Source organism: Companilactobacillus kimchii DSM 13961 = JCM 10707 (assembly GCF_001435445.1).
GTDB lineage: Bacteria > Bacillota > Bacilli > Lactobacillales > Lactobacillaceae > Companilactobacillus > Companilactobacillus kimchii.
This window is the reverse complement of sequence record NZ_AZDH01000014.1, coordinates 115,343-171,158: the sequence shown is the minus strand read 5'-3', so window position 1 is coordinate 171,158 and position 55,816 is coordinate 115,343. Positions and strand designations below refer to the sequence as shown.

Below are 55,816 nucleotides of genomic sequence, written 5' to 3'. Positions count from 1 at the left end.
TGATTAATATCAGACCAGTTGTTGCTTCAATTAAGGAATTCTTTGGTTCATCACAATTGTCACAATTCATGGATCAAACTAATCCACTTGGAGAACTAGAACATAAGCGTCGTCTATCAGCCCTTGGACCTGGTGGTTTGACTCGTGATCGTGCTGGATATGAAGTTCGTGATGTTCACTATACTCATTATGGTCGTATGTGTCCTATTGAAACACCAGAAGGTCCTAATATTGGACTTATTAATAACTTGGCTTCATACGCCATTATTAATAAATATGGTTTCATTGAAACACCATATCGTCGTGTTTCATGGGATACTCACAAAGTAACTGATAAGATCGATTACTTAACTGCTGACGAAGAAGATAACTATGTTGTCGCTCAAGCTAATACACCATTGGAAGATGATGGTTCATTTGCTGACAACACAATCTTGGCTCGTCACAAAGATGACAACATTGAAACTACTCCAGAAAAAGTCGATTACATGGACGTTTCTCCTAAGCAAGTAGTTTCTGTAGCTACTGCATGTATTCCTTTCTTGGAAAATGATGACTCGAACCGTGCCTTGATGGGTGCTAATATGCAACGTCAAGCTGTTCCTTTGATCAATCCACATGCACCACTTGTTGGTACTGGTATGGAATATATTGCTGCTCATGATTCCGGTGCTGCTCTATTAGCTGATCATGATGGTGTTGTTGAATATGTTGATGCTAAGAAAGTTACTATCAAACGTGACGAAGATGGCACAACAGATACTTATAAGGTAACTAAATTCCGTCGTTCAAATAATGGTAAGAGTTACAACCAAAGACCTATTGTCCGCAAGGATGAGAAGATCAAGAAGGGTGATATCATTGCTGATGGTCCTGCCATGGAAAATGGTGAATTAGCCCTTGGTCAAAACCCACTTATTGCCTTTATGACATGGAATATGTATAACTACGAAGATGCTATCGTACTTTCAGAAAAACTAGTACGTGAAGATGCATATACTTCAATTCATATTGAAGAGTATGAATCAGAAGCACGTGATACAAAACTTGGACCTGAAGAAATCACACGTGAAATTCCTAACGTTGGTGAAGATTCACTTAAGGATCTTGACGAATTCGGTATTATCCGTGTTGGTGCTGAAGTTCGTGATGGCGATATCTTAGTTGGTAAAGTTACACCTAAGGGTGTTACAGAACTATCAGCTGAAGAGAGATTGCTACATGCTATCTTTGGTGAAAAGGCTCGTGAAGTTCGTGATACTTCACTTCGTGTACCACATGGTGGTGGCGGAATTATCCAAGATGTCAAAGTCTTCACTCGTGAAGCCGGAGATGAACTTGATCCTGGTGTTAACATGTTAGTTCGTGTTTACATTGCTCAAAAGCGTAAGATTCAAGTTGGTGATAAGATGTCTGGTCGTCATGGTAACAAGGGTACTGTTTCAATCGTTGTACCAGAAGAAGACATGCCTTACATGCCAGATGGTACTCCAGTAGATATCCTATTGAACCCAATGGGTGTTCCATCACGTATGAATATTGGACAAGTTCTTGATCTTCATTTAGGTATGGCTGCTAGAAAACTTGGCATTCATGTTTCAACCCCTGTTTTCGACGGTGTAAGTAACGATGAACTTTGGGATATTGTTAAAGAAGCCGATATGGATACAGATGGTAAATCAATTCTTTATGATGGACGTACTGGTGAACCATTCAAGAACCGTGTATCAGTTGGTGTCATGTACTACTTGAAACTAGCTCACATGGTTGATGATAAACTTCATGCTCGTTCAATCGGACCATACTCACTAGTTACTCAACAACCACTTGGTGGTAAAGCACAATTTGGTGGTCAGAGATTTGGTGAAATGGAAGTTTGGGCCCTTGAAGCTTACGGTGCCGCATATACACTTCAAGAAATCTTGACATACAAGTCAGATGATATTGTTGGTCGTGTAAAGACTTATGAAGCTATCGTTAAGGGTGAAAGTATTCCTAAACCTGGTGTTCCTGAATCATTCCGTGTTCTTGTCAAAGAACTACAAGCTCTTGGATTGGACATGAAAGTTCTAGATGCACATAAGAAAGAAATTGAACTTAGAGATATGGATGATGACGAAGACACAGTTAGTGTTGATGCCTTATCTAAATTCGCTAAACAACAAGAACAAAAACGTGCTGAAGAAGAAGCTAAGAAGCTTGAAGCATCAAAGGATTCAACTGAAACTAGTACAAAGTCAGAAAACTAGTTAAAACTGTAGGGAGGTTACCTTTTGATAGACGTTAATAAATTCGATAGTATGCAAATTGGTTTAGCATCTCCTGATAAGATTCGTAGTTGGTCTTATGGAGAAGTTAAGAAACCAGAAACTATTAACTACCGTACTTTAAAACCAGAAAAAGATGGTCTATTCGATGAAAGAATCTTTGGACCAACTAAAGACTGGGAATGTGCCTGTGGTAAGTACAAACGTATCCGTTATAAGGGTATTGTTTGTGACCGCTGTGGTGTTGAAGTTACTCGTTCAAAAGTTCGTCGTGAACGTATGGCTCATATTGAACTAGCAGCTCCTGTATCACATATCTGGTACTTTAAGGGTATCCCATCACGTATGGGACTCGTATTGGACATGAGTCCAAGAAACTTGGAAGAAGTAATCTACTTTGCATCATACGTAGTTATTGATCCCGGTGAAACAGATCTAGAAAAGAAACAATTATTGACTGAAACAGAATATCGTAAGAAGCGTGAAGAATTTGGTAACAAGTTCGTCGCTGAAATGGGTGCCGAAGGTATCCGTGATCTTCTAAGACAAGTTGATATGGATTCTGAAGTTAAAGAGTTACGTGAAACATTGAAGACTGCTCAAGGTCAAAAGCGTACACGTGCTATCAGACGTTTGGATATTTTAAGTGCCTTCCAAAAATCAGGTAACAAACCTGAATGGATGGTAATGGAAGCAATTCCTGTTATCCCACCTGATCTTCGTCCTATGGTTCAACTAGAAGGTGGCCGTTTCGCTACTTCTGACTTGAACGATTTGTACCGTCGTGTTATCAACCGTAACAATCGTTTGAAGAGATTGTTGGATCTACATGCTCCTAATATCATCGTTCAAAATGAAAAACGTATGTTGCAAGAAGCTGTTGATGCCTTGATCGATAATGGTCGTCGTGGCCGTCCTGTTACAGGACCTGGTAACCGTCCATTGAAGTCGCTATCACATATGCTTAAAGGTAAGCAAGGACGTTTCCGTCAAAACTTACTTGGTAAACGTGTTGACTACTCAGGACGTTCAGTTATCGATGTTGGACCTACATTGAAGTTCTATCAATGTGGATTGCCTCGTGAAATGGCTTTGGAATTGTTCAAACCATTCGTTATGCATGAACTTGTTAAGCGTGAAATTGCTTCTAACGTCAAGAATGCTAGAAGAAAGATTGATCGCCAAGATGATGACATTTGGGATGTACTAGAAGACGTTATTAAAGAACGTCCAGTATTACTTAACCGTGCCCCTACACTTCATAGACTTGGTATTCAAGCCTTTGAACCTGTATTGGTTGATGGTAAGTCAATTCGTTTGCATCCACTTGCTTGTGAAGCTTACAATGCCGATTTTGATGGTGATCAGATGGCTATCCATGTGCCACTATCAGACGAAGCTCAAGCTGAAGCACGTATGTTGATGCTTGCTGCTCACCATATTCTTGCTCCTAAGGATGGTAAGCCTATCGTTACACCTTCACAGGATGTTGTTTTAGGTAACTACTATCTAACAATTGAAACAAGACATATGACTGGTGAAGGTAAGATCTTCAAAGATTCTAACGAAGTTCAAACAGCTTTGCTAAATGGTGATGTTCATTACCATACAAGAATTGGTATTGCTGTTGATTCAATGCCTAACAAGCCATTCAAGGATGACCAAAGAGATAAAGTTATGATTACTAGTGTTGGTAAAGTAATCTTTAACGAAATTCTTCCAGAAGATTTCCCATACTTGAATGAACCAACTGATGACAATTTGAAGAACGGCGTTCCTGACAAGTACTTCCTAGGTAAAGGTGAAGATATTCATCAACGTCTTGATGAAATGGATCTAGTAGACCCACTTAAGAGTGGTTATCTATCAGATATCATTGCCCAAATCTTTAAAGTATATCGTGTTCAAAGAACATCATCACTTCTTGATGATATGAAAGAATTAGGTTACACAATTTGTACATTATCTGGTCTAACAGTTGGTGTTACAGATGTTCCTAACCTAACTCAAAAACCTGAAATCGTTGAAAAAGCCCATAAACAAGTTGCTTCAATTTCTAAGCAATTCCGTCGTGGTCTTATCACTGACAACGAACGACATGATCGTGTTATTAGTGTTTGGAATGATACAAAGGATGAAATTCAACAATTGTTGATCGATTCATTTGATCCTACAAACCCTATCTCAATGATGTCTGATTCCGGTGCCCGTGGTAACATTTCAAACTTTACACAGCTAGCTGGTATGCGTGGACTTATGGCCGCCCCTAATGGTGGTATGATGGAAATCCCTGTTATTTCTAACTTCCGTGAAGGACTATCTGTCATGGAAATGTTCATGTCAACCCATGGTGCCCGTAAAGGTATGACCGATACAGCCTTGAAGACTGCTAACTCAGGTTACTTAACACGTCGTTTGGTTGATGTTGCTCAAGATGTTATTGTTCGTGAAGAAGATTGTGGTACTGACCGTGGACTTGTTGTAAGTTCAATTATGGAAGGTACAGATATGATCGAACCATTGTATGACAGACTTGTTGGTCGTTATACACAAAAAACAGTTAAAGATCCTAAGACAGGCGAAGTTATCGTACCTCGTGGTGTCATGATGGATGAAACAATGGCTCAAAAGGTCGTTGATGCTGGTGTTACACACGTTACAATTCGTTCAGCATTCACATGTGATACAAAGCATGGTGTATGTAAGAAATGTTATGGTCGTAACCTTGCTACTGGTGAAGAAGTTGAAATTGGTGAGGCAGTTGGTACTGTTGCTGCTCAATCAATCGGTGAACCAGGTACACAATTAACTATGCGTAACTTCCATACCGGTGGTGTTGCTGGTGGTGACGATATTACTCAAGGACTTCCTCGTGTTCAAGAAATTGTTGAAGCTAGAAATCCTAAAGGTCTTGCCGTTATTTCAGAAGTTGATGGTACAATTACAGCCATTGATGAAAACCCAGCAGAACACACCAAGGAAATTACTGTTCAAGGTGATATTGATACTAGAACATATAGTGTTCCTTATACATCAAGTGTTGCGGTTGCCGAAGGTGATCACGTTAAACGTGGTGGTAAGTTAACACAAGGTTCAATTGATCCTAAGGAATTGATCAAAGTTACAAACGTTCTACATACAGAAAACTACTTACTTGCTGAAGTTCAAAAAGTTTACCGTATGCAAGGTGTTGATATCTCTGATAAGCACTTTGAGGTTATGGTTAGACAAATGCTTAGAAAGATTCGTATTCTTGATCCTGGTGATACAGATGTATTGCCTGGTCAATTGATGGATATTTCTCAATTTACTGACCATAACCGTGAAACATTGTTCAATGGTGGTATTCCAGCTACTGGACGTCCAGTACTTCTTGGTATTACTAAGGCTTCTCTTGAAACAAACAGTTTCTTGTCAGCCGCTTCCTTCCAGGAAACAACAAGAGTTCTTACTGATGCTTCAATTCGTGGTAAGAATGATCCACTTCTTGGACTTAAGGAAAATGTTATTATTGGTAAACTTATTCCTGCCGGTACTGGTATGGCTAAGTATAACCATATGGAACCAAAGAAGACTGGCCCTATGGCAGATAACTCTTTGAATGGTGCCTACACAATTTCTGACATCGAAGCTCAAATGAAAGCTGAAGATGCAGCTAAAACAGAAAAATAGTAATAAATGAAAAAGACGGCCGATGAGGTCGTCTTTTTTTGTATAATGATGTTATTGATAGAAATTTTGGGAGGGTATGTATTTTGCAAAAACAAGAATTATCTTATGAAGATAGCAAGTTTACTTTAGATACCTATTGGTTAGACCCTATTTCCGATTTTGACGAACCGGTTGATCAACCATTGGCAATTATTTGTCCGGGTGGTGCATTTAAGTTTCATTCAGACCGTGAAGCACAACCAATTGCTATGAAATTCAATGCAGCAGGAATGCACGCTTTAGTTCTACATTATCAATTGATTGAAGATGGTAAAGCTGTTTATCCTTTAGCATTACAAGAGATGGCAACGACTTTAAATTGGTTGAAGACACAAAGTGAGAGTCACCATATTGATTTGAGTAAGGTTCTATTAGTTGGCTTTTCTGCTGGTGGACATGTAGTAGCCGACTTTAATTCAATTATGTTAAATCCAGATGAACGTAAAAAAATCTTTACAGACGACCTAGAAGTAGAACCAGCCGCTAATATTTTAGGATACTCAGTTATTGATATGACTCTTGGGTGGCCTAAAGATGAAGAGTGGTCAATGAAGATTAGTCCAGATATCTATTATTGGCAAGCACAAGAACATCTAACTAAGCATGGTAAACCAACATTCATTTGGCAAACGGTGACTGATGATACAGTTCCGGTCATGAATTCGATTATTTATGCTCAGAAGATGGATCTTCTAGGAATTCCTTATGAAATGCACCTCTTTGGTTCGGGTGGTCATGGATTATCACTTTCAACATATGTAACAAAACATCCAAATGGTGGAGACTATAATGTTTATGATGCTAAATGGTGGGAATTATGTGTGAACTGGATGAAGCTTCAAGAAATTTTGCCTAAGTTCTAATTACAAAGATCAGATAGATGATGCCTGTTGAAACAGTGAGATAGGGAATAAATCTATATGATCTTTTTTTATTGAAAAGAAATTGGATGATACACAAGAAACAAGCAAGAATAGTTATTCTCAATACGTCATTTAAATCAAAAATAAGTGCTAATAATGCCATAATTTCAATATCGCCTAAACCAATCAAAGAGTGATTGTTTAAAAGTAGTAATGTTAGATAGATAATGACTGCCGCTAGAAGATGAACTGTGGAAAAGTGCCAAATAACGGTTGGCAAAGCCAGTAAGTAAAAGATGGGGTAGATATAGCCATAAAAAGCGTCACTAAAGCCTAAAATAATTAGCATTAGGAATAACGGCAAGTAATTTAGCGTGCCAAACTGTACATTTAATAGAAGAAAGGTTCCTCCGGCAAACTCTTGGAGTGGATTATAAAAATCAATTTGATTTTTACAGCCGGAGCATTTACCATGAACTATGAAATAGCCTATTATAGGAATGATTTCATACCATTGTAGAATTCTGTGACAGTAATCACATCTCGAACGTCTGGTGTAGTTGATATTTGGATAATCTTGTGCGATTACTTTTAGAAAGGAGATAATGCAAGCTCCTAGAATAAAGACGGTTACTTGTAAAAAAAGTTCCATTTTTAATCACCTCGTTTTAAATTACGGGAAAATTGTGGATAACTTTTGCGGGATTACGTTGACATGGCTTTTTATAGATGGTATTCTAATAGACGTGCTTTTATTGGCAGCAATAATAGTTTGTTTATTTAAATATAAGCTCATAACGTACGCCACTAACGTGGTTTATTATTTTACAAAATTATGAACCACCTGGATGTGTGTACTTAAATTTTTAGGAGGAACTTTGAATGCCTACAATTAATCAATTAGTTCGCAAAGGCCGTAAGTCAACAGTATCTAAATCAGATGCTCCTGCATTGAACTTTGGCTACAATAGTATGAAGAAAGTTGCTACAAAGAACCCAGCTCCACAAAAACGTGGTGTTGCAACTCGTGTCGGAACAATGACACCTAAGAAACCTAACTCAGCTTTACGTAAGTATGCCCGTGTTAGATTATCAAACCTTATTGAAGTAACAGCATATATCCCTGGTATTGGCCACAACCTACAAGAGCATAGTGTTGTCCTTGTCCGTGGTGGACGTGTAAAGGATCTACCTGGTGTTCGTTATCACGTTGTTCGTGGTGCCTTAGATACAGCCGGTGTTGATGGACGTATGCAAAGTCGTTCAAAATATGGTGCTAAGAAGCCTAAGAAATAACAATAAATAATCATTCTTAATGAAATAATGTAATAACGGAGGAATTTTTTATGCGTAAAGGTAGAGCTCCAAAACGTGATGTTTTGCCAGATCCAATGTACAACTCAAAGCTAGTAACTCGTTTGATTAACCACTTGATGTATGATGGTAAAAGAGGTACTGCTTCAACAATTTTATATCGTGCATTCGATATTATTAAAGATAAGACAGGTAACGAACCATTGGACGTGTTTGAAGAAGCAATGAACAATGTTATGCCTGTACTTGAAGTTAAGGCTCGCCGTATCGGTGGTTCTAACTATCAAATTCCTATCGAAGTTCGTCCAGATCGTCGTACAACTCTTGGACTTCGTTGGATCACAAGCTATGCACGTCTACGTGGTGAACACACAATGGACGAACGTCTAGCTAATGAAATTATGGATGCAGCAAACAATACTGGTGCAGCTGTTAAGAAACGTGAAGATACACATAAGATGGCCGATGCTAACCGTGCATTCGCTCACTATCGCTGGTAGGATCTAGTTACATAAACTAGTTAATTTGAGAGGAGAAACAATTATTCATGGCTAATAAACGTGAATTTCCACTAGAAGATACCCGTAACATTGGTATCATGGCCCACATCGATGCCGGTAAAACTACAACTACTGAACGTATCTTGTACTATACTGGTAAGATCCATAAAATTGGTGAAACACATGATGGTGCTTCACAAATGGACTGGATGGCTCAAGAACAAGAACGTGGTATTACTATCACATCAGCTGCTACAACTGCTGAATGGAAGAACAACCGTATCAATATTATTGATACTCCAGGACACGTTGACTTCACAATCGAAGTTGAACGTTCACTCCGTGTTCTAGATGGTGCTATTACAGTTCTTGATGCTCAATCAGGTGTTGAACCACAAACAGAAAATGTTTGGCGTCAAGCCTCAACATACGGTGTTCCAAGAATTGTCTTTGTTAACAAGATGGATAAAATCGGTGCTAACTTTGACTACTCTGTAGAAACATTGCATGAAAGACTAGATGCTAACGCACATGCTATTCAAATGCCTATTGGTGCCGAAGACAAATTCGAAGGTGTTATCGACTTGATCGAAATGAAAGCCGACCTTTATGACGAAGATGAATTAGGTACAAAATGGGATACAGTTGATGTTCCTGAAGAATATCGTGCTGAAGCTGAAAAGAGACGTGCTGAATTAGTTGAATCAGTTGCTGATGTTGATGATGACATTATGGAGAAGTATCTTGAAGGTGAAGAAATCAGTAATGATGAACTTCGCTCAGCTATCCGTAAAGCAACAATCAACTTGAAGTACTTCCCAGTTCTTGCAGGTTCTGCCTTCAAGAATAAGGGTGTTCAAATGTTGATGGATGCCGTTGTTGACTATCTACCATCACCACTTGATGTACGTCCTTACAAGGCTACAAATCCTAAGGATGAATCAGAAGTTGAACTTATGGCTGATGACAGCAAACCATTTGCTGGTTTAGCATTTAAGATTGCTACTGACCCATTCGTTGGTCGTTTGACATACATTCGTGTATATAGAGGTTCTCTAGAATCTGGTTCTTATGTCTTGAACTCAACAAAAGACAAACGTGAACGTGTTGGTCGTTTGCTACAAATGCATTCTAACCACCGTAAGGAAATCCCAGAAGTATTCTCAGGTGATATCGCTGCTGTTATCGGTTTGAAGAATACTACAACTGGTGATTCTCTAACTGATCCTTCAGATCCATTGATCCTTGAATCATTGGATATTCCAGATCCAGTTATCCAAGTTTCTATCGAACCTAACTCAAAGGAAGATAGAGATAAGATGGATATTGCCATCCAAAAACTATCTGAAGAAGATCCTACATTCCAAGCTGAAACAAATCCTGAAACTGGTGAAACTCTTATCGCCGGAATGGGTGAATTGCACTTGGATATCATGGTTGACCGTATGAAACGTGAATTTAACGTTGCATGTAAGGTTGGTGAACCTCAAGTTGCTTACCGTGAAACATTTACACAACAAACAAGTGCTCAAGGTAAGTTCGTTCGTCAATCTGGTGGTAAAGGTCAATATGGTGATGTTTGGGTTGAATTCACACCTAATGAAGAAGGTAAAGGCTTCGAATTCGAAGATGCTATCGTCGGTGGTGTTGTTCCTCGTGAATACATCCCTTCAGTAGAACAAGGATTGAAAGAAGCTATGGAAAACGGTGTTCTTGCCGGTTATCCATTGATCGATGTTAAGGCTAAGTTGTATGATGGTTCATACCACGAAGTCGATTCATCTGAAGCTGCCTTCAAGATTGCCGCTTCAATGTCTCTACGTAACGCATCTAAGACTGCTGGTGCCGTAATTCTTGAACCTATTATGAAGGTTGAAATTGTTACACCAGAATCATACTTAGGTGATGTTATGGGACAAGTTACTGCTCGTCGTGGACGTGTTGAAGGAATGGAAGCACGTGGTAATGCACAACTTATCAATGCCTTTGTTCCACTTGCAGAAATGTTTGGTTACGCTACAACACTTCGTTCAGCAACACAAGGTCGTGGTACATTTACAATGACAATGGATCACTACGAAAAGGTTCCTAAGTCTATTCAAGCTGATATTATCAAGAAGAATGGCGGAAACCCTGACGCTGACTAATAATTAGTGAATAAAAATAAAAACACAATAACATTTGTTATTGTGTTTTTTTTGTGCATTCAATTAAAATCTAAAACTCTGAGTTTGACTTCGGCGATAAACTGAAATTAGTAGACATACAGCGATGAGTGCAAAAATAACTGTTTCTATAATGGTGAATAGAGCATCAACACTAGTAACTTTACCGGACATCATTTCTCCAGAGGTTGTAAAAGCAAGAGTATCTAATAATGTATGAAAGATAACTGGAAGATAGAAGAGATTAGTATATAGATAAATACCACACATTAGTAATCCCATACCAGAGGCAAAGATGACTTGATCAATTGTGTTAGCTAAACTTTGACCAGCAGAGACGTTACTTAAATGAATAATTCCAAAACAGAGACTACTTAGGATAGCTGCATAAAATATTCTAAAGCGAAAATTTTTAAAAGCAGCTAGTAATACACTTAGAAAGACATAACGGAATAACAGCTCTTCAGCAATTCCTGCTTCCATGCCACTTAAAAGATAACGAATATTGAAGTTAGTACCTTTAAAATTAAATGTATAAAGTGAACTGAGTAAACTCCGACCACCGCCGAATGCATTCCACATCGTAAACCAAGTACATAATAATAGTAGAAAGATTAACACTTTCCAATTGGCACGACGGTCCAATCGCATGTGAGGGTATGCATAGCCCCACTTTCTCATCATTATCAGAACCATTATTAGGAAAACAAGCGTTCCAAGAAATCTGGAATCAGTTACGATACTAATAAAAGGGTTGAAGCCAAGAATAGTTCCGTAAGTTACGATGCTAACGGTTCCCATGGCAATCACAGCAAACGCAAAAGTTGCCAGTAACAACTGTAATATCTTGTTTCTAAATGGGGTGAAGAAAACAACCGTATAAGGAACGTACATTGCCAGTATGGAAACTAACAGTAAACCAATCGAACTAGGTAAGTTCCAATCATAATAACGAGTGCTGAAACTTATTAAGTAGAAGTATGATTCTGCAATTATGAATGCTTGGAAAAAGAGCTGAAAGACAAAATTAAATCGTTCCGAAAAGTTGCTAGGGAGCAGTTTAACTTTTAAAGCTAAAATATTTAAGAAAATCGGAATGAACAGATAAAGATTCTGAGTCAAGGCACTGTAAGCAAATATAATAATCGTATTCAGAATAACTTGACCACGGAATAAATGTAGATAAATTTTGTCTTTATTATTTTGTTGAAACCTGTTATTATATCTAAATTCGTAATCGTCCAATATACACCTCCACTTTTATTAGAGTATAGATTAAATTGGCTTTTTTAGAAAGCTACTTTAATTTGAAAAAGTTCTTGATTTAACTTGAAAATGTGGAGTTCATCGTGTAGTATTATAAGAGTGCTTATTTCGCGGAGAAGTATGTACTTAAATAGATATTATAAATAATATCGACGGTTTAGAAGTGAGAGGTTGCGACACACCCGGCCGCTTTGCCACGGCAGGGCTGGCGGATATTTTCACGGAGCCGGTCATCTTGAAAGAGACAAAAAGGAGGTAACCCCATGGCAAGTCAAAAAATTCGCATTCGCTTAAAGGCTTACGAACATCGTATTCTAGATCAATCAGCTGACAAGATTGTGGAAACTGCAAAAAGAACTGGTGCAACAATTTCAGGACCAATTCCTTTGCCAACAGAGCGTTCACTATATACAGTGTTAGCTTCACCACATAAGCATAAGGATTCTAGAGAGCAATTCGAAATGCGTACACATAAAAGACTTATCGACGTTGTTAACCCAACAAAGAAGACGGTTGATTCACTTATGAAGTTGGATCTACCATCTGGTGTTGACATTGAAATCAAATTATAATTATTAAAAATAAATTATTGGAGGTGCAAACATGGCCAGAAAAGGAATTCTTGGTAAAAAAGTCGGAATGACTCAAATTTTTACTGACAACGGTGAATTAGTTCCCGTTACAGTTGTTGAAGCAACACCTAACGTTGTTATGCAACTTAAAACAGTTGAAAATGATGGTTATGAGGCCGTTCAACTAGGCTTGGGAGATATGCGCGAAGTACTATCAAACAAACCTGCCAAGGGTCATGCAGAAAAGGCAAATACAACTCCTAAACGTTACATTCGCGAATTCCGCGATGTTGAAATGGGAGACTACGAATTAGGTGCTGAAGTTACAGTAGACGCATTTAATTCTGGTGATGTTGTCGACGTTACAGGAACAACAAAGGGACATGGAATGCAAGGTAATATCAAGAGATTTGGTCAAGCTAGAGGACCTGAAACTCACGGTTCAAGATATCACCGTATTCCTGGTTCAATGGGTGCTATCATTAACCGTGTATTCAAGGGTAAGATGCTTCCAGGACGTATGGGTAACAACCGTGTTACTACACAAAACCTAGAAATCGTCAAAGTTGATACTGAACATAATGCAATTATGATCAAGGGTAATGTACCCGGTGCAAACAAGTCATTAGTTAAAATCCAAACAGCTGTTAAAGCTAATCAAAAATAGGAAGGAGGAAAATGAGTTATGACAAAAATCACAGCTTACAAAGATAACGGTGCTGAAAACGGTAGTGTTGATGTAAAGGATGAAGTTTTTGGTGTTGAACCAAATAACAACGTTGTTACAGATGCAGTTATCATGCAACGTGCATCAATGAGACAAGGTACTCATGATGTTAAGAACCGTTCTGAGGTTCGTGGTGGTGGTAGAAAACCATGGCGTCAAAAAGGTACTGGACGTGCTCGTCAAGGTTCAATTAGATCACCTCAATGGGTAGGTGGTGGTGTCGTATTCGGCCCAACACCAAGATCTTATGCATATCACCTTCCTAAGAAGGTTAGCCGTTTGGCATTGAAGTCTGTTCTTTCACAAAAGGCTGCTGACAGTAACCTAATCGTTATTGACTCAATTTCATACGACAAACCAAGTACAAAAGCTTTCGCACAATTACTAAACAAAGTAGGTGCTGACAACAAAGCTCTTGTAGTTGTTGAAGATGGTAACGACAACGTTGCTTTATCAGCTAGAAATATTGATAAAGTTAAAGTTGTTGCACCAGAAGGTGTTAACGTTCTTGACGTTATTAACGCTAATAAGTTAGTTGTTACACAAGCAGCACTTTCTAAAATTGAGGAGGTGCTTGGATAATGAGCGCAAGAGACGTAATTATTCGCCCTATTATCACTGAAAGCTCAATGGATGCAATGAGCGACAAGAAATATACTTTCGAAGTTGCTTTGGATGCTAACAAGGTTCTTGTTAGACAAGCCGTTGAAGAAGTTTTCGGTGTAAAGGTTAAACAAGTAAACATCATGAATGTTTCAGGTAAGAAGAAGCGCCAAGGTCGTTATGTTGGTTTTACTAACAAACGTCGTAAGGCAATTGTTACACTTACTGCTGATTCTGATGAAATTAAGATTTTTGAAGACGAGAAATAAATAAGGAGGTCAAATAATGGCGATTATCAAGTATAAACCAACCACAAACGGTCGTCGTAATATGACAGGTTCTGACTTTTCTGAGATTACTAAAACTACTCCTGAAAAGACACTTCTAGAATCACAAAGCCATACTGCTGGTCGTAATTCATACGGTCATATTACAGTTCGTCACCGTGGTGGTGGACACAAACAAAAATACCGTGTTATTGATTTCAAACGTATCAAAGACGGTGTTAAAGCTACAGTTAAATCTATTGAATACGATCCAAATCGTACAGCTAATATTGCACTAATTCACTATTCTGATGGTGTTAAGTCATATATTTTAGCTCCTAAGGGCCTTGAAGTAGGGCAAATTGTTGAATCTGGTAAAGATGCTGATATCAAACCAGGTAATGCACTTGCACTTGCAGATATCCCTGTTGGTACAGTTCTTCACAACGTTGAATTAAAACCTGGTAAGGGTGGTCAACTAGGCCGTTCTGCTGGTACTTCAGTTCAATTATTAGGTAGAGATGGTAAATATTCACTATTACGTTTACCTTCTGGTGAAGTTCGTATGATTCTTTCAACTTGCCGTGCTACTGTTGGTTCAATTGGTAATGAACAACATGAACTTATTAAGATTGGTAAAGCTGGACGTAAGCGCTGGTTAGGTATGAGACCTACAGTTCGTGGTTCAGTTATGAACCCTAACGATCACCCACATGGTGGTGGTGAAGGTAAAGCTCCTATCGGTCATCCATCACCAATGTCACCATGGGGTAAGAAGACCTTGGGTAAGAAGACTCGTTCATCACATGCCAAATCTGAAAGACTTATCATTCGTCATAGAAAAGGTAAGTAAACTATTCATTAGAATAATATAAGGAGGACATAAGATGAGTCGTAGTTTAAAAAAAGGACCATTCGCTGATGCACACCTTCTAAAGAAGATCGATGCACAAGCAGATTCTGACAAGAAGTCAGTTATCAAGACATGGTCAAGACGTTCAACAATTTTTCCTAGTTTCGTAGGATACACAATCGCAGTTCATGATGGTCGTAAGCATGTTCCAGTTTATATTCAAGAAGATATGGTTGGACATAAGTTAGGCGAATTCGTACCTACACGTACTTTCCATGGTCATGGTACTGATGACAAAAAGACAGCACCAGCTAAGAAATAAGAAGGGAGACTTAAATGATGGCAGAACAAGAAATTACATCTGCAACAGCTAGAGTTACTAACGTGCGTATTGCACCTCGTAAGGCTCGCCTTGTTATTGATCTAATCAGAGGCAAAAATGCTGCTGAGGCACTTGCAATTTTGCAATTCACACCAAGAGCAGGCTCTCCAATTATTGCTAAAGCTCTTAAGTCAGCAATTGCAAACGCAGAACATAACTTTGATTTAGATGCACAAAACCTATTCGTCAGTGAAGCATTCGTTGACGAAGGACCAACTCTAAAACGTTTCCGTCCTAGAGCTAAGGGTTCAGCATCACCAATTAACAAGAGAACAAGTCACATTACAGTTGTAGTAAGTGAAAAAGAATAGTATTGGAGGTAACTTGAGTGGGTCAAAAGATTAATCCAGTCGGATTCCGTGTCGGTGTTATCCGTGACTGGGATGCCAAATGGTATGCAAACAATAAAGACTTTTCAACATTTTTACATGAAGACCTTAGAATTCGTAAGTATATTGAAGAAAAACTTTCAAATGCTTCCGTTTCAAGAATCGAAATCGAACGTACTGCAAAGAACGTTACTGTTTCAATTCATACTGCTAAACCTGGTATGGTTATCGGTAAGGGTGGTTCTGAAGTTGAAAAATTACGTAATGAACTAAATAATTTAACTAAGAGAAACATTCACATCAACATCATCGAAATCAAGAAACCTGATTTGGATGCAAAACTTGTTGGTGAAAGTATCGCTCGTCAACTTGAAGCTCGTATTGCTTTCAGACGTGCACAACGTCAAGCAGTTCAACGTTCAAGACGTGCCGGTGCTAAAGGTATCAAGGTACAAATTTCTGGTCGTTTAAACGGTGCCGATATGGCTCGTCGTGAATGGCATACAGAAGGAACTGTTCCTTTGCACACATTGCGTGCTGATATCGATTATGCTTGGGTTGAAGCTAAGACAACTTATGGTAATTTAGGTGTTAAAACTTGGATTTATCGTGGTGAAATTCTTCCAGCTAAGCCACAACATAATGACAAAAAAACTGAAGGGAAAGGAGAATAATCTATGCTAGTACCAAAACGTGTAAAACACCGTCGTGAATTCCGTGGAAAGATGCGCGGAGAAGCTAAAGGTGGTAAAGAAGTTACATTTGGTGAATATGGTTTGAAAGCATTACAATCAAGCTGGATCACTAATAGACAGATCGAAGCAGCTCGTGTTGCTATGACTCGTTATATGAAGCGTGGTGGTAAGGTTTGGATTAAAATCTTCCCTCACAAATCATACACAGCTAAAGGTGTCGGAGTTCGTATGGGTTCTGGTAAAGGTGCACCTGCAGGTTGGGTAGCTCCAGTTAAACGTGAAAAGATTCTCTTCGAAATCGGTGGAGTATCTGAAGAAGTTGCTCGTGAAGCTCTTAGACTTGCATCAAACAAACTACCCGTTAGAACTAAGTTTGTAAAACGTGAGGAAGTAGGTGGCGCTGATGAAGGCTAGTGAAATCAAAGAGCTTACTGCTGCTCAATTACAAGATAAAGTTAAAGAATACAAAGAAGAACTATTCAACTTGCGTTTCCAACAAGCTACTGGCCAATTGGAAAACACAGCCCGTCTTAAGGCCGTAAGAAAGAACATCGCAAGATTAAGAACAGCTCAAAACCAAAAGAATAACGAAAAATAATAAACAGGAAGGGGATATCAAGTTGAGCGAAACACAAACTCGTAACCATCGTAAAGTATATCAAGGACGCGTCGTTTCAGATAAAATGGATAAGACAATCGTTGTTGTTGTTGAAACTTACAAAACACACCCAGTCTACGGCAAGCGTGTTAGATATTCTAAGAAATATTACGTTCAAGACGATAACAACGAAGCTAAAGTTAACGATATTGTACGTATCATGGAAACTCGACCTTTGTCAAAGACAAAGCGCTTCCGTTTATTAGAAATCGTCGAAAAAGCAGTCAAAATCTAGACCATAACTGATGAGAGGAGGGCCAAAACGTGATTCAACAAGAGAGTCGTTTAAAAGTTGCAGATAATTCTGGAGCCCGTGAAATTCTAACTATTAAAGTTCTTGGTGGTTCAAACCGTAAGACAGCTAATATCGGTGATATTATTGTTGCTACTGTCAAACAAGCAACACCAGGTGGCGTTGTTAAAAAGGGTGACGTTGTTAAAGCTGTTATCGTAAGAACTGTATCAGGTGCTCACCGTACAGATGGTTCTTACATCAGATTTGATGAAAATGCCGCAGTTATTATTAATGCTGATAAAACACCTAGAGGAACACGTATCTTCGGACCCGTTGCTCGTGAACTACGTGATAACGATTTTATGAAGATCGTATCTCTAGCACCAGAAGTGCTATAAAAAGAACAATTAAATTCAGGAGGTGCTGAATAGTGTTTGTAAAAACTGGAGACAATGTCAAAGTTATTGCTGGTGATGCTAAAGGCAAGACAGGTGTAGTTAAAAAGGCTATCCCTGCAGCTAACAAAGTAATCATCGAAGGCGTTAACGTTGTCAAGAAACACTCTAAGCCAAGCAACGCTCAACCCCAAGGTGGAATTGTTGACGTTGAAAGACCTATTAGCGCAACTAACGTTAAAGTTGTAAGTAAAACAACTGATAAAGAAGATAAATAAGAAAGGAGAAAACTAAATGGTTAACGCTTTAAAAGAAAAGTATGTTAATGACATCACACCATCAATGATGAAGAAGTTCAACTACTCATCAATCATGGAAGCACCAAAATTAGACAAGATCGTTCTAAACATGGGTGTTGGTGATGCTATTGCTAACTCAAAGAACCTAGACGAAGCCGTTGAAGAACTTGGCCTAATTGCTGGTCAAAAGCCATTAATCACAAAGGCTAAGAAATCAATCGCTGGTTTCAGACTTCGTGAAGGTATGTCAATCGGTGCTAAGGTTACACTTCGTGGTGACCGTATGTATGACTTCCTTGACAAACTAATCAACATTGCTTTGCCACGTGTTCGTGATTTCCGTGGTGTAAGTACTCGCTCATTCGATGGTCGTGGTAACTATACACTAGGTATTAAAGAACAATTGGTTTTCCCAGAAATTGACTACGATAAGGTTAATAAAATTCGTGGATTGGACATCGTTATTGTTACAACAGCAAATACTGATGAAGAATCACGTGAACTATTAACACAAATCGGTATGCCATTCACAAAATAATTTAGGAGGTAAATTCATTGGCTAAGAAATCTCAAATCGTACGTAATCATAGACCCGCAAAGTTCTCTTCTCAAGCTTATACACGTTGCGAACGCTGTGGTCGTCCACATTCTGTATATCGTAAGTTCAAGCTTTGCCGACTTTGCCTTCGTCAATTGGCTCATGAAGGTCAAATCCCTGGTATGAAAAAAGCTAGCTGGTAAGATTTTAATTAATAAAGGAGGTAAATTAAATGGTCATGACAGATCCTATTGCGGATTACCTAACACGTATTCGTAACGCTAATATGGTTAAACATGAATCTCTAGAAATTCCTGCTTCAAACATCAAGAAGAGCATGACAGAGATTCTTAAAAAAGAAGGATTTATCAAGGATTACGAAGTTGTTGAAGACAACAAGCAAAACGTACTTCGTATTTTCTTAAAATATGGTAAAGATCAACAACGCGTAATTTCAGGCTTGAAACGTATTTCAAGACCAGGTCTACGTAGTTATGTTGATTCAGATAACGTACCTAAGGTTCTTAACGGTCTAGGTATCGCTATTCTTTCAACTTCAAAAGGTGTTATTACTGACAAAGAAGCTCGCGCACAACACGTGGGTGGAGAAGTAATCGCTTATATCTGGTAATAATCTTAAAAAGTAAGGAGGTGCACTAATTTGAGTCGTATCGGTTATAAAGTAATTGAAATTCCCGCAGGAGTAACAGTTACTCAAAAAGATGAAAACATCACAGTTAAAGGCCCTAAGGGTGAATTAACAAGAGCATTCAATTCAAAAATCAAGTTGACTATTGAAGGTACAGAAGCTAAGTTCACACGTGAAAGCGAAAATGACAAAGCTCTTCATGGAACAATGCGTTCAAACCTTAACAACATGATTATTGGTGTTACAGAAGGCTATGAAAAGAAACTTGAACTAAGAGGTGTTGGTTACCGTGCACAAGTTAAAGGTGACACACTAACACTTTCAGTTGGATATTCACATCCAGTTGTTATGGATGCACCAAAAGGTATCAAGTTGGAATCACCTTCTAACACAGAAATCAACGTTTTAGGTATTTCAAAGCAAAAGGTTGGTCAATTTGCTGCTGAAATCCGCGATGTACGTTCTCCAGAACCTTATAAAGGTAAAGGTATTCGTTATGTTGGCGAATATGTACGTCGTAAAGAAGGTAAAACTGGTAAATAGTAAATAAATCTATGAGGTGAAAATTGTGATTACAAAACCAGACAAAAACAAAGCACGTCAAAAGCGTCAAAAACGTATCCGTGCAAAAATCTCTGGTACTGCTGAGCGCCCACGCTTAAACGTATTCCGTTCGAATAAAAACATTTACGCTCAAATTATTGATGACGTAAAGGGTGTAACGCTAGCAAGTGCCTCAACTCTTGATAAAGACATTAAAGACGGTTCAAAAGTTGAACAAGCTGAAGCTGTTGGTGCTTTAGTAGCACAAAGAGCTCAAGAAGCTAAAATTAGCAACGTAATCTTTGATCGTGGTGGTTACTTATATCACGGACGTGTTCAAAGTCTTGCTGAAGCAGCTCGTGAAAATGGACTAAAATTCTAGAAGGAGGAAACCAAATTTATGACATATATCGATCCATCTCAATTAGAATTAGAAGATCGCGTTGTCTCAATCAACCGTGTTACTAAGGTTGTTAAAGGTGGACGCCGTCTACGTTTCGCTGCTATCGTAATCGTTGGTGACAAAAATGGTCACGTAGGTTTCGGTACTGGTAAAGCTCAAGAAGTTCCAGAAGCTATTCGTAAAGCTGTTGAAGATGCTAAAAAGAACCTTATCAACGTTCCTATGGTTGGTTCAACAATTCCTCATGAAGTAATCGGTACTTTCGGTGCTGGTAAGATCATGTTGAAGCCTGCTGAAGAAGGTTCAGGTATTGCTGCTGGTGGTGCTGTTCGTGCCGTTATCGAATTAGCCGGTGTTGGTGATGTTACAAGTAAATCACTTGGTAGAAATACACCAATTAACGTAATTCGTGCAACAATCGAAGGATTAAAACAACTTAAAACTGCTGAAAGCGTTGCTGACATGCGCGGCATCTCAGCCCAAGAATTGCTTAACTAGAAGAAAGGTGCGTAATAATGGCTAAACTTAAAATTACTCTAATTAGAAGTGCAGCTCACCGCCTTCCTGCTCAACGTAAGATTGTTAAGGAACTAGGACTCGCAAGAGTTTCAAGTTCTGTTGTTAAGCCGGATGATCCTGCTATTCGTGGTGCTGTATTAAAAATCGCTCATTTAGTTAGCGTTGAAGAAGTTAAAGATTAATAAAATATTCAAAGATTAGGAGGTGCAATAATGGAACTAAACGAACTTAAGCCAAGTGCAGGCTCAAGACATGCTAGAAAGCGTCTAGGTCGTGGTACTTCAAGTGGTACAGGTAAAACTGCTGGTCGTGGTCAAAAAGGTCAATTAGCTAGATCAGGTGGTAAGACACGTATCGGTTTTGAAGGTGGACAAATGCCTTTATTCCGTCGTATGCCAAAACGTGGTTTCAATAACATCAACCGTAAAGAATATGCTATTGTTAACCTAAGTGATCTAAGTAAGTTTAACGATGGTGCTGAAGTAAATGTTGAAACATTGAAGGCAGCCGGAATCGTTAAAAAAGAATTTAATGGTGTTAAGTTGCTTGCTAACGGTGAGGTTAGCGCTAAGTTAACTGTTAAAGTTGCTAAGGCTTCTGCCGCAGCTACTAAAGCAATCGAAGCCGCTGGTGGCACTGTAGAGGTGATCTAATGCTTGGAACTATCAGAGATGCTCTAAAGGTAAAGGAGATACGTAAAAAGATCCTATTTACCTTGATGTTACTTGTTATATATCGTTTGGGATCACAAATTACAGTGCCCGGTGTTAATGCCGCCGCAATGGATAAAGTTGGTTCTACAGGGTTAGTTCCCCTATTGGATACTGTAACCGGTGGTGGTCTTTCAAACTACTCTATTTTCTCGATGGGTGTTTCACCATTCATTACGGCCCAAATTGTTGTTCAACTTTTACAAATGGACATTGTTCCTAAATTTGTTGAGTGGAGTAAACAAGGTGAAGTTGGTCGTAGAAAGTTAAATCAAGTAACGAGATATTTGACGATTGTTTTAGGTTTTGTTCAGTCAATCGGTATAACAGCCGGTTTTAACACTTTAAGTGGTTTAGGATTAGTTAAATCTCCTAATATAAGAGCTTTCGTTACAATTGGTATCATCTTAACCGGTGGTACGATGCTTCTTACATGGATCGGTGAGCAAATCACTGATAAAGGTCTAGGTAATGGAGTTTCAGTAATTATCTTCGCTGGTATTATTGCTAGATTCCCTAGTGGAATTAAAGAAATTTATCGTGATTATATTACTAATTCCAGTTCAGCTGATCTTGCAAAGAATATTGCATTCCTCGTTGGTCTTGTGATCATCATCTTGATTGTTGTGCAATTTGTTACATATGTTCAACAAGCAAGTAGAAGAATTCCTATTCAATATACAAGACGTGCTGCTGGTAGTGGTAGCGAAAGTTTCCTACCATTGAAGGTTAACGTTGCTGGTGTTATTCCTGTTATCTTTGCTAGTTCATTTATTGTTACGCCTCAAACAATTTTGATGGCGTTCCAAAGTCATAGTGGAGATCAATGGTATCAAGTATTAACAGAAATATTCAGTATGCAGACTACAACAGGTTCTCTTCTCTATACATTGTTGATTGTATTATTTACATTCTTCTATGCATTTGTTCAAGTAAATCCTGAAAAGCTTGCAGAAAACCTACAAAAACAAGGGGCTTATATCCCTGGTATTTGGCCTGGTAATGAAACAATCAAGTTCATGTCAGGTGTATTAATGAAATTATCAACTGTTGGAGCTATGTTCCTAGGTTTGGTTTCATTACTTCCATTGCTAGCCGCTAACTTATTCAATTTACCTCAATCCATCGGATTAGGTGGTACGAGTTTGTTGATTATTGTTGGTGTTGCTTTGGAAATGGATCGTCAATTACGTGGTCTTTTGATGAAACGTGAATACGTTGGATTTATTAGATAATTGGAGATGTTACAGACAATGAATATTGTATTGATGGGATTACCTGGTGCTGGTAAAGGTACTCAAGCTGAAAAGATTGTTGAAGATTTTAAAGTTGTTCATATTTCAACTGGTGACATGTTTAGAGCAGCTATGGCCAATAAGACAGAAATTGGTCTAAAAGCTAAAGGGTTCATCGACAAAGGTGAACTTGTTCCAGATGATGTTACCGAAGGTATCGTTCAAGAACGTTTATCTGAAGATGATGTTCAAAAAGACGGATATATGTTAGATGGATTTCCGAGAACTCTTGAACAGGCTAACGCTTTACAGACAATTGCAAAGAATGTAAACAAACCAATAGATGCTGTCATCTATATTGATGTTAAGCCTGAAACATTAGTTGATCGCTTATCCGGAAGATATATTTGTTCTAATTGTGGAGCAACTTATCATAAAATTTACAATCCTACAAAGGTTGAAGGAACATGCGACGTCTGTGGCGGCCATGATTTCTATCAACGTGAGGACGATAAACCAGAAACTGTAAAGAATAGATTGAAAGTTAATATTGAAATGAATACACCATTAATTGATTTTTATGACAAGTTGAACTTGTTACATAAGATCAATGGTGAACAAGAAATAGATGAAGTTTATAACGAAGTAAAGAAAGTTTTACAAAGTTTGTAAAACTTTTTGCTTTGAATGTTTACATGTACGGAAAATTATTGTATAATTCGCCAGTATATGCAGAATAATTTCATCCCGATGGAGGTTAATATCTTTGGCAAAAGAAGATGTCATTGAAGTAGAAGGTACAATTTCAGAAACATTGCCTAATGCAATGTTTAAGGTAAAGCTTGAAAACGGAGCTACAATTTTAGCTCATGTGTCAGGTAAAATCCGTATGCACTATATCAGAATTTTACCCGGTGACAAGGTTACCGTGGAATTATCCCCTTATGATTTAACCAAGGGAAGAATTACATATAGATATAGATAATAAGTTTTTTAATGGAATGGAGGTTCCACAACATGAAAGTAAGACCATCCGTTAAACCTATGTGCGAACACTGTAAGGTAATTAAGAGACGCGGTCGCGTCATGGTTATTTGCTCTGCAGATCCAAAGCACAAACAAAGACAAGGATAATATTTAATAGGAGGTGTATTGATTAATGGCTCGTATAGCAGGTGTAGATTTACCTCGTGATAAGAGAATCGTTATCGCCCTAACATACATTTTTGGTATCGGCGAAACAACAGCTCAAAAAGTATTGAAAGATGCTGGCGTATCAGAGGATATTCGTACAAGAGACTTAACTCCTGATCAAGAAGAAAAAATTCGTGCAGAAGTTGATAAAGTTCGTGTCGAAGGTGACTTACGTCGTGAAGTAAGTATGAACATCAAGAGACTACAAGAAATTGGATCATATCGTGGCATGAGACATCGTCGTGGTTTGCCAGTTCGTGGTCAAAACACAAAGAACAATGCAAGAACTCGTAAGGGCAAGAAGACTGCCATTGCAGGTAAGAAGAAGTAATAAGATAAAGATAGGAGGTTAATCATGGCACAAACTAAAGGTCGTAAGCGCCGTACTAAGAAGCATATTGAATCTGGTGTTGCACATATCCACTCCACATTCAACAATACACTAGTTATGATCACTGATGTTAACGGTAATGCCGTTTCATGGTCATCAGCTGGTGCATTAGGATTCAAAGGTAGTCGTAAATCAACACCATTTGCTGCACAAATGGCTGGTGAGGCTGCTGCTAAAGAATCAATGGAACATGGTATGAAAACAGTTGAAGTAGCTGTTAAGGGTCCTGGCTCTGGTCGTGAAGCTGCAATCCGTTCATTACAAGCTACTGGTTTGGAAATTACTGCTATTCGTGATGTTACACCAGTTCCTCACAATGGTTCTCGTCCTCCAAAGCGTCGTCGTGTATAGAATGGTTGTATACCCATATGAACTAAGCTACACACATTTCGTTTTGAAAGGGGAACTAACCGAATGATCGAATTTGAAAAGCCAACCATTACTTCTGTTGAAGAAAGTAAAGACTATGGCAAATATATTATCGAACCGCTTGAAAGAGGTTATGGTACAACTTTAGGTAATTCATTACGTAGAGTTTTATTAGCATCATTACCTGGTACAGCGGTATCTGATATTCAAATAGATGGTGTATTGCATGAATTTTCAGCTGTTGATGGCGTAATTGAAGACGTTACACAAATTGTGTTAAACGTGAAGAAATTAAAGCTTAAGTCATATGCTGATGACAGTTTAAAGGCTGAAATCGACGTTGTTGGTCCAGCTACTGTCACAGCAAATGATATCAAGGCTGATGATGACTTGGAAATCCTCGATCCAGAACAATTTATTTGTACTGTTGCTGAGGGTGGACACTTCCACATGCAAATGACAGTTATTAATGGTCGTGGATATACTCCTGCAGAACAAAATAAGACGGACGAAACACCTATCGGTGTTCTTCCAGTTGACTCAATTTTTACACCCGTAGAAAAGGTCAACTATCAAGTTGAAAACACTCGTGTGGGTAAGAGAAACGACTTCGACAAATTAACAATCGATATCTGGACAAATGGTTCAATTGGACCACGCGAAGCTATTAGTTTGTCAGCTAAGATTCTTACAGAACATTTAACAAGTTTTGTAAATCTTACTGAAGAAGCTAAGAGTGCTGACATGATGATCGAAAAAGAGGAAACTCAAAAAGAGAAGAAACTTGAAATGACTATTGAAGAACTTGACTTGTCAGTTCGTTCATATAATTGTTTGAAGCGTGCCGGTATTAATACTGTGCAAGAGCTTACTGAAAAATCCGAAGCAGATATGATGCGTGTCCGTAATCTTGGACGTAAATCACTTGTTGAGGTTAAAGAAAAGCTTGCTGATCTTGGATTATCATTAAAGCAAGAAGACTAATCATATCAAATTCAAACAGGAGGTATAGACATGGGCTACCGTAAATTAGGACGTAACAGTTCTCAAAGAAAAGCAATGTTACGCGATTTAACTACTGATTTAATCATTAATGAACATATTGTTACAACTGAAACACGTGCAAAAGAAATCAGTCGTACAACAGAAAAAATGATAACCTTAGGTAAACGCGGCGATTTACATGCTCGTCGTCAAGCTGCTGCTTATGTTAGAAACGAAGTTGCTAACATTTCAGAAGAAGATGATGCAGTTGTTGTTCAATCAGCTCTTCAAAAATTATTCAGTGATATTGCACCTCGTTACAAAGAACGTAATGGTGGATACACACGTATTTTGAAGACAACTCCACGTCGTGGAGACGCAGCTCCAATGGTTATTATTGAACTAGTTTAATAATAATTGTTTATTAATCATTAAAAAATCAGTCATTCTGATAAGTTAGTGAGTGTTAAGATGATGGTTGTTAGCAACCAAGTCTATCTCTGAGATCCCTTTAATCGGGGACACTAACTTGTCGAATGATTTTTTTTTGCCCTTTTTTGTTTTCTTGATTATTGAAGTTAGTTATTATATATGTAATACGGTTCAAGGAGATAACTTTGGAAAAAATCATTTCAATTAAAAACTTAAATTATACTTATCCCGATTCTAAGAAACCTGCAATTAATAATTTAACTGTGGATATCTATAAAAACGAGTGGTTATCAATCGTTGGTAAAAATGGTAGTGGTAAATCAACACTGACTAAATTGATCGATGGTTTAATTGATGCTGACTCTGGTACGGTCGAAATCGATGGGCAAGAAATCAACGAGGAGAATATTTGGGAAGTTAGAACTAAGATTGGAATCGTCTTTCAAAACCCAGACCATCAATTTGTTGGAGCAACAGTTGAAGATGATGTTGCTTTTGGTTTGGAAAATCAAGGTATGCCGAGAGAGCAAATGGTCAAAGAAGTAGATCATGCCTTAGAATTAGTTGGCATGCACGATTTTAAAAAACGTGATCCACAGACACTTTCTGGTGGACAGAAGCAGCGAGTGGCTATTGCGGGTGTCTTAGCTACTAAGCCAAGAATTATTATTATGGATGAATCGACTAGTATGTTGGATCCTGAAGGACGTAGGACGGTTTTGAATTTAATTCAGAATTTACGTCAACAACAGGATCTAACGATTATTTCAATCACACATGATATTTCGGAAACGGAATTATCACAGAGGATTGTTGTCTTAAATGATGGACAGATTGTACGAGACGATATACCTAAGAACATTTATAATATAGGAACTAATTTAAGCAAATTTGGCCTTGAGGAACCATTTTCTGATGAATTAATGTCAACACTAAGGGATTCGTTAGAATTGCCTGAGGGTTATCTAAATGAAGAGGAGCTAATGAAGCAATTATGGAAATTACGTTCGAACATGTAACACATTCTTATGATGCTAATAGTCCTATAGCAAATCTTGGTTTAGATGATGTTTCTCTGAAAATAGATGACAAAAAGTTTACCGCTATTGTTGGTCAAACTGGTAGTGGTAAATCTACTCTAGTACGCCATATTAATGCACTTTTAAAACCCACTTCAGGAAAGCTTACTGTTGGTGATCGTATTATTACATCTGAAACTAATAATAAGAATCTCAAACCATTGCGTAAAAAGGTCGGTATGGTTTTTCAATTTCCAGAAAGTCAGCTATTTGAAGAGACTGTGGAAAAAGATATCATGTTTGGGCCAATGAATTTTGGTTTCAGTGAATCTGAAGCTAAAGATGCAGCTCATGAAATGATTGAATTAGTTGGTTTAAGTAAAGATTATTTACAGAAGTCACCATTTGATTTATCTGGTGGACAAATGCGACGTGTAGCGATTGCTGGCGTTTTGGCTAGTAATCCTGAAACGATTATTTTGGATGAACCAACGGCAGGATTAGATCCAGTTGGTCGACATGAAATTATGGATCTGTTTAAAAATTTGCAGTCAAAAGGTAGAACGATTATTTTGATCACGCATAATATGGATGATGTAGCTAATTATGCAGATGAAATGGCCGTTATGAGTCAGGGAAAACTAGTAGCTAGTGGATTGCCAAGTGATGTATTCAATAATCAAGAATTATTGGAGAATGATTTACTAACTTTGCCTCAAAGTGCTCAGTTTGCACAATCATTGGCACAAAAATATTTCCAATTTGATAAATTACCTATTACAATTGATGAATTGAGTGCAGAAATAAAACAACAGGTAAATGGTGATTAAATGAATAAATTAATTATGGGACGATATTTACCCGGGGATTCATTGATCTATCAGTTAGATCCGCGTGGTAAATTTTTATTAACATTCTATTTTGTTGGTATAGTCTTTTTAGCCAATAATGTGGCATCATATGTATTTCTCATGGCGTTTGTTTTATTTGCTGTCTATTTATCCAAAATCAACTTTGGTTTCTTTATAAAGGGACTGCGGCCGATATTCTGGCTGATCTTATTCACAGTTTTACTGCAATTGTTCTTTACACCTAGTACACACCCAATTTGGCATTGGGGCTTTTTGACCTTATCCAAAGAAGGTATGGTTATTGCCAGTTATATCTTTGTAAGATTCGTATTGATTATTTTCATCTCAACACTATTGACTTTAACAACGACACCAATCGAAATTTCCGATTCAATCGAGAGCATTCTGAAACCATTAAAGAAAGTGAATTTTCCGGTTACTCAAGTAGCTTTAATGTTGTCGATTGCCTTAAGATTCGTGCCGCTATTGGTTGATGAAACGACTAAGATCATGGATGCACAGAGAGCTCGTGGAGTGGATTTTGGTGAAGGTGGTTTGATTAAACGTATCAAATCATTTGTGCCAATACTGATCCCGCTTTTCGTCAGCAGTTTTTCAATTGCTTATGATCTAGCAATTGCTATGGAATCGCGTGGTTACAAAGATGGCGAAGGTCGCAGTAAGTATCGTGTATTAAAGTGGAGCAGGCGTGATAATATCACAGTTTTGGTTATGTTAGCTGTAACCATCATATTATTATTTATTCGGAGTTATTAATTTATGACAATAAGATACAAATTAACCATCGCTTATGATGGAACTAAGTTTCATGGTTTTCAAAAACAAAAGCAATTAAGAACGGTTGAAGGTGTACTTGAAAAAGCCATTTCAAGAATTGCTAATGGAGAAGAAATCAAAGTCTTCGCTTCGGGTAGAACTGATGCTGGAGTTCACGCTTTGGCACAGGTTGTTCATTTTGATTATCCAAGATTTATTCCGGCTGACAGTATGATGCGAGCCATTAATACGTTGATGCCCTTGGATGTGTTGGTCAAAAAATCTGAGATTGTTGATGAAAACTTTCATGCCCGGTTTAATGTTAAAAAGAAGACTTATATGTATCGTGTGGATTTAGGACATTATACTGATCCATTCAAACGTTTTTACACGGGTCACTATCCTTATCCTTTGGATGTCGATAAAATAAAAATTGCAATTAAAGATTTAATTGGAGAACACGATTTTACTAGCTTTGCAGCCGCTGGTGGTGTGATCGAAAATAAAGTTAGAACTATCTATTCGGCTACAGTTGAGTATAATAAAGAGAACAATGAATTAGTTTTTGAGTTTACAGGTAATGGATTCTTATACAATATGGTTAGAATTCTCGTGGCAACTCTGTTAGAGATTGGTAACGGTCGCAGAGATGTTCATGACTTTTTACGTTTATATGAAGTAAAGGATCGCCAGGAAGCTAGAGGGACAGCGCAAGCTAGTGGTCTATATTTGAAAGAGGTTTTTTATTAAAAAATCTGTGGATAAATATTGACTTAATGTGAGAATCAAAGTATCATTGTAGCTGGTATTGTTTGCCCCACGATAAGCCCCGGAAACTTATTGAGTTGTCAAACAGACGTAGAAACTGGAGGAATTTAAAGTGCGTACAACACCATTAGCAAAAGCAAGTGAAGTTGAACGTAAATGGTATGTAATTGACGGTGAAGATGTTGTCTTAGGTAGACTTTCATCTGTTGTTGCTTCTATTCTTAGAGGTAAAAACAAACCTACTTACACACCTAACGTTGATACAGGTGATAATGTTATTGTCATCAATGCAGATAAAGTTAGATTAACAGGTAGAAAAGCAAAGAATAAGATTTACTATTCTCATTCAGATCACCCAGGTGGGTTGAAGAGCATTAGTGCCGGTCAAAAACAAGCTGAAAAGCCTGACAGATTCATTGAAGATTCTGTTCGCGGTATGCTACCTAAGAACACTCTTGGTCGTCTAGAAATCAAGAAGTTGCATGTTTATGCAGGTTCAGAACACAACCACCAAGCACAAAATCCAGAAAAGTTGGATATCAACAAACTAATTTAAGGAGGAAAAGAATTTGGCACAAGTATCATACGCCGGAACAGGTCGTCGCAAGGATTCAGTTGCTCGTGTACGCTTAGTTCCTGGAAACGGAAAGATTACTATCAACAAACGTGATGTCAAAGATTACATTCCTTTTGACAATTTGATTGCTGATATGAAACAACCTCTAGATGTAACTGAAACAGCTGAAAGCTATGACGTTATTGCTAACGTTAACGGTGGAGGCTTCTCAGGACAAGCTGGAGCAATTAGACATGGTATTGCTAGAGCCCTACTTGACGTAGATCCTGATTTTAGACCTACACTTAAGTCGGCCGGCTTCTTAACACGTGACCCTCGTATGAAGGAACGTAAGAAACCAGGTCTTAAGAAAGCCCGTAAGGCTTCACAATTCTCAAAACGTTAATATTTATATTTTCAGTTTTGGATCAAAAAACATCTCTCATATCGAGGGATGTTTTTTTGTTGTGGAAATTTATTTATATTAAATACCCGAAAACGTTTACAAAAAATAACATCTTTGATATTATTAACTCGTTCGAATGAGTGGAAAACTTAAAACGTAGGAGGATATATTTATGACTGGATTTCCAAAAGGATTTTTATGGGGCGGTGCCGTGGCTGCTCATCAACTAGAAGGTGGCTGGGATGCTGGCAATAAAGGTGTCAGTATTGCTGATGTGATGACAGCTGGTGATAACGAGACGGCTCGTGAAATTACTGATGGAATTATTCCCGGTAAAAACTATCCTAACCATGAAGCAATTGATTTTTATGGTCACTATAAAGAGGACGTTAAGTTGTTCTCTGAATTGGGCTTGAAATGTTTCAGAACTAGTATTGCCTGGACAAGGATTTTTCCTAATGGTGATGAGGATGAACCCAATGAAGCAGGATTGAAATTCTACGATGATCTTTTTGATGAATTACTTAAATACAATATTGAACCAGTAATTACTTTGTCTCATTTTGAAATGCCTTATCATTTAGTTAAAGAATATGGCGGTTGGCGTAGTCGTAAGATGATCGACTTCTTTGTAAAGTTTGCTGAGGTGGTCTTCAAACGTTATAAAGATAAAGTTAAATATTGGATGACTTTCAATGAAATCAACAACCAAACTGGTTTGAATGAATGGGGCTTGTTCACTAATTCAGGTATTTTAGTAAAACCAGGCGAGGATGCTGAAAAGGTTATGTATCAAGCTGGACACTACGAGTCAGTTGCTAGTGCAATGGCTGTGCAAATTGGGCACGAGATCAATCCTAATTTTGAAATTGGTTGCATGTTGGCTATGGGACCAACTTATCCAGCTTCACCAGATCCTAAAGATGTTTTGAAAGCTCAACGTGCGATGGAAGCTAACTATTGGTTTGCAGATGTTCAGTGTAAGGGTAAGTATCCAAACTGGTTGAAACGTTACTTTGAACGTAAAGAGTTTAATTTGGATATCACATTAGCTGACTTGGATGTTATCAAAGCGGGTGTTGTTGACTATATTGGTTTCTCTTATTATGCTTCTCACGTTATTAAAGCCGACAAGAACGAACCCGATGACTACATGACACCAACAAAGAATCATGAAGTTAAGAATCCAGCTTTAGTACGTTCTGATTGGGGTTGGGAAATTGACCCGGTTGGTTTGAGATATGCTTTGAATTGGTTCAGTGATCGTTATGATCTACCATTGTTCATTGTGGAAAATGGACTAGGAGCTTTTGATAAAGTGACTGAGGATGGTAAGATCCATGATGATTATCGTATCGATTATTTGAGAAAACATATTGAACAAATGCGTTTGGCAGTTGATGTCGATGGTGTCAACTTGATGGGTTACACTCCATGGGGCTTTATTGATTTAGTTTCAGCTGGAACTGGTCAAATGGATAAACGTTACGGTATGATCTATGTAGATAAGAATGATGCCGGTGAAGGTACTTTGAATCGTTCTAAGAAAGATTCCTTTGAATGGTTCCATAAAGTGATCGAAACAAATGGTACAGACCTTTCTTAATGAGGTATGATAATAAATGATTAGAAAACGTATTCCTAACGCTTGATAATGGAATGCGTTTTTGTTTTGGAGGAAAGTTTAGAAATGCCGAAAAAAATGGATACGAATGTTTTAGTTAAGAAAATTATTACTGAAATTCAATCTGGTGAATTAGTTGACCAAGATTTAAAGTTGCCAGCAGAACCTAATTTGATGTCACGCTACGAAGTAACCCGCTATACTTTACGCCAAGCGTTAAAGCAGTTGAGTGTTATGGGGTACACCTATCAAGTTCATGGAGTGGGGACTTTTGTCCGTCATCAACAAACTGTAGATTCGGTGGCTTTGGAACATGAAGGTGGATTGTCAGCTGAGATGGAACGAATCGGTCGAAAATTGACAACCCAGACTGCAAGTGAAAAGATCATCCCTGTATCGGAGGCACCTTTTTTACCAAAGACACACCACTTCCAGAATGATGATAAATTAATCGAAGTTCGTCGTTTTCGCTTGTTGGATGATAAACCTTATTTGATGGAACAGTCTTATTATTTACAATCAGTGATTGATAGCATTCCCGAAGAAGCTTTGTATGGATCACTATTTAAGTATTTTGAGCAAAGTCGTAAGACACAAATTGGTTTTATTGATCAAACAATTATGAGTGAACCTTTACCAGATGAAGCTAGTGATTTTATGGAGATGCCAGCTGGTTCACCAAGTTTGTTAATTCAAGATGAATCATATTTGGCTAATGGTGAGTTATTGGCCTTTTCAAAACAATATTATAATTATCAACAGGCTAAGCTATTCATGATCAAAAAAGTTCATTGATAGGATGAGGTAAATATTATGAAGATAGCGGTGATCCAAGCCAGTAGTCAAATTAAAAAGAATCAACTTTTGTATGATTCAACTAGGTCAGCTGTGGAAAAAGACGATGAAGTAATCAATTTCGGAGTTTATCCACAAGAGGAAACTTTGTCGTACGTTCAGGTAGCTTTACTTGTGGGATTATTAATTAATTCTGATGCCATTGATTTTGTAATAACAGGCTGTAGTTCTGGAAATGGAATGAATATAGCATGCAATACGATGCCAAATGTCATCAGTGGCTATTTACCAACGCCTAGCGACGCTTATTTGTTTGGACGAATAAACTATGGCAATTGTGTTTCATTACCCTTAGGATTGAATTTTGGCTGGGCTGGAGAGTTGAATATAAGTTATACACTGGCAAAGTTATTCAATGGGCCAATGAATACCGGTTATCCACAAGGCGAGGCACTTCGAAAACAATGGGATGCAAAGTTACTGCTTGAGATCAAAAGGTCCGAATCTATAAATATGATTGATATAATGGAAAAGTTAGATGAAGAAGTTTTGAAACCGATTTGGCAGAAGCAAGATGTATTAAATTACGTAATAGAGAATGGAAATAATCAAAAATTACGGGATTATTTGATTCAAAAGATTTAAGTGGAGGAAGAATTATGGATTTAGCAGATTTTTCTAGTGAATATAAAGTTAGACGGTTAGTGACTAGTGACACTGAGGAGATTCTCAAATTAAGTTTAAGCAATCCTACATTTTATAAATATTGCCCACCTGTGATTACACGTCCAGTTATTCGTCACGATATGACTGTCGTACCGCCTCATAAAACAAAGGACGATAAGTATTATGTTGGTTTCTTTGACGGTGATAAGTTAGTTGCTATGTTGGATTTAATTGCAAAGTATCCAGATGAGATAACGGCTTGGGTCGGTTTATTTATGGTTGATAGCCAATATCAAGGGAAGGGTATTGGTACAGAGATTTTTAGTGATATCATGTCAGCCTTGAAGGAATCAGGTCTGAAGCAAGTTGAATTAGCATACGCTAAAGGCAATGAACAGAGTGAACATTTCTGGTTGAAAAATGGTTTCTTTAAGACTGGTAATGAGACTGAGGAACCTGGATATACAGCTATCGTGATGGGGCGACTATTGTAATAGACGTTGTGTATTGCACGTGTGTATAAATTTTTATTTTAAAAATATAATTGTTAAAATAAAAACAAAAAGAGAGAATTTATTATGGCACAGAATGATGTAAGAGAGGTCACTGTAAAACCTGTTGTCGACGTTGTGGCCGAAAGAGAAAAGAAACGTCACGATTGGATTGAAAACTATCTTAATCGAAATTTGAATGTTTATACTAAAAAGTGATCAATTGAAAAAGGTGTTCATACTCAACTACAATTTTGCAGGAGAATATGAACACCTTTTTTCTATTTAGTTTTGAAATCAACGTAAAGTGTTACTAACATTGATAGTAGAACGAAGAATCCAATAATGGAAATCATAATAATATGACGTTTCTTGTTCATAATCAGAATAGCGACAAATTCACGGATCAAGGCGTTGGGTAAGAAATAGAATCTAGTTGGAGCACCGACGCCATTAGCTGCTAGACCAGCCATTCTTGCATAAAGTCCAGCCCTAAAAATGTGATAATTATTGCTGAAAAATTTGATATATGCCTTACTGCTGCCATAATCATCCTGAATGACTTTTTTCGAAAACTGCATATTCTGCAAAGTATTCTTCGATTGATCTTCTAAAATGATTTGGTCTTTATCCCAGCCATGATCAATAGCATAATTGGCCATGGCTTGAGCTTCAGATAACTTTTCATCATTACCTTGACCACCAGAGAAGACAATTTTAGGAGTCGGTCGACCCTTTTTCATTTGTTTGTTAGCAAATTTGATAGCAGAGTCGATTCGGTTACCAAGTAGGCGAGAAACAGTATCGCCATTGATTAATCCAGCTCCCAAAACAATTAGATAATTGGCTTTATAGCGTTTAGGGAAAAATTGATAGAGCAAAACGTTGACCAAAAAATTATATGAACATAAGATCAAGTAAGCACCAACAATTGGCAGACCAGAGATCAGAACATTTAACCAGTCTGGTAAGAATTTAGCGTGAGCTGATAAGAAGATGTTTGCAAACCAGAGCACAACTAGAAAGATTCCCAACAACAAAGTCAGCATATTAGATAACGTGTGACTCTCTCGTTTCCAAACGATAAAGGCATTCCATAGTAGTAGAAGCCACATCGAAATCATGGTGATAAAGATCACACCGATAATAAGTAAGAAGAGCGTTCCCATAACGACAACGAATGGCAAATTACCAGTACTGAATATTAGAACCGCTAATTCAGCTAAGAAGCTAAAGAAAAAGATAGAAAAAGTAATTCCGTTGATTAAGCGTCGTGGTTCTCTTAACCAAAGAAATAAAAAGATTCCTAACATAATTAAAGTAGCTAATCCCCAGTAGACTGAAATTTTTTGCAAAACATTGACGTACGGATTCAAACTATTCATAAAATCACCTCTCTTAGATTTATGAATGATATATATTCCCATACAATCAAATTAATTTTATCATAGCCAGAAATTTGTTTTGTAGATAAGCATTCATAATTGTAAAAATTCTGGGTCGAATAAAATGTAAAGAGATGTTATTCTGAAATTAGAGGTGGAGTATGGCTGATATAAAACTGATTTTGAGTGATATTGATGGAACAATTTTGAATGATAAAAATGTTGCTGATAGCGATTTGAAAAAGAATATTATCGAATTGAATCGTCGCAAGATACCATTCGTTTTGGCTTCAGCTCGGTCTCCTAGAGGGATGCTAACTTTGGCTAAAGAATTAGGAGTGATGGACAATCCGATTGTTTGTTATAACGGTGCTTTGGTGGTAAAAAATATACAAAGTAGTGACTATAGGACTATTTTGAGTCATGGATTGAATTTGTCAGAGGTAAGGCAAATATTTCAAATTTTACAGAAAAACTTTCCTGAAATCTCAATTAATCTGTATTCAGGAGCAGATTGGTATGTGGAAAATCTCGACAAATGGGTTAAGATTGAAGCAGATATTACTAATATGACACCAATTGTCACTGATTTGAATCAATTGGTGGATAAACTTGAGATTCCAATTCATAAGTTACTTCTGATTGGCGAACCGTCAGAAATAAGTCAAGTAATGAATTATTTACGGAGTGCAAATATTGTCGGTAGTTCTTTCTATTTATCGAAGGATAATTATTTGGAAATAACTGCCGATAAAGTATCAAAAGAACATGCTTTGCGAGAATTGGCTGATTATTATCAAATAAGTTTGGGTAATACCATGACGTTGGGGGATAATTTCAACGATGTACCCATGTTAGATTTGGCTAAAGTCGGAGTGGCTATGGATAATGCACCAGTCGATGTTAAAGTTCATGCTGATTTTGTGACTAAAAGTAATAATGAGAATGGAGTCTCATATGCAATTGAAAAATATGTATTAAAGAGGTAGAAAAATTGTCTAAGGTTACAGTTATCAAAGCAGATATAGCTAATTTACCATTTCGTGTCGACGGTATAGTCAATGCAGCCAATAGTGCCTTGATTCCCGGTGGTGGAGTTGATGGTGCATTAAACGCTAAAGCCGGATCTAATTTGAAAAAAGATATGTTGGCTTTTAAGGGTACGCCTACAGGAACGGCTGTCTATACGAAAGCTTATAATTTGAATGCTGATTATGTTATTCATGCAGTCGGTCCTAGATACGTTAATGGACATTCGGGTGAAGAAGCTTTGCTAACCAGCGCCTATAAGTCAGTGATGTTATTGACTCAGGAACTTCATTTATGGACAATTGCTGTGCCTTTTTTGAGTACGGGTGTATATGGATACCCCTTATATGAAGCAATTTGGATTGCAATTAAGACGATTCAAGAGTCTCAAGTAGATACAGAAGCTTTTTTAGTTGCCTTCGATGATCGAACCGAAAAAATAGCAAAGAGTATTCTAGAAGAAAACTAGCTTAGAGCGTAAATGTGCTTAAATTCTCGTTAATTATAATTAAACTTGAGTAAGAATTGATTAAGCCTTTGGGCTTATTTTTTTTGGAACGGGTACTAAAAAGTGCCTATCAGACCTTAAAGTGCGTACTAGGCAAAAAGAACATTTCGTTCTATATTAATAATACAAATTAAACGATAGAGAGTTTAGCGGAGGAACATTATGGATCTTCATTTAACAAATAAAAAAGCTTTGATTACTGGTTCTACTAAGGGAATTGGTAAAGCAATTGCTATGGAAATGGCAAAGGAAGGAACTAATGTCATTATTAATGGCAGAAAGCAACCCGAAGTTGATGAAGTTGTGGCAGAAATTAAAAATAATTTTCCTAAAACCCAACCACAAGGGATAGCGGCGGATTTAGCCAATGAAACTGACCGTGAGAAATTATTTCAAGAAATTCCTATGATCGATATTTTGGTTAACAATATGGGTATTTTCCAACCAATGGACTATTTTGATATTGATGATGCTACTTGGGAAAAATTTTATAGAGTAAATGTCTTGGCCGGAAATGCTTTGGCCAAATTCTACTTACCTAAAATGTTGGAGCAAGATTTTGGCAGAATTATCTTCATTGCTAGTGAAGAAGCAGTTATGCCATCAGGAGAGATGCCTCAATACAGTATGACTAAGTCAATGAATTTATCTTTGGCAAAGAGTTTATCAATGTTGACGGTTGATACACATGTAACGGTAAATACAATTATGCCTGGTTCAACCTTGACTGAGGGGGTTCAGAAGATGTTGGATGAAATGTATAAGGATAGCGACTTGCCTAAAGACAAGTGGGAAAAAGATTTCATGAAGAATCATCGTTCTCGTTCACAAATTCAACGTTTGATCAGACCAGAAGAAATTGGTCGTTTTGCGGCTTTTGTTGCTAGTCCAGATGCTTCATCATTTTCAGGAGAAGCATTGCGTGTCGACGGGGGATTAGTTCCAACTATTTTCTAAACTTAATGCTATGATGGAATGCATTAGGAGGAGAGAATATGATTTGGTTATGGACTCATTTAATAACATGGATCGTTATGGCGATTATGATTCTATTGGCTTTATTCACCAATACACACACTAAAGTTTACGAAATGATCACAAGAGTTGGTTATTTGGTTATCATTGGAACAGGAATAAAGTTGGCAATTAGAGCTTGGTCAGTAGAACCAACTCTGTTGATTGTTAAAATTATTGTAGCTTTGATTTTTATCGCTTTAGTTGAAATAGCTTTTGCCAGAAAGGCTCAAAAGAGTTTAAATCGTCCATTGATTTGGGCAGTTGTAGTGTTTTGTGTTGTAGTGGCTCTCTTAGGATTTGCTTTGGCAGGCTGGTATCCATTTGCGTAAAAAAAAACGACCCATTGGGTCGCTTTTTTAGTTAACCATTTGTTCGTTAACATATTGAGCATAGAGTTTATGATCTTTCATTAATTCTTGGTGGCTTCCGTGACCAGTTACAGTACCTTTTTCGATAAAGTAAATTTGATCTGCATCAACGATTGTTGAAAGTCGATGTGCTATCACTAAGGTAGTACGGCCGATCATTAATTGATCTAAAGCTCGTTGAACCTTTTCTTCGGATTCTGAATCTAGACTGGCAGTGGCTTCATCTAACATTAGAATTTTTGGATCGCGTAGGAAGGCTCTAGCAATGGCAATTCGTTGTTTTTGACCACCAGATAGTTTGACACCACGTTCACCAATTTGAGTCTCTAACTGTTCTGGAAAATTCTTTACGAACTCGTCTGCGTAAGCTAATTGAAGTCCATGCCAAAGTTCTTTGTCAGTTAATTGATGATTCAAACCGTATTGAAGATTATCGCGAATACTTCCGGCAAAAACAGCACTATCTTGAGATACGTAACCAATCTGGGAACGCCAATTAGCTAGACTAATATTATTGATTTCTTCTTGACCGACTTTGATTGTACCGGAATCAGGTTGGTAGAATCTTTCTAACAGAGCAAAGATAGTTGATTTACCTCCACCAGAAGGTCCAGCAAAGGCAATAACTGTATTGGGTTTTGCTTCGAATGAAACATTATGCAAAATGGGATGATCTTTATCATAACTGAAATTCAAGTGATCGGCTGTAATTGTCTTTCCCTCAACGTCGATATCTTGACCGGTAGTTGTTTCGGGTTCAGTACTTAGGATCTCTTGAATTCTTTCTGTTGAACCCATAGCCTTTTGAACTTGAGAGAAGAAAGTGGCAAAACTGGCTACGGGGGTAATGATATTGAATAAATATAGTAGGAAAGCAACTAATGAACCACTTGTTAAAGTACCTTGTTGAATTCTGACGGCACCATAGCCAAGAATACCGACAAAGATTCCTAACATAACGGTTGTCATGATTGGCTGCAAAACAGCTTCAACTTTAGCATCTTTAATCCCAACTTTGAAGATACGATCAATCAAAGTTCCGCCGGTCTCTTTTTCAAATACTTCACCGTTACTTGATTTGATCAAACGAACTTCGGAAAGCTTTTCACTGGCATCAGCATTAAAGTCAGCCGTAGCAGCTTGAAGTTTGCGGCCTAAACGAGACATTACCTTCCCAATAGGCAGTAAGATCAGAACAATAATTGGGACAACACCAAACATTAGTGAAGCCATTTTCCAATCCATAAAGAAAAGGATGACCATTGAACCGACTAATTGAATTGCTCCGGTTATGAAATTAGGGAATTGAGCAGTAATTAAATCTTTAATAACGCTAGTATCGTTAACTAGGCGGGAACTGCTTTCACCTGATTTATGATCATCAAAATAATCAACCGGTAGTGTTAACAGGTGGGCCCAGAGTTTCTCACGTAGAGTTTTAACTGAACTTTCGCCAACATATCTTAGAATGTAGCCGCCGATTGTTCCAAAGCCTAATTGGGTTACAAAAGCTAGGATTAAAACGACTAACATTTTACTGTCTATTTTTGATAAGCCACTGGTATCAACCAGCTTTTTGGTTAACTGAGGTACGACTAAACTGGCACCACTAGTAACTAAACTCAAAAGCATTCCTAATAGGAAAAGAGCTTTTTTCGGATTGACGCTGTTGATCAACTGTAGGAAGTCCTTGAACTTGAAAGTACCGGTTCTTTTAGGCAGATCACGTCTCATCATTGTTTCATTACGCATTTTTATATCCTCACTAAATTAAAATTCATTGCCACGCCAAAAGTTATTATGAAAATCTGGTCTATGACCGTGGTTATCATGATTACGTGGGTCATGTCTAGGATCGAATCCGGGCATACAGCGTCTGTCAAATGGCATGTTATGCATATTTTTTCTCATCTCATCACGCATACGATCAATTTCTTCAGGATCCATGTTTTGATGCATTTCCATCATTTGATCACGCATGTTCAGCATGGCTTTGAAGCGATCGGTTGGGTCGACGAATTTTTCGGAGTTTTTTTTGAAATCAACGTCCCAACCATCAGAAATTTTTTGAAGATAAATACTGAATTGCTGTTTCTCGTCGTCGTTTAAGCCGGCTAGAAAAGTTTCACTGTAGCTTTCGTTCTTCAAAGCCGCATTTTCTTCAGCTTTTTGGTGTCCCTCATCAGTTAGATAGACGTGTTTGCTACGTTTGTCCTCAGGATCTTCTTGACGTTTGATGAGGCCTTTAGTTTCCATTTTCTTCATCAATTCAGCTAGAGAACTAGGTCTAAGGTCTAGGACATTAGCCAAATAGTTCTGGGTCAAACCATCTTCTAATTTCAAAATGGCTAAGACACGTTGTTGACCAGTTAATTTTTGTTTCTTTTGGCTCATGAAGTAGTTGCCTGCTTCACCGATAAAACGTAATTGTTTCATTAAATCATCTGTAAGTTTACTCATATTTGTATTCCTCATTTCATTTTTTTAAATTAATTCGGTACCGAACTTTATTACGAGAATGAATTATAGTTCGGTACCGAATTAATGTCAACGATTTATTTCTAAAAATTAGGTTGAAACAAAATAGTTGACTTTAATAATTAAAATCTCTAGAATACAAACAGTAAAAATTATCATTTATATATGTGAGGGAAATATGCGTCAGAATATTATATTAGAGTGTAGTAGGACTAACGAACGTCTCTATCTAACAAGCAAGAATAAACAAAATAATCCAGAACGTTTAGAACTAAGAAAGTATTCACCAAAATCAAAACAAAGAGAAATTTTTAAAGAGGTAAAATAATGGCTAAAAAATCAAAAATTGAAAAGAATAAGAGACAAGCAGAATTGGTAGCAAGATACGCTGAGATCCGCAAGCAATTAAGGGCTCAAGGTGATTACATTGCTTTATCTAAGTTACCTAGAGATTCGAGTCCCGTTAGAATTAAGAATCGTGATTCATTAGACGGACGTCCACACGCTTATATGCGTAAGTTTGGTATGTCACGTTTGAATTTTCGTAAGTTAGCACATGAGGGTAAGATTCCTGGTGTTCAAAAAGCTAGCTGGTAAGGAGAAATTATGGAACAAGTAAAAACTGCCACAGCATACAGACAATTGAAGAGTCCTAATATCAAGACACGTAAACGTGCTTTACGTGCGATTAAGGATAGTAAGAAGAGATAAAAATAAACAGCGATTATTTAGGATAGATATCCTGAGTAGTCGCTGTTTTGTTTATCCAAGATAAACAATAAAAAGTGTTTTCTAATCGGATTTATTTTTATCTAAAGACAACTTCGTTATAATTGATGTATTAAATTATTTGGAGGAATTTGATGGCAGACTATAGAATTGAAGAAGACACTTTGGGTGCAGTAAAGATACCTCAAGAGGCTCTCTGGGGACCACAAACAGAGCGTAGTCGTAATAACTTTTCCACAGGTGCAAAGATGCCTTTAGAAATTATTAAGGCTCTCTTACAGATTAAGAAGGCTGCCGCAATTGCCAATAATGAAGCTCATGCAATCAGTACAGAAAAGGCCAATTTGATTGTGAAAAGCATTGATCAATTATTGAGTTTAAAAGATGAAGATCTTCAAAAGGATTTTCCATTGGTGGTATACCAAACAGGTTCTGGTACACAAACTAATATGAATGTGAATGAAGTGGTTTCACATGTTGCTCAGAAAATCGATGCTAAACTAGAAATTTTACCAAATGACGATGTTAATCATGGTCAAAGTTCAAATGATATTTTTCCTACGGCAATGAATATCACGGCTGCTCTGGCTGTGGATAAATTAGAAGAATCAACACGACACTTAATAGATGAATTGAAACAAAAGCAAGAAAAATATTGGAAAGTAGTTAAGATAGGTCGCACACATTTACAAGATGCTACTCCGTTAACCTTTGGACAGGAAGTTAGCGGTTGGGTGAGCATGTTGAAACATGATCTCTCATATTTAGAGAGTCTTAATCAAACACTTGGTGAATTAGCAATTGGCGGAACTGCTGTTGGAACGGGATTAAACGCCGCACCAGGATTTGCTGATAAGATTGCTGAACAGATGAGTCAAGTTTACAATCATCCATTTACTGCTGATACTAATAAATTTTATGGGTTAGCTGCTCATTCTGGTTTGAATGTTGTACATGGTGCCATTAAGACTTTAGCTAGTGATTTGCTGAAAATAGCTAATGATGTGCGGTTCTTGGCCAGTGGTCCTAGATCTGGTTATGGCGAGTTGAATATTCCTGCTAATGAACCAGGATCATCAATTATGCCAGGAAAAGTTAACCCTACTCAGGCTGAAGCTATCACGATGGCTGCTGTGCGTGTGATGGGAAATGATGTCGTTGTCACAATGGCATCTAGTCAAGGTAACTTTGAAATGAATGTCTACAAACCAGTTTTGATCAGTGCTTTCTTAGAATCCGCCGAATTATTGACGGGAACGATGTATGGTTTTGCCGATAAAATGATTGCTGGTTTGACTGTTAATAAAGAACGTATGACCGAATTGGTTGATCGTTCACTTATGACAGTTACAGTTTTATCACCACATATTGGTTATCATCAAAGTGCAGAAATTGCTCAAAAGGCCCAAGCTGATGGTACAACTTTGAAGGAAGCCGCTGTCAAGTCGGGTCTAGTGACAGAAGAGCAATTTGATAAATGGGTTGTACCGATTGATATGACTAATATTGAGGAGAAATAAAATGGCAGAAAAATTTATTTTTACACCTACTAAAATAGATCATTTGAAAAATAATTATGATGTAATAATTATCGGTTCTGGTGGTGCCGGGCTGACAAGTGCTATCCAAGCCTATGAGCTGGGACTTTCTCCCGTCATATTAGAAAAAATGGATAAACTTGGTGGTAACACGACTCGTGCTTCCTCAGGAATGAACGCCGCTGAAACATTTGTACAATTGAACCATAAAATTGTGGATAGTTTTCAAGATTTCTACGATGAAACCTTTATTGGTGGAGGAAAGCAAAATAATCCTGAACTGTTAAAATTTTTCACTGAACATGGAGCTCTAGCCATTGATTGGTTGGCACAGCACGGAATTGAACTGGATGATTTAACGATTACCGGTGGTATGAAAACGATGCGTACCCACCGTCCTAGTTCGTTGGCACCGATTGGTGGATACTTAGTAACAGAATTATTGAAATTAGTAAATAAATATCAAATTCCTTTGTTTGATAATATTAAAGTTGATCAACTGTTGATGAAAGATGATCAGATTGTTGGTGTAAAAGCATCGGCAAATCAGGAAATTAAAATTCATGCGAAAGCTGTTATTTTGGCCACTGGTGGATTTGGCGCGGGTAAAGATCTTTTAGCCAAGTATCGTAAGGATTTAACTACTTTGAAAACAACTAATCAACCGGGTGCTACTGGTGATGGAATCAAATTGGCTCAAAATGTCGGAGCAAAGTTGGTTGATATGGATCAAGTTCAAGTCCATCCGACTGTTCAACAAGATACACCACATGCTTTTTTAATTGGTGAAGCCGTTCGTGGTGAAGGAGCAATTTTGGTTAACAACGAGGGCAGACGCTTTGTTAATGAATTGGATACACGGAAGAATGTTACCCAAGCAATTGATGATTTAGGTGGAACTGGAGCTTACTTAATTTTAGATACAAGCATTCGTCAACGAGTTAAAGCCATTGAATTTTATGATCATGTCGGTTTAGTAGAAAATGGAAAAGATTTAACTGAATTAGCGGAGAAGACGAATTTGAATCCAGAGAATTTGCAGGCAACAGTAGAAAAATGGAATAAAGCCGTTGAAGCTAATAAAGATAGTGAATTCAATCGTAGTACAGGAATGGAAAGAACCATTTCTCAAGGACCATTCTTTGCAATCCATATTGCACCAGCCGTTCACTACACAATGGGTGGTGTAGCGATTAATCGTGATACCCAAGTTTTGAATACTGATAATCAAGTCATTAAGGGCTTGTTTGCAGCAGGAGAAGTAGTCGGTGGATTACACGGGAACAATCGGATTGGTGGTAATTCAATTGCCGAAACAGTAGTCTTTGGACGTCAAGCAGGACAACAAGTTTTTAAATATTTAAAATAAAATAAAACCTCAGACTCCGGTAGTTTAATTGGAGTCTGAGGTTTTTATGATATATCGAAAGCAAACATTTTGTGTTACATTTTTTTTAATTTGATGATGTAGTAGAATGGATATTAACGAATTTAATAAAATTATTTTTAATATTTAACGAATGGGGGATTAAATGAATTTTATAGGGCCGTTATGTTTAATTTTAATTACAACTACAATAGCCGGCCATTTTGCCAATCGTATTGGGATACCTGCTGTTATTGGTGAACTGTTGGTAGGAATCGTATTAGGACCAGCGATACTTGACTGGATAAAATTAGATGGACTAGTCAGTGCTTTTTCCGACATTGGAGTTGTTATTCTGATGTTTCTAGGTGGACTAGAAAGTGATTTGAAATTATTGCGAAAATATTTACGTCCAGCCGTGATCGTGGCTATTTCTGGAGTTATTTTACCAGTTTTAGTAATGGGTGGAGTAACTTACTTGTTTGGCTTTTCTTTCTTAGAAGCTTTGTTCATCGGGGTCGTTTTTTCAGCTACTTCTGTTTCTATTTCAGTGGCCGTATTAAAACAATATAAGGCTTTGTCGACTCGTGAAGGGGCTACTATTTTGGGTGCTGCGGTAGCAGATGATATTATCGGCGTTTTGTTATTATCCTTGATGATCAGTTTGTTGGCTAGCCAAGGAATTCACGCCGGTGGACATCAACCAGGAATTCTGATTATTCTTTTAGAGCAGTTAGCCTTTTTCTGTGGAACCTTCTTATTAGTTAAATGGATTGCACCATATTTGATGCATTTGGGTGAACGTCTAATTGTGCCATCGAGTGTAACAATTATGTCGATGATTATCTGTTTAAGTATGGCTTGGTTAGCTAATATAGTTGGACTAAGTGGTGCTATTGGTGCATTTTTTGCAGGAATCGCCGTAGCTAATACACCGTATAAGAGCGTTTTGGCCGATCATGTTGAGCCTCTAGGAAATTCAATTTTTATACCCGTTTTCTTTGTAAGTGTTGGTTTGAATATGACCTTAAATCATTTTTTGAGAAATTTAATTTTGGTTATCGTGTTAGTTATTTTAGCTGCTTTAACTAAGTGGATTGGCTGTGGATTAGGCGCCAAGTTCAGTGGTTTTGATAACTTGAGTAGTTCAGTTATTGGAACAGGTATGATAGCTCGTGGTGAGATGGGCTTGATTACTGCTCAAATTGGTCACCAAGCTGGTTTATTGAATAATACTGATTATTCAGCCATTATTCTAGTTATCATCTTAGTAACTTTGATTTCACCATTATTATTAAAACAAACTTTGAAAAAATCATTAGCTCAAGATTAATTGTGGGTATCAGTCTTTTGTGACTGATACTTATTTTTTTATGTAGGTAAATAAAATGGTTGATTTTTATTTATCTAGGATGTACTGTATTAGTGTAGTAGGACAGTGTGGAGGAAAAATAATGGAATATATTGATAACATTCCGATATATTTGCAAATTAAAGAAATTTTATATCATAAGATTATTTCACATGAATATGAACCAGGTTCGCAATTACCATCGGTACGACAGTTGGCAGTTCAATTTACAGCTAATTCTAATACTGTTCAAAAGGCTTTAAAAGAAATGACTGAAGAGCATATTATTGCGGCCCAACGTGGTAAAGGGAATTTCATAACGAGCGACGAGACAATTATTGGGGAATTGAGGGATCGTATTGTGAAGAGTACATTGGATGAAACATATGATAAATTGCATGCTTTAAAAATGAGTAACGACGAAATAATTGATAGTTTTATTAAGTATGTTAAGCAGAGGGATGATGACCATGAGTAAAATTTTAGAAATTGATAATCTTAGTTATCGAAAAAATAGTAAAACAATTTTGAACCATATTAATTTGAGTTTAGATAGTGGAAAAATTATTGGTTTGTTAGGCGAGAACGGTTCAGGTAAAACCACTTTGATGCGTTTGATTGCAGGGGTTAATGCTAGTAGTGAAAAGAATATTACAGTTAATGGCATGACGCAGAAATCTAAAATCAAATCTCAGGTTAGTTTGAGCGATTATTTAGATGGCTTTGCTAGAAGTTCAAGAATTGATGATATTGTCAGATTTTATCGTAATGCTTATAGTGACTTCTCTGATGAAAAATATAAAGAAATCTCTGAGTATTTGAATTTAGATGGTTCTAAGCGTTTAGCTTCGTTATCAACAGGTACCCGTGGAAAGTTAGTCATAGCTTTGGCTTTATCTAGGGAAACTAAACTGTACCTTTTGGATGAACCTTTAAATGGTATCGATAGTATGTCACGTAAGAAAATTATTAGTAGTATTATTCGTTGGAAGACCGATGATTCAACGATTATTATCAGTGACCACTATGTAACGGAAATTGCCAGTTTGTTGGATGATATTGTGATCATCAAGGATCAGACAGTTTACGAAGTAGATTCTGTAGAAAATATTCAAATGAAATATCATTTAGGAATCGAAGAATATTACGAAAAGGTTTATGAAGGGGGATTAGCTCGATGAGTAATTTTTGGGGAGTAAGTAAAAACCTAATGTGGAATAAATTCAAATTGATGAATTGGATTTTAGTAATTGACGCAATAGCCATCGTAGTTATTTTTTTCATCAATCTTTTTAAAATGGGATATAGTAGCTTTGAATTTATTCCAGTACTATTTATTTCAAGCATAATGATTGTTAATTTTGTTAGTGTTGTCATGTTGTCACGTGTTAATGAACGTGTCCTGACAAGTAGTAATTATCGTTTGATTCCTATTTCTGATACTAAATTATACTTAAGCAATATCTTAACGACATTTTTGGCAACTGTTTATCTATGGATTGTGGAAACCGTTATAAATGGTCTAATAGATTTAATTGCTATAATAATTAAATACTCTAAATATAAGCAGTTCAATAACAATATTAGTTCTCAAGATATCATGGCAGCAATTCAACTTTTATTGTTTATGGCTTTAGCTACTATCGTAGTTTGGTCTGGTATTACTTTGATTCATTTTATTGTTAATTTGGTCAGTGGCTTTTTACCATTTGGTCGACAAAAGTTTGTTTTATTCTTAGTTTATTTGGTTGTCATTGGCTTATCACTATGGGCTTTTAATTATATTATGTTTAACATTTTCACAGCTTTTTATCAAAATGATTTCCAAATTGATACGGTTAGACAGTTGAATTCAACCTTGTGGATTGGTTCAGGTATTGCGTGTGTTTGGATAGCGCTCTTTAGTGTCATTAATATTTATTTGATGAAACGTTGGATCGAAACAGTTCGTTAGAATATAAAAAAAGATCATCCGAAGGGATGGTCTTTTTTTTCTGCTTATTAGTGATTTTGAGTTGTGTAAGTTGTTGATTCTTTTAAGAATTCAGTGTCGTCAGGATCAGCTCCAACACGTTTATTGCTGTCCAATTGAGAGATTTGTTCCATTTCTTCAGGACTTAAATTGAAATGATAGTCGAACAGTTGGATATTTTCTTTAATACGATTTTCATGAGTTGATTTAGGGATAATAATTTCGCCACGTTGAATGTGCCAACGTAGGACTACTTGTGCTGGTGACTTTTGATGATTTTCAGCAATTTGTTTAATAATTGGATCATCGATAACTTTATTGACACCACCGCCAAGTGGACTCCATGATTCATGGGCAATGTGATGTTTCTTTAAGTATTCATGAAGATCATTTTCTTGGAAATAAGGATGAGTTTCAATTTGATCGACCATTGGGGCAATCGTAGCTGTTTTCATCAACTCTTTAATATGGTGTGCTTTGAAGTTGGAGACACCGATAGCTTTAATCTTACCTTGTTTATATAGGTCTTCCATGGCTCGCCAATTTTCTTCAAAACCAGCTGCTGGCCAATGAATTAGATACAAATCTAGATAATCCATACCTAATTTTTTCAAAGATTTATTGAATTGAGCAATAGTTTCATCGTATCCACGGACATCGTTCCAAACTTTAGTAGTTACGAAAAGATATTTACGATCAATTCCCGTTGCTTTAATTGCCTTACCGACAGCTTCTTCGTTGTCATAGAAACTTGCTGTATCAATATGTCTGTAGCCACTCTCAATGGCCCATTTAACACTATTAAGAACTTCCTCGTCACTCATTTTGAATACACCCAGACCAACTTGAGGAATTGTAACACCGTTTGCTAATTCAACATAAGGAATATTTGTTGCCATAAACTTACCTCCCATTTTTTTCAAATCTATTATAGCGCTGACTTGACGATGGCGGAAGATTGTCATTTGTATATAAATTGTTTAAAACATGTAAAGTTTATAAAAATATATTTTACAGAAAGTTAATCGTTAATTTACATAGCTTTGTTAATCTAAGATTGTTCGAAAAAATGAAATAGAAAGTTGGGAGTTAGTTATGAAAAAAGGGCGATTATTAACCGCTTTTCTAGGGGTATTTTTATTATTAACCGGTGTCTTAGCTGGTTGTTCTTCAAAGAGTTCAGCTTCACCAAAAGCTGGTAGCAACAGCAGTAAGGAAATCACAATGGTTTTCTATCCAAATGAATCAGCTAAAAATTTCAGTGCTTCAAGAAAGGCATTGAAAGAAGAATTACATAAAGCAACTGGTAAGAAAATTAATATTCAAACAACTACAGATTACAATATTGCTATCGAAGCTATCGCTTCAGGTAAGGCTCAATTAGCATTCATGGGTGCTGACGGTTATATCCAAGCACATGCTAAGAATGAAAAAGTTGTTCCATTGCTTCTCCAATCAGGTCCTGATGGTACAACCAAAGGTGCTAGTTACCGTTCATATTTGATGGTTCAAAAAGGTAAGGCAGATCAATACAAAAAAGACGGTAAGTACAGCATTGATAACATCAAAGGTAAGAAAGCATCATTTGTTTCAACAAGTTCAACTTCAGGTTTCGCCGTACCAACAGATGAAATTCAAAAGCACTTTAAATTAAAGAATAAAGACCAATTATCAGAAGGTGGCAAATTCTTCGATAAAGTTCTTTACGGTAGTACTCACCCAGGTTCAGCCATTAACTTGCTAAAAGGTGACGCTGACGTTGCTGCATTTGACGATGGTGACCTTACACCATTCCTAAAGGTTACATCTGGTAGTTATGACAAAGTTGGTTCAACATTCACTGTAAGAAGTGATGCTGATGCACCATTCGCAGAATTCAAAGGTAAGGAATTAGTTAACCTTTCAGTATTGCCAGTACAAAATGGACCTTTCGTTGTAAATTCAAAAGCCCTAAGTAAAGATGATATTGACGCAATTGCAAAACACTTTACATCAAAAGATATTACAAATAATAAAGATCTATTCTCTGATGGAAAAGGTAAAACACCAACTCTATGGCAAAAGAAAACAGACAAAACTGTTCTTCTAAAAGTTGATGATGAATGGTACAAACCTACTCATGAACTAGTTGGTAAATAAAGAGGCGGCCTATGTTAGAAGTTAAGAATTTAGACAAAAGTTACCAAAAAGATCATCCAGCTCTAACAAACATATCTTTCAGTGTTAAGCCAGGGACATTTGTCGCTATTATTGGACCATCTGGTGCTGGTAAAACAACAATATTGAGAAGTTTGAATCAATTAATCAAAGATGATAATGGAGAGATTCTTCTTGATGGTAGTAATATTCGTTCGGCTAATAAAGCTCAATTAAGAAAATATCGTCGTCAGATTGGAATGGTTTTTCAAAATTATAATTTGGTTGAGCGATTGACTGTTATTGAAAATGTTTTACATGGTCGTTTGGGTTATAAATCAACTTTGGCTGGTGTTTTCGGTCGTTATACCCAAGCCGAAAAAGAAGAGGCTATGTCTTTATTAAAGAAAGTTGGTTTAGAAGATTTTGCATTGCAAAGATGTTCTGAATTAAGTGGTGGTCAAAAACAACGAGTTGGGATTGCTCGCTCTTTAATCCAACACCCTAAGGTCATCTTGTGTGATGAACCGATTGCCTCACTTGATCCAGCATCTGCACAAACTGTAATGCAATTGCTTAAAGATTTAACTGAAGAATACAATTTGATTTGTGTTGCCAATTTACATCAAATAAACATGGCAAAAAAATATGCTGACCAAATTATTGGTATTCGTAAGGGACAATTAGTCTTTGACGAAGCCGCTGATTTGTTATCAGAAGATATTTTGAGGACGCTCTATGATCAAGACATTACAAAGGAGCTTGAATAATGCAATCTTCTGCAAAATATTTAACACGCAAAGGTTGGTATCAAACCGCGATAATCGCAATTATTGGCGGTACCTATATATTAGGTAGTTGGGTTCTAAACTTTGATAATTTAAGCGGACTAATGGCAGTTCCCAGAGCTTTTGGGTGGTTAGGTATTAACTTTCAACCTACAGCTAAGTCAGTAGAGTATCTACCTAAGATTTGGCAAAAATTGATGCAAACGGTGTTGTTGGCCATTTCTTCAACAGTAGTGGCTGCTATTATTTCCATCTTTGTAGCTCTAATTGGTTCTAAAGTCACTGGTATAAATGGCTTTGTTCAATTGATTGTGCGTGGAATAGCTTCTTTCTTTAGAAATATTCCATTAGTTGCTTGGTCAATGATTTTACTATTTTCATTTAAACAAAGTGATTTTACTGGATTCTTAGCTTTGCTATTAATGTCCATTGGATTTTTAATCCGTGCTTTTATGGAGATTATTGAGGACGAGGCAAGTGAGACGATGTTGGCTTTGAAAGCTACTGGGGCAAGTTATTTCCAAGTTATCTTTCAAGCTGTTTTGCCACAAATCTTGCCTAGTGTTCTAAGTTGGATTCTTTATATGATAGAAAATAACGTCCGTGATGCTACGTTGGTTGGAATTTTGACAGGTACAGGGATTGGATTCATTTTCGATTTATATTACAAGAGCTTTAGATTTGATGCTGCTGGAATGACTGTCTTGTCCATTATTATCGTGGTAATTGGACTGGAATTAATTTCAAATCAAATTAGAAAGGTAATCTTATGATAGATAGCGAAGATAGGGTTATTAAAAAACCTCAGTTGCCAAGTTCACCCAACATTAAATTACATGAGACTAGTTTATCCCGAGTAATGATTTTGTTAGTATTCGTCTCATTATTGTTGATTACAGGTTTTACACTGACACATTTGGATACGGCTAATGTGCAGTTAAATGCAGCAGTTAAAGAATTAACGTCAACACTCCACCAAATGTTTTTACAACCTAGTACTGGTAGTGATGGATTAGGAGAACTACTACAAGGTTTAGGAATGAGCTTGCTCATTTCAATTATGACAACCATTATTGGAGCTGTATTCGGATTTTTCTTTGCCGTCTTAGCTTCTAAAAATCTAACTAATGTTTATCTAGGAACAATTATTAGAGTAGTTATGGCTGTTGTAAGAGCTATTCCAACAATTATCTGGGCTTTGATCTTTTCCATTGTTTGTGGATTAGGATCAACTGCGGCTATTTTAGGATTAAGTTTCCACAGTGTGGCTTACTTAACTAAAGCTTATTCAGAAAGTATTGAAGGAATTGATAAATCTACTATTGAATCATTGGAAGTTACAGGAAGTAAATTTTGGGTAATTGTATTTCAAGCTATTTGGCCAACCATCATGGCCTCATTTGTTTCATGGACGTTTATTCGTTTAGAAATTAACTTTGCTAATGCAATTGCTGTTGGCGCTGCCGCTGGTGCCGGAGGAATTGGATACCAATTATTTGTTGCCAGTGGTATGAGTTTTGATTTTCATGAAGTAGGATTTATCGTTTACTTAATTATTTTAGTAACATTTTTGCTTGAGTTTATTGCGGTCAAAATAAGACATTTCTATTTAGATCGTTAAGTTAGGGAGAGAATTTTTATGATTGAAGCAGTTATTTTCGACTGGGCGGGAACAACCGTTGATTATGGGAGTTTAGCACCAGTCATCGCATTCAAAAAGGCGTTTAAAGATGCCGGAATAGAATTAAGTGATGAAGAAATTCGTCGAGATATGGGAATGGCCAAGTGGGACCACATTGGCAAAATTCTTGAACTCGATGATGTTAAGCAGCAGTGGCAAGAAAAGTATTCAGCATTACCTAACAATGATGACCGTAAAAAAATATATGCCGGTTTTCAACAATCATTGATTCATTATTTAAAAGAATATACAGAATTGAAATCAGGTGTATTAAAGACTTTCAATTATTTGAAAGATTACGGCATTAAAGTTGCAACTACTACTGGTTATACTGCGGAAATGATGAAGATTGTTGAATATAAAGCTGCAGAATATGGCTATACTCCTGATTTAGTTGTGACGTCGGAAGATGTTAATAATCAAGGACGTCCTTCTCCAGCAATGATCCAATTGATTATGAGAAAATTCAATATTGATGATTCCAAAAAGATAATTAAAGTAGGGGATACTTTAGTAGATATTGAAGAAGGTCGTAATGCTGGTGTCAAAACAGTTGGGATAGTCGAAGGCAGTAGTTTAATGGGATTATCACAGGTTGAATTTGATGAATTGGATAACGAGCAACAAATTGCTAAACGTAATGAAGTAAAACGTAAATTTGAATCTGTTAATGCTGATTTTATAATTGACAGCATTTATGACTTGGTTCAAATTATTGAATATTTAAATGAATCGATGGATAAAAAATGGTAAAAAAATATTTGCTTCTAACACCTGGACCATTAACTACTAGTGAAAAAGTAAAAGGTGCAATGGATTTTGATTACTGTACTTGGGATGACGATTATAAAAAGATTACACAATCATTTCGTCATTCGCTACTGGACGTAGCACAAGTTAGTGAAGAAGAATATTCAGCTGTACCAATTCAAGGTAGTGGAACTTATGGAGTTGAATCAGTAATTAGTTCGACTATTTCTGATAATGATAAGTTATTAATTGCTATCAATGGTGCATATGGTAAACGTATCAGTGAAATGGCTGATGTTTATGGTATTAAGCATGTTGATTTAGTTGTTGATGAAAGACAACCAATTACTTTGGAACAAGTTACAAAAGCTTTGGATGAAAATCCAGACGTAACTCATTTTGCAATGATTCATTGCGAAACAACAACTGGAATTCTAAATCCAATTGAAGAAATTATTCCTAAGGTCAGTGATCGTGGAGTAATCACAATTGTCGATGCAATGAGTAGTTTTGGTGGAGTTCCAATTGATGTGAAAGCTAATAAAATTGATTTCTTGATTAGTAGTTCTAACAAATGTATTCAAGGCGTACCTGGATTCTCATTTGTTATTGCTAAAAGAAAGATTTTAGAAGCCGCTAAAGGAATTGCTAGAACATTGTCGCTGGATCTATATGGACAATATGATGAAATGGAACGTAACAATGGTAAGTGGAGATTTACTTCACCAACTCATGTTGTCCATGCTTTTGCGGAAGCTCTAAAGGAGCTAAATGAAGAAGGTGGAGTAATAGCACGCCATCAACGTTATGTAAATAATCAAAAGCATCTGGCCTCTGGTATGGAAGAACTTGGTTTTAAAGTTTTAATTGATGAAGAATTTCAATCACCAATTATCACGTCATTTATTTATCCAAGTGATGATTTTGATTTTCATAAATTCTATCAAGAATTAAAGGAAGATGGGTTTGTTATTTATCCTGGGAAGATTTCTCAAGTGCCAACATTTAGAATTGGTAATATTGGGGAAGTTTATGATGAGGATATTACGAAACTATTATCAGCTGTGAAGGAAATCGTTAATAGATAAAAAAATACTCAATCGACCCTAACAGTCGATTGAGTATTTTAGTCTTTATGATCAATTAGATTAGTGATTGAGTCATAGTATCTTAAATATAGTAGTTCACAACATTCCCACCAAGTACCAGCCAATAAGGCACTCCCGATAACATCACTGGGAAAATGTCCTCTGAGGTATACTCTTGAAATAGCAACAATTATAAGCCAGGTTATTAATAATCCTGTGATGATTTTCCTATTAGATACCTTTTTAATAACAGGTAAAATTAGAAAAATTAATGTCAGAATAACCAGAGTAGTTCCAAAGACATGACCGCTAGGAAAACTATATCCTGAAGCAGGGATGATTTTTCCCAGTGGCCTTTGGCGTCTGACGGTCATTTTTACAAGGAAAGCAATAATATTTCCACTAATTAGAATGAAACCAATCCATAAACTAGAATCCTTTTTACCCTTTTTGAAAAGAATAAACATAATTAATAATAGGTAAATCACGTCCATCATAGGACTACCTAAAAATGTAATTGTAGAAAATATTTTAGTGTTAGCAGGTGATACTATGCTACCTAGAATATTTTGAATAGAGTGGTCAAATCCTAAAATGAAAGAATTATTGCTGACAATCATAATCTCTAGTAAAAAGAAGATAACTACATAGGTTAAAGAAAGCCACTTTCTGTGATTATTTGGTTTAAATATCAAAATAAAACTCCTTTGGATCAAAAAGATAAATGTACACATCCGTAATTGCTTTAAGCTTTGATTGTAATATTATTTTCATGAGATTTACAGTAAATTATATATTTTTTTAAAAGATATTTAATTACACAAAATAATATACTAGTTAAAGTCATTAATGATATAATCTAATCTACAAAAGGAGGCTTAAAATGCTCACATTAATGGCAGCCAGCACGACTAGTAGCTCGGCACCGATATTGATTGCTATTGGGGCAGCAATTCTTGTAATTATTTGGTTATTTATCAAGACAGGAATTGCGTTGTTACATCATCCAATAATTGGGATTATCTTAATTCTTTTAGGGGTATTAGGATTGTGGAATTATCTCATTATCGGTATTGGGGTAATTGTTGGTGGAATAGTTTTCCTAGTTGTATCACAGTTTTTCAACAATTGATGAAATTACAAAGCAGGGCGCTTGCCTTGCTTTTTTTGTTGAAGTTTTGTATACAATTACAAAATATATCGAGATTAATTATTTGATTTTTTCGCTAAAGTATTCGATGATAACGTTTGCAGGCAACTTATATAGTTATGCATAAATGTTAATTGAGGTTTTCGAAAGGAAAGTGTAAATATGACAAAAATGATAGCTGGGCAAGCTTTAGTAAAAGTTCTTGAGGATTGGGGTGTTGACCACATTTATGGTGTACCTGGTGGTTCAATCAACCATACCGTTGAAGGTCTTTATTTAGAAAAAGATAAGGTTAAGTATATTCAAGTACGTCATGAAGAAGTAGGCGCTATTGCTGCTTCGGCTGATGCTAAATTCACAGGTAAGATTGGTGTCGCCTTTGGTTCTGCCGGCCCTGGTGCCACACATTTATTCAATGGATTGTATGATGCCAAGATGGATCACGTTCCTGTTTTGGCTTTA

The 55,816-nt window shown here is 36.9% G+C and carries 74 protein-coding genes (2 of these 74 cut by a window edge); 67 read left to right on the top strand and 7 right to left on the bottom strand.

What is annotated here, in order from left to right; all coding sequences use genetic code 11:
• The 3 genes from rpoB to FC97_RS06345 all read left to right on the top strand — a co-directional run.
• On the top strand, positions 1-2,249 hold the 3' portion of the coding sequence (gene rpoB, locus FC97_RS06355) for a DNA-directed RNA polymerase subunit beta (protein WP_056967945.1). It extends 1,357 nt beyond the left edge of the window; the window shows 2,249 of its 3,606 coding nt (coding positions 1,358-3,606); its start codon lies beyond the left edge, outside the window; the stop codon is at positions 2,247-2,249.
• 24 nt (positions 2,250-2,273) lie between these two features.
• Entirely contained in the window at positions 2,274-5,939 is a 3,666-nt protein-coding gene (rpoC, locus tag FC97_RS06350) for a DNA-directed RNA polymerase subunit beta' (RefSeq protein WP_054642441.1), read from the top strand.
• Positions 5,940-6,022: 83 nt separating this feature from the next.
• Positions 6,023-6,841 (top strand): alpha/beta hydrolase, encoded by an 819-nt coding sequence (locus FC97_RS06345; RefSeq protein WP_054642442.1) that lies wholly within the window; start codon positions 6,023-6,025, stop codon positions 6,839-6,841.
• Here the strand turns inward: FC97_RS06345 and FC97_RS06340 are convergent.
• Positions 6,831-7,493 carry a prepilin peptidase gene (locus FC97_RS06340; protein WP_056967943.1) on the bottom strand — a complete coding sequence of 221 codons (663 nt, stop codon included), beginning with the start codon at positions 7,491-7,493 and terminating at the stop codon, positions 6,831-6,833. The genes FC97_RS06345 and FC97_RS06340 overlap by 11 nt on opposite strands.
• Positions 7,494-7,723: 230 nt before the next feature.
• On the opposite strand from FC97_RS06340, the gene rpsL reads away from it, so the two are divergent.
• Genes rpsL through fusA form a run of 3 tightly spaced genes read left to right on the top strand, consistent with a single transcriptional unit; the run spans position 7,724 to position 10,802 of the window.
• Positions 7,724-8,137 carry a 30S ribosomal protein S12 gene (gene rpsL / locus FC97_RS06335; RefSeq protein ID WP_025084405.1) on the top strand — a complete coding sequence of 138 codons (414 nt, stop codon included), beginning with the start codon at positions 7,724-7,726 and terminating at the stop codon, positions 8,135-8,137.
• Between the two features lie 50 nt (positions 8,138-8,187).
• Positions 8,188-8,655: a 30S ribosomal protein S7 gene (rpsG, locus tag FC97_RS06330; protein ID WP_010018510.1), complete on the top strand. Its 468-nt coding sequence runs from the start codon at positions 8,188-8,190 to the stop codon at positions 8,653-8,655.
• 47 nt (positions 8,656-8,702) lie between these two features.
• Positions 8,703-10,802: an elongation factor G gene (gene fusA / locus FC97_RS06325; protein ID WP_054642444.1), complete on the top strand. Its 2,100-nt coding sequence runs from the start codon at positions 8,703-8,705 to the stop codon at positions 10,800-10,802.
• Between the two features lie 63 nt (positions 10,803-10,865).
• On the opposite strand, the gene FC97_RS06320 is transcribed toward fusA, so the two are convergent.
• Positions 10,866-12,065 carry a CPBP family intramembrane glutamic endopeptidase gene (locus tag FC97_RS06320; protein ID WP_054642445.1) on the bottom strand — a complete coding sequence of 400 codons (1,200 nt, stop codon included), beginning with the start codon at positions 12,063-12,065 and terminating at the stop codon, positions 10,866-10,868.
• Positions 12,066-12,349: 284 nt separating this feature from the next.
• On the opposite strand from FC97_RS06320, the gene rpsJ reads away from it, so the two are divergent.
• From rpsJ to FC97_RS13775, 40 genes are all read left to right on the top strand, one after another.
• Entirely contained in the window at positions 12,350-12,658 is a 309-nt protein-coding gene (gene rpsJ, locus FC97_RS06315) for a 30S ribosomal protein S10 (RefSeq protein WP_025084408.1), read from the top strand.
• 31 nt (positions 12,659-12,689) lie between these two features.
• Positions 12,690-13,325, top strand: coding sequence for a 50S ribosomal protein L3 (gene rplC, locus FC97_RS06310; RefSeq protein WP_056955949.1), 636 nt, complete (start codon positions 12,690-12,692; stop codon positions 13,323-13,325).
• A gap of 18 nt (positions 13,326-13,343) precedes the next feature.
• Entirely contained in the window at positions 13,344-13,967 is a 624-nt protein-coding gene (rplD, locus tag FC97_RS06305; RefSeq protein ID WP_025084410.1) for a 50S ribosomal protein L4, read from the top strand.
• Positions 13,967-14,257: a 50S ribosomal protein L23 gene (gene rplW, locus FC97_RS06300; protein ID WP_054642446.1), complete on the top strand. Its 291-nt coding sequence runs from the start codon at positions 13,967-13,969 to the stop codon at positions 14,255-14,257. Before rplD ends, rplW begins: the two co-directional genes overlap by 1 nt.
• 16 nt (positions 14,258-14,273) lie before the next feature.
• Positions 14,274-15,107: a 50S ribosomal protein L2 gene (rplB, locus tag FC97_RS06295; RefSeq protein WP_056967941.1), complete on the top strand. Its 834-nt coding sequence runs from the start codon at positions 14,274-14,276 to the stop codon at positions 15,105-15,107.
• Between the two features lie 34 nt (positions 15,108-15,141).
• Positions 15,142-15,429 carry a 30S ribosomal protein S19 gene (gene rpsS, locus FC97_RS06290; RefSeq protein ID WP_025084413.1) on the top strand — a complete coding sequence of 96 codons (288 nt, stop codon included), beginning with the start codon at positions 15,142-15,144 and terminating at the stop codon, positions 15,427-15,429.
• A 17-nt stretch (positions 15,430-15,446) separates the two neighbouring features.
• Positions 15,447-15,800 (top strand): 50S ribosomal protein L22, encoded by a 354-nt coding sequence (gene rplV / locus FC97_RS06285; RefSeq protein ID WP_010018520.1) that lies wholly within the window; start codon positions 15,447-15,449, stop codon positions 15,798-15,800.
• Between the two features lie 17 nt (positions 15,801-15,817).
• Complete coding sequence (rpsC, locus tag FC97_RS06280) at positions 15,818-16,492, top strand: 30S ribosomal protein S3 (RefSeq protein ID WP_025084414.1); 675 nt, start codon at positions 15,818-15,820, stop codon at positions 16,490-16,492.
• 3 nt (positions 16,493-16,495) lie between these two features.
• A complete protein-coding gene (gene rplP / locus FC97_RS06275; protein WP_054642447.1) occupies positions 16,496-16,927 on the top strand; it encodes a 50S ribosomal protein L16 in 432 nt (143 codons plus the stop codon).
• Complete coding sequence (rpmC, locus tag FC97_RS06270; RefSeq protein ID WP_010018524.1) at positions 16,917-17,111, top strand: 50S ribosomal protein L29; 195 nt, start codon at positions 16,917-16,919, stop codon at positions 17,109-17,111. The genes rplP and rpmC overlap by 11 nt, the downstream gene beginning before the upstream one ends.
• 22 nt (positions 17,112-17,133) lie before the next feature.
• Positions 17,134-17,406 (top strand): 30S ribosomal protein S17, encoded by a 273-nt coding sequence (gene rpsQ, locus FC97_RS06265; RefSeq protein WP_025084416.1) that lies wholly within the window; start codon positions 17,134-17,136, stop codon positions 17,404-17,406.
• A gap of 29 nt (positions 17,407-17,435) precedes the next feature.
• On the top strand, positions 17,436-17,804 hold the full coding sequence (gene rplN / locus FC97_RS06260) for a 50S ribosomal protein L14 (protein WP_025084417.1): 369 nt from the start codon (positions 17,436-17,438) through the stop codon (positions 17,802-17,804).
• Positions 17,805-17,836: 32 nt separating this feature from the next.
• The gene (rplX, locus tag FC97_RS06255) at positions 17,837-18,079 is read left to right on the top strand and encodes a 50S ribosomal protein L24 (RefSeq protein WP_025084418.1); all 243 of its coding nucleotides are present in this window, start codon (positions 17,837-17,839) and stop codon (positions 18,077-18,079) included.
• 16 nt (positions 18,080-18,095) lie between these two features.
• Complete coding sequence (gene rplE, locus FC97_RS06250) at positions 18,096-18,638, top strand: 50S ribosomal protein L5 (protein WP_025084419.1); 543 nt, start codon at positions 18,096-18,098, stop codon at positions 18,636-18,638.
• Between the two features lie 17 nt (positions 18,639-18,655).
• The gene (locus FC97_RS06245) at positions 18,656-18,841 is read left to right on the top strand and encodes a type Z 30S ribosomal protein S14 (RefSeq protein WP_010018530.1); all 186 of its coding nucleotides are present in this window, start codon (positions 18,656-18,658) and stop codon (positions 18,839-18,841) included.
• 29 nt (positions 18,842-18,870) lie between these two features.
• On the top strand, positions 18,871-19,269 hold the full coding sequence (rpsH, locus tag FC97_RS06240) for a 30S ribosomal protein S8 (RefSeq protein ID WP_054642448.1): 399 nt from the start codon (positions 18,871-18,873) through the stop codon (positions 19,267-19,269).
• A gap of 30 nt (positions 19,270-19,299) precedes the next feature.
• Positions 19,300-19,830, top strand: coding sequence for a 50S ribosomal protein L6 (rplF, locus tag FC97_RS06235; RefSeq protein WP_054642449.1), 531 nt, complete (start codon positions 19,300-19,302; stop codon positions 19,828-19,830).
• A 16-nt stretch (positions 19,831-19,846) separates the two neighbouring features.
• Entirely contained in the window at positions 19,847-20,212 is a 366-nt protein-coding gene (gene rplR, locus FC97_RS06230) for a 50S ribosomal protein L18 (RefSeq protein ID WP_034543770.1), read from the top strand.
• Between the two features lie 18 nt (positions 20,213-20,230).
• Complete coding sequence (gene rpsE, locus FC97_RS06225; protein ID WP_054642450.1) at positions 20,231-20,731, top strand: 30S ribosomal protein S5; 501 nt, start codon at positions 20,231-20,233, stop codon at positions 20,729-20,731.
• Between the two features lie 17 nt (positions 20,732-20,748).
• Positions 20,749-20,934 (top strand): 50S ribosomal protein L30, encoded by a 186-nt coding sequence (gene rpmD / locus FC97_RS06220; protein ID WP_025084423.1) that lies wholly within the window; start codon positions 20,749-20,751, stop codon positions 20,932-20,934.
• A 30-nt stretch (positions 20,935-20,964) separates the two neighbouring features.
• Positions 20,965-21,405 (top strand): 50S ribosomal protein L15, encoded by a 441-nt coding sequence (rplO, locus tag FC97_RS06215; RefSeq protein WP_025084424.1) that lies wholly within the window; start codon positions 20,965-20,967, stop codon positions 21,403-21,405.
• On the top strand, positions 21,405-22,697 hold the full coding sequence (secY, locus tag FC97_RS06210) for a preprotein translocase subunit SecY (protein WP_025084425.1): 1,293 nt from the start codon (positions 21,405-21,407) through the stop codon (positions 22,695-22,697). The genes rplO and secY overlap by 1 nt, the downstream gene beginning before the upstream one ends.
• 18 nt (positions 22,698-22,715) lie before the next feature.
• Positions 22,716-23,369 carry an adenylate kinase gene (locus FC97_RS06205; protein ID WP_025084426.1) on the top strand — a complete coding sequence of 218 codons (654 nt, stop codon included), beginning with the start codon at positions 22,716-22,718 and terminating at the stop codon, positions 23,367-23,369.
• 94 nt (positions 23,370-23,463) lie between these two features.
• Positions 23,464-23,682 (top strand): translation initiation factor IF-1, encoded by a 219-nt coding sequence (gene infA / locus FC97_RS06200; RefSeq protein ID WP_025084427.1) that lies wholly within the window; start codon positions 23,464-23,466, stop codon positions 23,680-23,682.
• Positions 23,683-23,714: 32 nt separating this feature from the next.
• On the top strand, positions 23,715-23,831 hold the full coding sequence (gene rpmJ / locus FC97_RS06195) for a 50S ribosomal protein L36 (RefSeq protein ID WP_010018546.1): 117 nt from the start codon (positions 23,715-23,717) through the stop codon (positions 23,829-23,831).
• 25 nt (positions 23,832-23,856) lie between these two features.
• The gene (gene rpsM, locus FC97_RS06190) at positions 23,857-24,222 is read left to right on the top strand and encodes a 30S ribosomal protein S13 (RefSeq protein WP_025084428.1); all 366 of its coding nucleotides are present in this window, start codon (positions 23,857-23,859) and stop codon (positions 24,220-24,222) included.
• Positions 24,223-24,246: 24 nt separating this feature from the next.
• Positions 24,247-24,633, top strand: a complete 387-nt coding sequence (gene rpsK / locus FC97_RS06185) for a 30S ribosomal protein S11 (protein ID WP_025084429.1) — start codon at positions 24,247-24,249, stop codon at positions 24,631-24,633.
• Between the two features lie 63 nt (positions 24,634-24,696).
• Positions 24,697-25,635 (top strand): DNA-directed RNA polymerase subunit alpha, encoded by a 939-nt coding sequence (locus FC97_RS06180; RefSeq protein ID WP_054642452.1) that lies wholly within the window; start codon positions 24,697-24,699, stop codon positions 25,633-25,635.
• A 30-nt stretch (positions 25,636-25,665) separates the two neighbouring features.
• Positions 25,666-26,046, top strand: a complete 381-nt coding sequence (gene rplQ / locus FC97_RS06175) for a 50S ribosomal protein L17 (RefSeq protein ID WP_025084431.1) — start codon at positions 25,666-25,668, stop codon at positions 26,044-26,046.
• A 206-nt stretch (positions 26,047-26,252) separates the two neighbouring features.
• Positions 26,253-27,086 (top strand): energy-coupling factor transporter ATPase, encoded by an 834-nt coding sequence (locus tag FC97_RS06170; protein WP_054642453.1) that lies wholly within the window; start codon positions 26,253-26,255, stop codon positions 27,084-27,086.
• Positions 27,062-27,916: an energy-coupling factor ABC transporter ATP-binding protein gene (locus FC97_RS06165; protein WP_054642454.1), complete on the top strand. Its 855-nt coding sequence runs from the start codon at positions 27,062-27,064 to the stop codon at positions 27,914-27,916. Before FC97_RS06170 ends, FC97_RS06165 begins: the two co-directional genes overlap by 25 nt.
• A complete protein-coding gene (locus FC97_RS06160) occupies positions 27,917-28,714 on the top strand; it encodes an energy-coupling factor transporter transmembrane component T family protein (protein WP_056967939.1) in 798 nt (265 codons plus the stop codon). It begins immediately after the preceding gene.
• A 3-nt stretch (positions 28,715-28,717) separates the two neighbouring features.
• On the top strand, positions 28,718-29,464 hold the full coding sequence (gene truA / locus FC97_RS06155) for a tRNA pseudouridine(38-40) synthase TruA (protein WP_054642455.1): 747 nt from the start codon (positions 28,718-28,720) through the stop codon (positions 29,462-29,464).
• 130 nt (positions 29,465-29,594) lie between these two features.
• Positions 29,595-30,038, top strand: a complete 444-nt coding sequence (gene rplM / locus FC97_RS06150) for a 50S ribosomal protein L13 (RefSeq protein WP_025084436.1) — start codon at positions 29,595-29,597, stop codon at positions 30,036-30,038.
• Between the two features lie 13 nt (positions 30,039-30,051).
• Positions 30,052-30,444 carry a 30S ribosomal protein S9 gene (gene rpsI, locus FC97_RS06145; RefSeq protein ID WP_025084437.1) on the top strand — a complete coding sequence of 131 codons (393 nt, stop codon included), beginning with the start codon at positions 30,052-30,054 and terminating at the stop codon, positions 30,442-30,444.
• 172 nt (positions 30,445-30,616) lie between these two features.
• Positions 30,617-32,050, top strand: coding sequence for a 6-phospho-beta-glucosidase (locus tag FC97_RS06140; RefSeq protein ID WP_056967937.1), 1,434 nt, complete (start codon positions 30,617-30,619; stop codon positions 32,048-32,050).
• Between the two features lie 84 nt (positions 32,051-32,134).
• Positions 32,135-32,863, top strand: a complete 729-nt coding sequence (locus tag FC97_RS06135) for a GntR family transcriptional regulator (RefSeq protein WP_234030762.1) — start codon at positions 32,135-32,137, stop codon at positions 32,861-32,863.
• A gap of 18 nt (positions 32,864-32,881) precedes the next feature.
• Entirely contained in the window at positions 32,882-33,508 is a 627-nt protein-coding gene (locus FC97_RS06130; RefSeq protein ID WP_054642456.1) for an RpiB/LacA/LacB family sugar-phosphate isomerase, read from the top strand.
• 14 nt (positions 33,509-33,522) lie between these two features.
• Positions 33,523-34,023, top strand: a complete 501-nt coding sequence (locus FC97_RS06125) for a GNAT family N-acetyltransferase (RefSeq protein WP_054642457.1) — start codon at positions 33,523-33,525, stop codon at positions 34,021-34,023.
• Between the two features lie 84 nt (positions 34,024-34,107).
• Positions 34,108-34,239 carry a hypothetical protein gene (locus FC97_RS13775; RefSeq protein WP_256970467.1) on the top strand — a complete coding sequence of 44 codons (132 nt, stop codon included), beginning with the start codon at positions 34,108-34,110 and terminating at the stop codon, positions 34,237-34,239.
• A 62-nt stretch (positions 34,240-34,301) separates the two neighbouring features.
• Here FC97_RS13775 and FC97_RS06120 read toward each other — a convergent pair whose 3' ends face one another.
• Positions 34,302-35,405, bottom strand: a complete 1,104-nt coding sequence (locus FC97_RS06120) for a YdcF family protein (RefSeq protein ID WP_054642458.1) — start codon at positions 35,403-35,405, stop codon at positions 34,302-34,304.
• Positions 35,406-35,566: 161 nt separating this feature from the next.
• Here FC97_RS06120 and FC97_RS06115 point away from each other — a divergent pair, with 161 nt between their 5' ends.
• The 4 genes from FC97_RS06115 to FC97_RS06100 all read left to right on the top strand — a co-directional run bounded on the left by FC97_RS06115 (position 35,567) and on the right by FC97_RS06100 (position 38,288).
• Positions 35,567-36,394 (top strand): Cof-type HAD-IIB family hydrolase, encoded by an 828-nt coding sequence (locus FC97_RS06115; RefSeq protein ID WP_054642459.1) that lies wholly within the window; start codon positions 35,567-35,569, stop codon positions 36,392-36,394.
• Positions 36,395-36,399: 5 nt separating this feature from the next.
• On the top strand, positions 36,400-36,903 hold the full coding sequence (locus FC97_RS06110; RefSeq protein ID WP_054642460.1) for a macro domain-containing protein: 504 nt from the start codon (positions 36,400-36,402) through the stop codon (positions 36,901-36,903).
• Between the two features lie 201 nt (positions 36,904-37,104).
• On the top strand, positions 37,105-37,899 hold the full coding sequence (locus FC97_RS06105) for an SDR family NAD(P)-dependent oxidoreductase (protein WP_054642461.1): 795 nt from the start codon (positions 37,105-37,107) through the stop codon (positions 37,897-37,899).
• A 38-nt stretch (positions 37,900-37,937) separates the two neighbouring features.
• On the top strand, positions 37,938-38,288 hold the full coding sequence (locus tag FC97_RS06100) for a DUF1516 family protein (protein WP_054642462.1): 351 nt from the start codon (positions 37,938-37,940) through the stop codon (positions 38,286-38,288).
• 27 nt (positions 38,289-38,315) lie between these two features.
• On the opposite strand, the gene FC97_RS06095 is transcribed toward FC97_RS06100, so the two are convergent.
• Positions 38,316-40,079: an ABC transporter ATP-binding protein gene (locus FC97_RS06095; RefSeq protein WP_054642463.1), complete on the bottom strand. Its 1,764-nt coding sequence runs from the start codon at positions 40,077-40,079 to the stop codon at positions 38,316-38,318.
• An 18-nt stretch (positions 40,080-40,097) separates the two neighbouring features.
• A complete protein-coding gene (locus FC97_RS06090; RefSeq protein ID WP_054642464.1) occupies positions 40,098-40,787 on the bottom strand; it encodes a MarR family winged helix-turn-helix transcriptional regulator in 690 nt (229 codons plus the stop codon).
• Between the two features lie 196 nt (positions 40,788-40,983).
• Between FC97_RS06090 and rpmG the strand changes: the two genes are divergently transcribed.
• From rpmG to FC97_RS06050, 9 genes are all read left to right on the top strand, one after another.
• Positions 40,984-41,133: a 50S ribosomal protein L33 gene (gene rpmG, locus FC97_RS06085; protein WP_054642465.1), complete on the top strand. Its 150-nt coding sequence runs from the start codon at positions 40,984-40,986 to the stop codon at positions 41,131-41,133.
• Positions 41,133-41,402 (top strand): 30S ribosomal protein S14, encoded by a 270-nt coding sequence (rpsN, locus tag FC97_RS06080; protein WP_056967935.1) that lies wholly within the window; start codon positions 41,133-41,135, stop codon positions 41,400-41,402. The genes rpmG and rpsN overlap by 1 nt, the downstream gene beginning before the upstream one ends.
• 9 nt (positions 41,403-41,411) lie before the next feature.
• Positions 41,412-41,516, top strand: a complete 105-nt coding sequence (locus tag FC97_RS13485; RefSeq protein WP_158106809.1) for a putative metal homeostasis protein — start codon at positions 41,412-41,414, stop codon at positions 41,514-41,516.
• Between the two features lie 152 nt (positions 41,517-41,668).
• On the top strand, positions 41,669-43,054 hold the full coding sequence (locus tag FC97_RS06075) for a class II fumarate hydratase (protein WP_054642466.1): 1,386 nt from the start codon (positions 41,669-41,671) through the stop codon (positions 43,052-43,054).
• A 1-nt stretch (position 43,055) separates the two neighbouring features.
• On the top strand, positions 43,056-44,441 hold the full coding sequence (locus tag FC97_RS06070; protein WP_056967933.1) for a flavocytochrome c: 1,386 nt from the start codon (positions 43,056-43,058) through the stop codon (positions 44,439-44,441).
• A 163-nt stretch (positions 44,442-44,604) separates the two neighbouring features.
• The gene (locus FC97_RS06065) at positions 44,605-45,771 is read left to right on the top strand and encodes a cation:proton antiporter (RefSeq protein ID WP_054642468.1); all 1,167 of its coding nucleotides are present in this window, start codon (positions 44,605-44,607) and stop codon (positions 45,769-45,771) included.
• 121 nt (positions 45,772-45,892) lie between these two features.
• Entirely contained in the window at positions 45,893-46,267 is a 375-nt protein-coding gene (locus tag FC97_RS06060) for a GntR family transcriptional regulator (RefSeq protein ID WP_054642469.1), read from the top strand.
• Positions 46,260-46,970 carry an ATP-binding cassette domain-containing protein gene (locus FC97_RS06055; RefSeq protein ID WP_054642470.1) on the top strand — a complete coding sequence of 237 codons (711 nt, stop codon included), beginning with the start codon at positions 46,260-46,262 and terminating at the stop codon, positions 46,968-46,970. Before FC97_RS06060 ends, FC97_RS06055 begins: the two co-directional genes overlap by 8 nt.
• Complete coding sequence (locus FC97_RS06050) at positions 46,967-47,743, top strand: hypothetical protein (RefSeq protein ID WP_054642471.1); 777 nt, start codon at positions 46,967-46,969, stop codon at positions 47,741-47,743. Before FC97_RS06055 ends, FC97_RS06050 begins: the two co-directional genes overlap by 4 nt.
• A 47-nt stretch (positions 47,744-47,790) precedes the next feature.
• Here the strand turns inward: FC97_RS06050 and FC97_RS06045 are convergent, their stop codons facing one another.
• Entirely contained in the window at positions 47,791-48,660 is an 870-nt protein-coding gene (locus FC97_RS06045) for an aldo/keto reductase (protein ID WP_054642472.1), read from the bottom strand.
• 196 nt (positions 48,661-48,856) lie between these two features.
• Here FC97_RS06045 and FC97_RS06040 point away from each other — a divergent pair, with 196 nt between their 5' ends.
• Genes FC97_RS06040 through phnW form a run of 6 tightly spaced genes read left to right on the top strand, consistent with a single transcriptional unit; the run spans position 48,857 to position 54,204 of the window.
• A complete protein-coding gene (locus FC97_RS06040; RefSeq protein WP_054642473.1) occupies positions 48,857-49,900 on the top strand; it encodes a phosphate/phosphite/phosphonate ABC transporter substrate-binding protein in 1,044 nt (347 codons plus the stop codon).
• 11 nt (positions 49,901-49,911) lie between these two features.
• Positions 49,912-50,667: a phosphonate ABC transporter ATP-binding protein gene (gene phnC, locus FC97_RS06035; protein ID WP_054642474.1), complete on the top strand. Its 756-nt coding sequence runs from the start codon at positions 49,912-49,914 to the stop codon at positions 50,665-50,667.
• The gene (locus tag FC97_RS06030) at positions 50,667-51,458 is read left to right on the top strand and encodes a PhnE/PtxC family ABC transporter permease (protein ID WP_054642475.1); all 792 of its coding nucleotides are present in this window, start codon (positions 50,667-50,669) and stop codon (positions 51,456-51,458) included. Before phnC ends, FC97_RS06030 begins: the two co-directional genes overlap by 1 nt.
• Positions 51,455-52,306, top strand: a complete 852-nt coding sequence (locus FC97_RS06025) for a PhnE/PtxC family ABC transporter permease (RefSeq protein ID WP_025084455.1) — start codon at positions 51,455-51,457, stop codon at positions 52,304-52,306. Before FC97_RS06030 ends, FC97_RS06025 begins: the two co-directional genes overlap by 4 nt.
• A gap of 18 nt (positions 52,307-52,324) precedes the next feature.
• The gene (gene phnX / locus FC97_RS06020) at positions 52,325-53,119 is read left to right on the top strand and encodes a phosphonoacetaldehyde hydrolase (RefSeq protein WP_054642476.1); all 795 of its coding nucleotides are present in this window, start codon (positions 52,325-52,327) and stop codon (positions 53,117-53,119) included.
• A complete protein-coding gene (gene phnW / locus FC97_RS06015; RefSeq protein ID WP_054642477.1) occupies positions 53,113-54,204 on the top strand; it encodes a 2-aminoethylphosphonate--pyruvate transaminase in 1,092 nt (363 codons plus the stop codon). Before phnX ends, phnW begins: the two co-directional genes overlap by 7 nt.
• 38 nt (positions 54,205-54,242) lie before the next feature.
• Here the strand turns inward: phnW and FC97_RS06010 are convergent, their stop codons facing one another.
• Positions 54,243-54,899 (bottom strand): phosphatase PAP2 family protein, encoded by a 657-nt coding sequence (locus FC97_RS06010; protein WP_054642478.1) that lies wholly within the window; start codon positions 54,897-54,899, stop codon positions 54,243-54,245.
• 188 nt (positions 54,900-55,087) lie between these two features.
• Here FC97_RS06010 and FC97_RS06005 point away from each other — a divergent pair, with 188 nt between their 5' ends.
• Together FC97_RS06005 and spxB are read left to right on the top strand one after the other, a co-directional pair.
• On the top strand, positions 55,088-55,336 hold the full coding sequence (locus FC97_RS06005) for a hypothetical protein (protein WP_054642479.1): 249 nt from the start codon (positions 55,088-55,090) through the stop codon (positions 55,334-55,336).
• 180 nt (positions 55,337-55,516) lie between these two features.
• Positions 55,517-55,816, top strand: the beginning of a protein-coding gene (gene spxB, locus FC97_RS06000) for a pyruvate oxidase (RefSeq protein WP_056967931.1). The gene runs 1,461 nt beyond the window's last position; 300 of the gene's 1,761 nt are visible here — the first part of the coding sequence; it begins with the start codon at positions 55,517-55,519; its stop codon lies beyond the right edge, outside the window.

What these genes read in the sequence shown, in the direction of transcription:
- rpmG (WP_054642465.1), top strand. Translation starts at nt 40,984, where the DNA reads ATGCGTCAGAATATTATATTAGAGTGTAGTAGGACTAACGAACGTCTC.
- FC97_RS06005 (WP_054642479.1), top strand. Translation starts at nt 55,088, where the DNA reads ATGCTCACATTAATGGCAGCCAGCACGACTAGTAGCTCGGCACCGATA.
- FC97_RS06105 (WP_054642461.1), top strand. Translation starts at nt 37,105, where the DNA reads ATGGATCTTCATTTAACAAATAAAAAAGCTTTGATTACTGGTTCTACT.
- FC97_RS06070 (WP_056967933.1), top strand. Translation starts at nt 43,056, where the DNA reads ATGGCAGAAAAATTTATTTTTACACCTACTAAAATAGATCATTTGAAA.
- rpsS (WP_025084413.1), top strand. Translation starts at nt 15,142, where the DNA reads ATGAGTCGTAGTTTAAAAAAAGGACCATTCGCTGATGCACACCTTCTA.
- rpmD (WP_025084423.1), top strand. Translation starts at nt 20,749, where the DNA reads ATGGCTAAACTTAAAATTACTCTAATTAGAAGTGCAGCTCACCGCCTT.
- rplQ (WP_025084431.1), top strand. Translation starts at nt 25,666, where the DNA reads ATGGGCTACCGTAAATTAGGACGTAACAGTTCTCAAAGAAAAGCAATG.
- rpsJ (WP_025084408.1), top strand. Translation starts at nt 12,350, where the DNA reads ATGGCAAGTCAAAAAATTCGCATTCGCTTAAAGGCTTACGAACATCGT.
- FC97_RS06055 (WP_054642470.1), top strand. Translation starts at nt 46,260, where the DNA reads ATGAGTAAAATTTTAGAAATTGATAATCTTAGTTATCGAAAAAATAGT.
- FC97_RS06125 (WP_054642457.1), top strand. Translation starts at nt 33,523, where the DNA reads ATGGATTTAGCAGATTTTTCTAGTGAATATAAAGTTAGACGGTTAGTG.
- FC97_RS06340 (WP_056967943.1), bottom strand. Translation starts at nt 7,493, where the DNA reads ATGGAACTTTTTTTACAAGTAACCGTCTTTATTCTAGGAGCTTGCATT.
- FC97_RS06040 (WP_054642473.1), top strand. Translation starts at nt 48,857, where the DNA reads ATGAAAAAAGGGCGATTATTAACCGCTTTTCTAGGGGTATTTTTATTA.
- phnC (WP_054642474.1), top strand. Translation starts at nt 49,912, where the DNA reads ATGTTAGAAGTTAAGAATTTAGACAAAAGTTACCAAAAAGATCATCCA.
- rplD (WP_025084410.1), top strand. Translation starts at nt 13,344, where the DNA reads ATGACAAAAATCACAGCTTACAAAGATAACGGTGCTGAAAACGGTAGT.
- FC97_RS06160 (WP_056967939.1), top strand. Translation starts at nt 27,917, where the DNA reads ATGAATAAATTAATTATGGGACGATATTTACCCGGGGATTCATTGATC.
- rpsK (WP_025084429.1), top strand. Translation starts at nt 24,247, where the DNA reads ATGGCACAAACTAAAGGTCGTAAGCGCCGTACTAAGAAGCATATTGAA.
- FC97_RS06100 (WP_054642462.1), top strand. Translation starts at nt 37,938, where the DNA reads ATGATTTGGTTATGGACTCATTTAATAACATGGATCGTTATGGCGATT.
- FC97_RS06130 (WP_054642456.1), top strand. Translation starts at nt 32,882, where the DNA reads ATGAAGATAGCGGTGATCCAAGCCAGTAGTCAAATTAAAAAGAATCAA.
- fusA (WP_054642444.1), top strand. Translation starts at nt 8,703, where the DNA reads ATGGCTAATAAACGTGAATTTCCACTAGAAGATACCCGTAACATTGGT.
- FC97_RS06045 (WP_054642472.1), bottom strand. Translation starts at nt 48,660, where the DNA reads ATGGCAACAAATATTCCTTATGTTGAATTAGCAAACGGTGTTACAATT.
- rpmJ (WP_010018546.1), top strand. Translation starts at nt 23,715, where the DNA reads ATGAAAGTAAGACCATCCGTTAAACCTATGTGCGAACACTGTAAGGTA.
- FC97_RS06140 (WP_056967937.1), top strand. Translation starts at nt 30,617, where the DNA reads ATGACTGGATTTCCAAAAGGATTTTTATGGGGCGGTGCCGTGGCTGCT.
- FC97_RS06115 (WP_054642459.1), top strand. Translation starts at nt 35,567, where the DNA reads ATGGCTGATATAAAACTGATTTTGAGTGATATTGATGGAACAATTTTG.
- FC97_RS06060 (WP_054642469.1), top strand. Translation starts at nt 45,893, where the DNA reads ATGGAATATATTGATAACATTCCGATATATTTGCAAATTAAAGAAATT.
- FC97_RS06025 (WP_025084455.1), top strand. Translation starts at nt 51,455, where the DNA reads ATGATAGATAGCGAAGATAGGGTTATTAAAAAACCTCAGTTGCCAAGT.
- truA (WP_054642455.1), top strand. Translation starts at nt 28,718, where the DNA reads ATGACAATAAGATACAAATTAACCATCGCTTATGATGGAACTAAGTTT.
- FC97_RS06135 (WP_234030762.1), top strand. Translation starts at nt 32,135, where the DNA reads ATGCCGAAAAAAATGGATACGAATGTTTTAGTTAAGAAAATTATTACT.
- rpmC (WP_010018524.1), top strand. Translation starts at nt 16,917, where the DNA reads ATGAAGGCTAGTGAAATCAAAGAGCTTACTGCTGCTCAATTACAAGAT.
- rpsM (WP_025084428.1), top strand. Translation starts at nt 23,857, where the DNA reads ATGGCTCGTATAGCAGGTGTAGATTTACCTCGTGATAAGAGAATCGTT.
- FC97_RS06165 (WP_054642454.1), top strand. Translation starts at nt 27,062, where the DNA reads ATGGAAATTACGTTCGAACATGTAACACATTCTTATGATGCTAATAGT.
- rplC (WP_056955949.1), top strand. Translation starts at nt 12,690, where the DNA reads ATGGCCAGAAAAGGAATTCTTGGTAAAAAAGTCGGAATGACTCAAATT.
- FC97_RS06090 (WP_054642464.1), bottom strand. Translation starts at nt 40,787, where the DNA reads ATGAGTAAACTTACAGATGATTTAATGAAACAATTACGTTTTATCGGT.
- FC97_RS06030 (WP_054642475.1), top strand. Translation starts at nt 50,667, where the DNA reads ATGCAATCTTCTGCAAAATATTTAACACGCAAAGGTTGGTATCAAACC.
- rplO (WP_025084424.1), top strand. Translation starts at nt 20,965, where the DNA reads ATGGAACTAAACGAACTTAAGCCAAGTGCAGGCTCAAGACATGCTAGA.
- rpsG (WP_010018510.1), top strand. Translation starts at nt 8,188, where the DNA reads ATGCGTAAAGGTAGAGCTCCAAAACGTGATGTTTTGCCAGATCCAATG.
- FC97_RS06075 (WP_054642466.1), top strand. Translation starts at nt 41,669, where the DNA reads ATGGCAGACTATAGAATTGAAGAAGACACTTTGGGTGCAGTAAAGATA.
- FC97_RS06050 (WP_054642471.1), top strand. Translation starts at nt 46,967, where the DNA reads ATGAGTAATTTTTGGGGAGTAAGTAAAAACCTAATGTGGAATAAATTC.
- FC97_RS06180 (WP_054642452.1), top strand. Translation starts at nt 24,697, where the DNA reads ATGATCGAATTTGAAAAGCCAACCATTACTTCTGTTGAAGAAAGTAAA.
- FC97_RS13485 (WP_158106809.1), top strand. Translation starts at nt 41,412, where the DNA reads ATGGAACAAGTAAAAACTGCCACAGCATACAGACAATTGAAGAGTCCT.
- rpsE (WP_054642450.1), top strand. Translation starts at nt 20,231, where the DNA reads ATGACATATATCGATCCATCTCAATTAGAATTAGAAGATCGCGTTGTC.
- FC97_RS06065 (WP_054642468.1), top strand. Translation starts at nt 44,605, where the DNA reads ATGAATTTTATAGGGCCGTTATGTTTAATTTTAATTACAACTACAATA.
- rpsH (WP_054642448.1), top strand. Translation starts at nt 18,871, where the DNA reads ATGGTCATGACAGATCCTATTGCGGATTACCTAACACGTATTCGTAAC.
- rplE (WP_025084419.1), top strand. Translation starts at nt 18,096, where the DNA reads ATGGTTAACGCTTTAAAAGAAAAGTATGTTAATGACATCACACCATCA.
- rplP (WP_054642447.1), top strand. Translation starts at nt 16,496, where the DNA reads ATGCTAGTACCAAAACGTGTAAAACACCGTCGTGAATTCCGTGGAAAG.
- rplB (WP_056967941.1), top strand. Translation starts at nt 14,274, where the DNA reads ATGGCGATTATCAAGTATAAACCAACCACAAACGGTCGTCGTAATATG.
- rpsL (WP_025084405.1), top strand. Translation starts at nt 7,724, where the DNA reads ATGCCTACAATTAATCAATTAGTTCGCAAAGGCCGTAAGTCAACAGTA.
- secY (WP_025084425.1), top strand. Translation starts at nt 21,405, where the DNA reads ATGCTTGGAACTATCAGAGATGCTCTAAAGGTAAAGGAGATACGTAAA.
- phnX (WP_054642476.1), top strand. Translation starts at nt 52,325, where the DNA reads ATGATTGAAGCAGTTATTTTCGACTGGGCGGGAACAACCGTTGATTAT.
- FC97_RS06205 (WP_025084426.1), top strand. Translation starts at nt 22,716, where the DNA reads ATGAATATTGTATTGATGGGATTACCTGGTGCTGGTAAAGGTACTCAA.
- FC97_RS06095 (WP_054642463.1), bottom strand. Translation starts at nt 40,079, where the DNA reads ATGCGTAATGAAACAATGATGAGACGTGATCTGCCTAAAAGAACCGGT.
- FC97_RS06120 (WP_054642458.1), bottom strand. Translation starts at nt 35,405, where the DNA reads ATGAATAGTTTGAATCCGTACGTCAATGTTTTGCAAAAAATTTCAGTC.
- FC97_RS13775 (WP_256970467.1), top strand. Translation starts at nt 34,108, where the DNA reads ATGGCACAGAATGATGTAAGAGAGGTCACTGTAAAACCTGTTGTCGAC.
- rpsN (WP_056967935.1), top strand. Translation starts at nt 41,133, where the DNA reads ATGGCTAAAAAATCAAAAATTGAAAAGAATAAGAGACAAGCAGAATTG.
- rplW (WP_054642446.1), top strand. Translation starts at nt 13,967, where the DNA reads ATGAGCGCAAGAGACGTAATTATTCGCCCTATTATCACTGAAAGCTCA.
- phnW (WP_054642477.1), top strand. Translation starts at nt 53,113, where the DNA reads ATGGTAAAAAAATATTTGCTTCTAACACCTGGACCATTAACTACTAGT.
- rplV (WP_010018520.1), top strand. Translation starts at nt 15,447, where the DNA reads ATGGCAGAACAAGAAATTACATCTGCAACAGCTAGAGTTACTAACGTG.